At 47.0% G+C, this 57,671-nt stretch carries 49 protein-coding genes, 1 pseudogene and 1 CRISPR repeat array (2 of these 51 cut by a window edge); of the genes and pseudogenes, 32 read left to right on the top strand and 18 right to left on the bottom strand.

The genetic code is table 11. The annotated features are described in order from the left end of the window. From KME11_05620 to KME11_05600, 5 genes are all read right to left on the bottom strand, one after another. Positions 1-630, bottom strand: the 5' portion of a protein-coding gene (locus tag KME11_05620) for an esterase-like activity of phytase family protein (GenBank protein ID MBW4514686.1). Its footprint begins 591 nt before the window's first position; the window shows 630 of its 1,221 coding nt (coding positions 1-630); its start codon is at positions 628-630; its stop codon lies beyond the left edge, outside the window. A 59-nt stretch (positions 631-689) separates the two neighbouring features. Further along, positions 690-1,508 carry a tetratricopeptide repeat protein gene (locus tag KME11_05615; GenBank protein ID MBW4514685.1) on the bottom strand — a complete coding sequence of 273 codons (819 nt, stop codon included), beginning with the start codon at positions 1,506-1,508 and terminating at the stop codon, positions 690-692. Between the two features lie 4 nt (positions 1,509-1,512). Continuing rightward, positions 1,513-2,130 carry a heme-copper oxidase subunit III gene (locus tag KME11_05610; protein ID MBW4514684.1) on the bottom strand — a complete coding sequence of 206 codons (618 nt, stop codon included), beginning with the start codon at positions 2,128-2,130 and terminating at the stop codon, positions 1,513-1,515. Positions 2,131-2,201: 71 nt separating this feature from the next. Continuing rightward, a complete protein-coding gene (gene ctaD / locus KME11_05605; protein ID MBW4514683.1) occupies positions 2,202-3,875 on the bottom strand; it encodes a cytochrome c oxidase subunit I in 1,674 nt (557 codons plus the stop codon). A gap of 53 nt (positions 3,876-3,928) precedes the next feature. After that, positions 3,929-4,924, bottom strand: a complete 996-nt coding sequence (locus KME11_05600; protein ID MBW4514682.1) for a cytochrome c oxidase subunit II — start codon at positions 4,922-4,924, stop codon at positions 3,929-3,931. A 647-nt stretch (positions 4,925-5,571) separates the two neighbouring features. Here KME11_05600 and KME11_05595 point away from each other — a divergent pair. The 3 genes from KME11_05595 to KME11_05585 are packed head-to-tail and all read left to right on the top strand — an operon-like array spanning position 5,572 to position 8,593. Beyond that, positions 5,572-6,522 carry a heme A synthase gene (locus KME11_05595; GenBank protein ID MBW4514681.1) on the top strand — a complete coding sequence of 317 codons (951 nt, stop codon included), beginning with the start codon at positions 5,572-5,574 and terminating at the stop codon, positions 6,520-6,522. Between the two features lie 28 nt (positions 6,523-6,550). After that, positions 6,551-7,543 carry a heme o synthase gene (locus KME11_05590; protein MBW4514680.1) on the top strand — a complete coding sequence of 331 codons (993 nt, stop codon included), beginning with the start codon at positions 6,551-6,553 and terminating at the stop codon, positions 7,541-7,543. 30 nt (positions 7,544-7,573) lie between these two features. Continuing rightward, a complete protein-coding gene (locus KME11_05585) occupies positions 7,574-8,593 on the top strand; it encodes an ATP-binding cassette domain-containing protein (GenBank protein ID MBW4514679.1) in 1,020 nt (339 codons plus the stop codon). 14 nt (positions 8,594-8,607) lie between these two features. On the opposite strand, the gene KME11_05580 is transcribed toward KME11_05585, so the two are convergent. Together KME11_05580 and KME11_05575 are read right to left on the bottom strand one after the other, a co-directional pair. After that, on the bottom strand, positions 8,608-9,057 hold the full coding sequence (locus KME11_05580) for a GNAT family N-acetyltransferase (GenBank protein ID MBW4514678.1): 450 nt from the start codon (positions 9,055-9,057) through the stop codon (positions 8,608-8,610). Between the two features lie 27 nt (positions 9,058-9,084). Then, the gene (locus tag KME11_05575; protein MBW4514677.1) at positions 9,085-9,924 is read right to left on the bottom strand and encodes a methylated-DNA--[protein]-cysteine S-methyltransferase; all 840 of its coding nucleotides are present in this window, start codon (positions 9,922-9,924) and stop codon (positions 9,085-9,087) included. Between the two features lie 166 nt (positions 9,925-10,090). On the opposite strand from KME11_05575, the gene rpmF reads away from it, so the two are divergent. The 3 genes from rpmF to KME11_05560 all read left to right on the top strand — a co-directional run bounded on the left by rpmF (position 10,091) and on the right by KME11_05560 (position 12,235). Beyond that, on the top strand, positions 10,091-10,261 hold the full coding sequence (gene rpmF / locus KME11_05570) for a 50S ribosomal protein L32 (GenBank protein MBW4514676.1): 171 nt from the start codon (positions 10,091-10,093) through the stop codon (positions 10,259-10,261). Positions 10,262-10,397: 136 nt separating this feature from the next. Next, positions 10,398-10,991: a sulfite oxidase-like oxidoreductase gene (locus KME11_05565; GenBank protein ID MBW4514675.1), complete on the top strand. Its 594-nt coding sequence runs from the start codon at positions 10,398-10,400 to the stop codon at positions 10,989-10,991. Between the two features lie 137 nt (positions 10,992-11,128). Further along, positions 11,129-12,235 carry a hypothetical protein gene (locus KME11_05560; GenBank protein MBW4514674.1) on the top strand — a complete coding sequence of 369 codons (1,107 nt, stop codon included), beginning with the start codon at positions 11,129-11,131 and terminating at the stop codon, positions 12,233-12,235. Between the two features lie 14 nt (positions 12,236-12,249). Here KME11_05560 and KME11_05555 read toward each other — a convergent pair whose 3' ends face one another. Next, entirely contained in the window at positions 12,250-13,302 is a 1,053-nt protein-coding gene (locus KME11_05555) for a potassium channel protein (GenBank protein ID MBW4514673.1), read from the bottom strand. A gap of 180 nt (positions 13,303-13,482) precedes the next feature. Here KME11_05555 and rpsO point away from each other — a divergent pair, with 180 nt between their 5' ends. Together rpsO and KME11_05545 are read left to right on the top strand one after the other, a co-directional pair. Beyond that, positions 13,483-13,752, top strand: coding sequence for a 30S ribosomal protein S15 (rpsO, locus tag KME11_05550; GenBank protein ID MBW4514672.1), 270 nt, complete (start codon positions 13,483-13,485; stop codon positions 13,750-13,752). Positions 13,753-13,822: 70 nt separating this feature from the next. Beyond that, positions 13,823-14,263, top strand: a complete 441-nt coding sequence (locus KME11_05545) for a PAM68 family protein (protein ID MBW4514671.1) — start codon at positions 13,823-13,825, stop codon at positions 14,261-14,263. A gap of 97 nt (positions 14,264-14,360) precedes the next feature. On the opposite strand, the gene KME11_05540 is transcribed toward KME11_05545, so the two are convergent. After that, entirely contained in the window at positions 14,361-15,056 is a 696-nt protein-coding gene (locus tag KME11_05540) for an aldehyde oxygenase (deformylating) (GenBank protein ID MBW4514670.1), read from the bottom strand. Between the two features lie 209 nt (positions 15,057-15,265). Here KME11_05540 and KME11_05535 point away from each other — a divergent pair, with 209 nt between their 5' ends. From KME11_05535 to KME11_05500, 8 genes are all read left to right on the top strand, one after another. After that, positions 15,266-16,105: a carbohydrate ABC transporter permease gene (locus tag KME11_05535; GenBank protein ID MBW4514669.1), complete on the top strand. Its 840-nt coding sequence runs from the start codon at positions 15,266-15,268 to the stop codon at positions 16,103-16,105. A 194-nt stretch (positions 16,106-16,299) separates the two neighbouring features. Beyond that, positions 16,300-16,485, top strand: coding sequence for a hypothetical protein (locus KME11_05530; protein ID MBW4514668.1), 186 nt, complete (start codon positions 16,300-16,302; stop codon positions 16,483-16,485). A 106-nt stretch (positions 16,486-16,591) separates the two neighbouring features. Further along, positions 16,592-17,506, top strand: a complete 915-nt coding sequence (locus KME11_05525; GenBank protein ID MBW4514667.1) for a segregation/condensation protein A — start codon at positions 16,592-16,594, stop codon at positions 17,504-17,506. Positions 17,507-17,861: 355 nt separating this feature from the next. Next, positions 17,862-19,028, top strand: a complete 1,167-nt coding sequence (locus tag KME11_05520; protein ID MBW4514666.1) for an NDP-sugar synthase — start codon at positions 17,862-17,864, stop codon at positions 19,026-19,028. A 504-nt stretch (positions 19,029-19,532) separates the two neighbouring features. Then, positions 19,533-19,739, top strand: a complete 207-nt coding sequence (locus KME11_05515; GenBank protein ID MBW4514665.1) for a hypothetical protein — start codon at positions 19,533-19,535, stop codon at positions 19,737-19,739. A 2-nt stretch (positions 19,740-19,741) separates the two neighbouring features. Further along, entirely contained in the window at positions 19,742-20,008 is a 267-nt protein-coding gene (locus tag KME11_05510; GenBank protein ID MBW4514664.1) for a type II toxin-antitoxin system YafQ family toxin, read from the top strand. Positions 20,009-20,228: 220 nt separating this feature from the next. After that, positions 20,229-21,431 carry a GTP-binding DUF697 domain-containing protein gene (locus tag KME11_05505; protein ID MBW4514663.1) on the top strand — a complete coding sequence of 401 codons (1,203 nt, stop codon included), beginning with the start codon at positions 20,229-20,231 and terminating at the stop codon, positions 21,429-21,431. Then, a complete protein-coding gene (locus tag KME11_05500) occupies positions 21,431-22,612 on the top strand; it encodes a GTP-binding DUF697 domain-containing protein (protein MBW4514662.1) in 1,182 nt (393 codons plus the stop codon). The genes KME11_05505 and KME11_05500 overlap by 1 nt, the downstream gene beginning before the upstream one ends. A 129-nt stretch (positions 22,613-22,741) precedes the next feature. Here the strand turns inward: KME11_05500 and KME11_05495 are convergent, their stop codons facing one another. The 5 genes from KME11_05495 to KME11_05475 form a co-directional block, all read right to left on the bottom strand. Then, the gene (locus tag KME11_05495) at positions 22,742-23,296 is read right to left on the bottom strand and encodes a hypothetical protein (protein MBW4514661.1); all 555 of its coding nucleotides are present in this window, start codon (positions 23,294-23,296) and stop codon (positions 22,742-22,744) included. A 1,890-nt stretch (positions 23,297-25,186) separates the two neighbouring features. Continuing rightward, a complete protein-coding gene (locus KME11_05490) occupies positions 25,187-25,879 on the bottom strand; it encodes a hypothetical protein (protein ID MBW4514660.1) in 693 nt (230 codons plus the stop codon). Between the two features lie 578 nt (positions 25,880-26,457). Further along, positions 26,458-26,691, bottom strand: a complete 234-nt coding sequence (gene secG, locus KME11_05485; GenBank protein ID MBW4514659.1) for a preprotein translocase subunit SecG — start codon at positions 26,689-26,691, stop codon at positions 26,458-26,460. 76 nt (positions 26,692-26,767) lie between these two features. Then, on the bottom strand, positions 26,768-28,366 hold the full coding sequence (gene gpmI / locus KME11_05480; protein MBW4514658.1) for a 2,3-bisphosphoglycerate-independent phosphoglycerate mutase: 1,599 nt from the start codon (positions 28,364-28,366) through the stop codon (positions 26,768-26,770). A gap of 148 nt (positions 28,367-28,514) precedes the next feature. Then, positions 28,515-30,221, bottom strand: a complete 1,707-nt coding sequence (locus KME11_05475) for an ATP-binding cassette domain-containing protein (GenBank protein MBW4514657.1) — start codon at positions 30,219-30,221, stop codon at positions 28,515-28,517. A 570-nt stretch (positions 30,222-30,791) separates the two neighbouring features. Here KME11_05475 and KME11_05470 point away from each other — a divergent pair. The 16 genes and pseudogenes from KME11_05470 to KME11_05395 all read left to right on the top strand — a co-directional run bounded on the left by KME11_05470 (position 30,792) and on the right by KME11_05395 (position 53,356). Continuing rightward, positions 30,792-32,756: an ABC-F family ATP-binding cassette domain-containing protein gene (locus KME11_05470; GenBank protein MBW4514656.1), complete on the top strand. Its 1,965-nt coding sequence runs from the start codon at positions 30,792-30,794 to the stop codon at positions 32,754-32,756. 184 nt (positions 32,757-32,940) lie between these two features. After that, complete coding sequence (locus KME11_05465; protein ID MBW4514655.1) at positions 32,941-33,258, top strand: hypothetical protein; 318 nt, start codon at positions 32,941-32,943, stop codon at positions 33,256-33,258. A 234-nt stretch (positions 33,259-33,492) separates the two neighbouring features. Beyond that, positions 33,493-37,671, top strand: coding sequence for an alanine racemase (gene alr / locus KME11_05460; protein MBW4514654.1), 4,179 nt, complete (start codon positions 33,493-33,495; stop codon positions 37,669-37,671). Between the two features lie 144 nt (positions 37,672-37,815). Continuing rightward, positions 37,816-40,869, top strand: a complete 3,054-nt coding sequence (locus KME11_05455) for an amino acid permease (protein MBW4514653.1) — start codon at positions 37,816-37,818, stop codon at positions 40,867-40,869. A 78-nt stretch (positions 40,870-40,947) separates the two neighbouring features. After that, on the top strand, positions 40,948-42,282 hold the full coding sequence (locus tag KME11_05450; protein ID MBW4514652.1) for a response regulator: 1,335 nt from the start codon (positions 40,948-40,950) through the stop codon (positions 42,280-42,282). A 283-nt stretch (positions 42,283-42,565) separates the two neighbouring features. Beyond that, on the top strand, positions 42,566-43,798 hold the full coding sequence (locus KME11_05445) for a glycosyltransferase family 4 protein (protein MBW4514651.1): 1,233 nt from the start codon (positions 42,566-42,568) through the stop codon (positions 43,796-43,798). Between the two features lie 35 nt (positions 43,799-43,833). After that, positions 43,834-44,937 carry a glycosyltransferase family 4 protein gene (locus KME11_05440; protein ID MBW4514650.1) on the top strand — a complete coding sequence of 368 codons (1,104 nt, stop codon included), beginning with the start codon at positions 43,834-43,836 and terminating at the stop codon, positions 44,935-44,937. Beyond that, a complete protein-coding gene (locus KME11_05435; GenBank protein MBW4514649.1) occupies positions 44,934-46,193 on the top strand; it encodes a glycosyltransferase in 1,260 nt (419 codons plus the stop codon). The genes KME11_05440 and KME11_05435 overlap by 4 nt, the downstream gene beginning before the upstream one ends. Then, complete coding sequence (locus tag KME11_05430) at positions 46,187-47,572, top strand: hypothetical protein (GenBank protein MBW4514648.1); 1,386 nt, start codon at positions 46,187-46,189, stop codon at positions 47,570-47,572. The genes KME11_05435 and KME11_05430 overlap by 7 nt, the downstream gene beginning before the upstream one ends. Continuing rightward, positions 47,569-48,768 carry a glycosyltransferase family 4 protein gene (locus tag KME11_05425; GenBank protein MBW4514647.1) on the top strand — a complete coding sequence of 400 codons (1,200 nt, stop codon included), beginning with the start codon at positions 47,569-47,571 and terminating at the stop codon, positions 48,766-48,768. Before KME11_05430 ends, KME11_05425 begins: the two co-directional genes overlap by 4 nt. 181 nt (positions 48,769-48,949) lie before the next feature. Then, positions 48,950-49,195, top strand: coding sequence for a UPF0175 family protein (locus tag KME11_05420; GenBank protein ID MBW4514646.1), 246 nt, complete (start codon positions 48,950-48,952; stop codon positions 49,193-49,195). Continuing rightward, positions 49,192-49,686: pseudogene (locus tag KME11_05415) on the top strand (DUF3368 domain-containing protein). The gene KME11_05420 and the pseudogene KME11_05415 overlap by 4 nt, the downstream one beginning before the upstream one ends. 144 nt (positions 49,687-49,830) lie before the next feature. Then, on the top strand, positions 49,831-50,292 hold the full coding sequence (locus KME11_05410) for an SUF system NifU family Fe-S cluster assembly protein (GenBank protein MBW4514645.1): 462 nt from the start codon (positions 49,831-49,833) through the stop codon (positions 50,290-50,292). Positions 50,293-50,294: 2 nt separating this feature from the next. Continuing rightward, positions 50,295-50,834, top strand: a complete 540-nt coding sequence (locus tag KME11_05405) for a Ycf51 family protein (protein MBW4514644.1) — start codon at positions 50,295-50,297, stop codon at positions 50,832-50,834. 135 nt (positions 50,835-50,969) lie between these two features. Continuing rightward, positions 50,970-52,160 (top strand): iron-containing alcohol dehydrogenase family protein, encoded by a 1,191-nt coding sequence (locus tag KME11_05400; protein MBW4514643.1) that lies wholly within the window; start codon positions 50,970-50,972, stop codon positions 52,158-52,160. Continuing rightward, the gene (locus KME11_05395; GenBank protein ID MBW4514642.1) at positions 52,157-53,356 is read left to right on the top strand and encodes an aspartate aminotransferase; all 1,200 of its coding nucleotides are present in this window, start codon (positions 52,157-52,159) and stop codon (positions 53,354-53,356) included. The genes KME11_05400 and KME11_05395 overlap by 4 nt, the downstream gene beginning before the upstream one ends. A gap of 57 nt (positions 53,357-53,413) precedes the next feature. Here KME11_05395 and KME11_05390 read toward each other — a convergent pair whose 3' ends face one another. The 4 genes from KME11_05390 to cas4 form a co-directional block, all read right to left on the bottom strand. Next, positions 53,414-53,593 carry a hypothetical protein gene (locus tag KME11_05390; protein ID MBW4514641.1) on the bottom strand — a complete coding sequence of 60 codons (180 nt, stop codon included), beginning with the start codon at positions 53,591-53,593 and terminating at the stop codon, positions 53,414-53,416. 42 nt (positions 53,594-53,635) lie between these two features. Further along, a CRISPR array of direct repeats spans positions 53,636-55,994; the repeat unit is 37 nt; unit sequence GTTCCAATCCTCACCCAGCCCGAAAGCTGGGCGCAAT. Positions 55,995-56,163: 169 nt separating this feature from the next. Beyond that, complete coding sequence (cas2, locus tag KME11_05385; GenBank protein ID MBW4514640.1) at positions 56,164-56,454, bottom strand: CRISPR-associated endonuclease Cas2; 291 nt, start codon at positions 56,452-56,454, stop codon at positions 56,164-56,166. Positions 56,455-56,457: 3 nt separating this feature from the next. Further along, positions 56,458-57,492, bottom strand: coding sequence for a type I-C CRISPR-associated endonuclease Cas1c (gene cas1c, locus KME11_05380; GenBank protein ID MBW4514639.1), 1,035 nt, complete (start codon positions 57,490-57,492; stop codon positions 56,458-56,460). After that, positions 57,489-57,671, bottom strand: partial view of a CRISPR-associated protein Cas4 gene (gene cas4, locus KME11_05375; protein MBW4514638.1) — the 3' end only. The gene runs 432 nt beyond the window's last position; 183 of the gene's 615 nt are visible here — the last part of the coding sequence; its start codon lies off the right edge, out of view — the gene reads right to left on this strand; it ends in the stop codon at positions 57,489-57,491. The genes cas1c and cas4 overlap by 4 nt, the downstream gene beginning before the upstream one ends.

Here is a 57,671-nt window from a genome sequence, read left to right as displayed (position 1 = left end):
CAAAGTTAAGGATTCAAATCCTTGGTTATCTCGGATGCCCAACATTTCATCTGGTTTAGGCAGAAAGCGCTTAGGAATAGACAGAGCCGATCGCTGCTGCCCGGTTTCTAAATCAAACTCGTTAACAAAAGGATTGACGCCATCGCGGCTTACGCCTTCACTGGAAATAAAGAGCGAATGGCGAGGCGTTAGAGCAATGCCTTCAGGATCGAGAGTGCCTTTTGCAAAAGGTTTACCGTTCGCATCTTTGAGTAGAGTCACCTTCTCAACTTCAACCGATTGAATGAGGCTGTCGGGTAGAGTAGCAGAAGGTTCGAGCTTGAGCTTGAGGGTGTAAAAGCGGGCAGGATTATACTCGCTCCGATCATCTGAAATGGCGTAAAAGCGATCGCGCTGCCGATCGTAGACAATGCCCGATAATCCGCCCACTGTTGTTTCAGCAAACTGCATTTTTGGGAGACGATATTCGCCCAGAAAGTCGAGACTAAGGTTACGGAAGATACGGTCTTCGGCTTTGACAGGAGTAATACCACAGCCTGTGAGGGTGAAGGCGAAAAAGAGGGCGATCGCCACTCCTAAAACTCGCAAAGAGTAGAGCGATCGAAGCCATCTAAAGATTCTGCTACCCATCATTTTGACGTTCCATTTTGACCTTTGTGAGCAACCGTAAAAAAGCTAGAGTCTATCTTCTAGTAGAGCGCCGAGGTCAACTTTCGCCGATATTGATTGGTTAACGGGTTTTCATCCCCCATTAACTCAAACACCATCACCATTGCTTTCCGTGCTCCATCATTACGGTACTTACGGTTGCGGCTGACGAGATCTAATAATTGGGTCAGCGCCGCTTCATAATTTTCTCCTAGAACCTGATTAATTGCCGCAAAAAAAGGTTCGTCAAGTTCATGAGTGCTAGGATTTTCACTTTCTTGCTTCAGCGAAATTAGCTCCCGAAGGGCTTTAACTTGCGGGTAGTATTCTCTATCTGCTTCAGGAACTGTAGCGAGGATTTTCTCGGTAGACTCGAAGCTGCCCTGGGTAATCAGAAATTTGGCAGCGGCGATCGCCAGCTTTTGGCTTTGGGGAAACTCGCTAATGAGGTGTCCAAAAAACGCTTTGGCTTGCTCAATGTCGCCTTGGGCGATCGCCGCCTTGACCGCCTCTAACCCTAAATCTAGATCAGACTTGAGGCTGAGATTAGATAAAAACTCTCGAAGCTGTGGTTCGGGCAAAACGCCCACAAACCCCGGATTTACATCTCCCTGAATGACCACTCGCACATCCGGAACGCCTTCAACTTTGTAGGTCTGAGCTAAATCCGGGCTTTGATCAATATCAACTTTTGCCAGCACAAAATCATATTCCTGTGCCAAGGCTTCCAGCATGGGTTTCAGCATTTTGCAGGGCCCACACCACTGGGCAAAGAAATCAACCAAAACAGGTTTTTGGAACGAGACCTCTAGTACCTCAGTGGCGAAAGTAACGCTATCAACTTCGACAGAAACACCCATGGGATTAAAGAAGATACAAAAGAATGAACAGGATAATCCAAATCACATCAACAAAGTGCCAATAAAGCTCGGCGGCTTCTACCCCAAAATGATGCTCTTCGGAATAGTGAGCCGTTCTGAGCGATCGCCACAAAACCGCCAAAATCAAACATACGCCCAAAAATACGTGCAACCCATGAAACCCAGTCAGTACATAAAACGTGCTGGCGTAAAGATTGGTTTTAAGCCCAAACTCTAGGTGCATGTATTCATAAAGCTGCCCTGCCAAAAAGATAATTCCCATGAGGGCAGTCGCTCCAAACCAGATCTGTAAGCCTTTAACGTTGTTGCTTTTGATGTCGGCTTCAGCATTATGAATTACAAAGCTACTGCCAATGAGAATGGCGGTGTTAATGGAGGGCAGCAGCAACTCGCGTTCTGGCGTGCCTGCGGGAGGCCATTCAGGATAGACCACCCGAAAGGTCAGATATGCCGCAAACAAGCCTAAAAAGATCATGCTCTCAGCGCCTAAGAAAACGATGAGTCCAAACATCCGATGGTCGGGATGGGCCTCGTGTTCAGTGGCGATCGTCGCTGCATGATGGTTTAAGTCTGCTTTAGCCGGGTCAACGGTTCCTTGCATAGATTTCTCGACATTCTTAGCGATGGATATTAAAACTTTGATAGGGCACTTTGATCTGCCCTAAACCTCAATTAAGCGCTGGGACTCCCTGACAAAACAGGCGTTCCAGATTCAGGATCTGCCTCTGTTGACTCATGACTCATCCCGTAGTCATAGGGGCCCATTGTCAGGACAGGCAACACTTCAAAGTTCTCAATCATGGGTGGCGATGAGGTTTGCCACTCTAGAGTCAACGCTCGCCAAGGATTATCAGCAGCAGGCTTACCCTTCAACCAACTCCAAACGGCATTAAATAGAAAAGGGAAGGTGGAAACGGCAAGAATATAAGACCCCAAGGTGACCAGTTGATTCAGCGAGGTAAATCGGGGATCGTAGAAGGCAATTCGACGATTCATGCCCAGCAATCCCAACTGGTGCATGGGAAGAAACGTTAAGTTCATACCAATGAACGTCAGCACAAAGTGAATAAGGCCCAACGGCTCGTTCATCATTCGTCCTGTCATTTTGGGGAACCAATGGTAAATGGCGGCGTAGATACCAAAGACACTGCCTCCAAACAAAACGTAATGCAGGTGAGCCACGACAAAATAAGTATCGTGAACGTGGATGTCGAACGGCACAGCAGCCAACATGACACCGCTAATACCGCCAATTACAAACACCGCAATAAAGCCCATGGCAAATACCATGGCGCTGTTAAGAGAAATCTTTCCTCCCCAAATGGTGGCAAGCCAGCCAAACACTTTAATGCCAGTTGGAACAGCAATGACCATAGTGGTGATCATGAAGAACATCCGCAGCCATGCCGGGGTACCACTGGTAAACATATGGTGTGCCCAAACAATTAATCCTAGGAACGAGATGGCAATACTGGAATAGGCGATCGCCTTATATCCAAAAATGGGCTTGCGTGCGTGTACTGGCAGAATATCTGAAATCGCCCCAAACAAGGGCAGCACCATAATGTAAACCGCCGGATGGGAATAGAACCAAAACATGTGTTGATAAACCACCGGGTCGCCGCCACCCGTTGGGTTGAAGAAGGCAGTTCCCGCTAGCAAATCGAATGCCAGCAAAATGAGTGCGCCGGCTAATACCGGAGTGCCAATTAAAACCAAGCCCGAAGTCGACAGCATCGCCCAGCAGAACAAAGGCATTTGGTGAATGCCCATGCTTGGAACGCGCATTTTGACGATCGTGACCAAAAAGTTAATTGCCCCCAAAATTGAGGAGGTTCCAGAGATCAACAAACTGAAGATCCAAATGCCTTCGCCCACTTTGCCTGTCATTAAGCTTAAAGGGGGGTAAGAAGTCCAACCCGATTGAGGAGCTTCTAGAAAGAAACTCAGCACTAGCATTAAGCCAGCAGGGGGAATCATCCAAAATGCAACCGCGTTGAGCTTAGGAAACGCCATATCGCGGGCGCCAATCATCAGCGGAATGAGATAGTTTGCCAGCCCTGCACCTGCCGGAATAATCCACAGAAAGATCATTATTGTGCCATGCAGCGTTAGGAGGCTGTTGTAGACCTCAGGCGTTACAAAATCTGGAGCAGGCGTTGCTAGTTCTGTGCGAATGGCGGTCGCTAAAGAACCGCCGATTATATAGAAAACAAAGGAGGTAACAATGTACTGGATCCCAATCACTTTGTGGTCAGTACTAAAGGTGAAGAAGTGCCACCATTTGCGCTCTGTCTCATGGGCAGGAGCAACGGCGGCTACTGGTGCATTTTTCACTTGAGTCATGCTGAAATCCTACTTAAGTTCAACCAAACGAGAGGAGGGGTTTAGTCAGTGTGCTACAGGCTATGAACCTGTGAGTGATGGGCATGAAGCTGCTTAAGAGCTTTATTATCAATTCCTACTCGCTCGGCATAGGCAGCCAAGAAACGAGTGTCGGGGGCTTCATTGGCGGCAGCAACGGTTTGATTGTCATCTGCTTGACTGGCGACCTGAGACTGTAGCCAGAGATCGTAGTCTGCTTGAGTTTGGACATAAAGACGGCTATTCATGCCCCCGTGATAGGGTCCACAGAGTTCAGCACAAATGATGGGATATTCGCCAATTCGAGTGGGCACAAAGCGTAGTTCTGTTCCTTGACCAGGGATAACGTCTTGCTTCAGCCGGAACTCGGGTAGCCAAAAAGCGTGAATAACATCTTTTGCTTGTAGATTAATTCTGATGTCTTTGTTCACAGGAACGTGAAGCTCGCCAGCGGTCACGCCGCTTTCAGGGTAGGTGAAGATCCAGGCGTACTGCATTCCTACTACATCAACTGTGAGGTCAGCAGGATGATTGGCGTTTTCGGGCGATGCTCCAATGCCTAATGCCATGTGATTGTGCCCGCGGTGTTTGGATTGAGCCTCGATCATCTGCGTTGCTCCATCTCCAGGCATCATAGCGACTTGGACAACAGCGGAATCTCCAGCGGCTTCGGGATCAAATCCGCCCATTTGGTTATAGATGTCGAAACTGTAAACGCCAATCACTAAAACGATGACGGCAGGAATGGCAGTCCAGACAATTTCTAGGGGAATGTTACCGTCGATCGCGGGTCCATCGGTTTCGTCTCCGGGCTTGCGGCGAAACTTGAGGAGACAAATCACTAAGACTCCTTCTACAAGCAAAAAAATGCCCATACTAATGGTCATCATGGAGTCAAATAACCCATCAATTAGGGCAGCATCGCTAGATGCCTCAACGGGCATCAATCCATGATTTTTTCCGTACCATAGGCTGACTAGCGTTAGAGCAATGCCAGCCAGCATTGTAAGGATGTTTGTTGGAATATTCACGGCTAGTCAGGGTATCCAGAGAGGTGAGTTGAAGGAATTAGGGCTAGAGACTCTTTCAAAAAAGTAAAGGTTAAATCAAGGAGGGTGCTTAATTTAGAGAAACCCTAACTTTGATGCTACCGCAATAAACTGTCGAAGGTTTTCAACTTTTAGGTTTTCAATTTTACAAACGGGATGGCAATGTTGCTAGTAACAGCTTGAACTTCTCTCTACTAACCAGATAAAGACCTTTTAATATTGCCACGGTAATCATGACAACGAATTGAGAAGAATAGGGCTGATTTGCAGATAGTTTTAAGATTTACTTCACAACCATTTAAGGTTTTCGTAATAATTGACGGATTTTGAGATTTGCTGTAAGCAAGTGCCCAAATAGATCGTAGAAGTTTTGAGGAGAAGTCTCTTTAAGCTTAGTTTTCAATAGAAAGCCAAGGATAAATAGAATTTAATCTGTAGAAAATCCTAAAGCTTGGTGCAATCTCGGATTGGTTCTACTAAAGTAGTAGCCAGAGAGGCAAGGGGTAAACCTGACTCGCTGAAATGGGTAGCTATCAGTTGCACAATAATCAGCGAAGAATGTTCTGCTCATACTTTGTTTCATCTATTTACTCAACCGAATCGTTCTACTTAATTTTAGATGTGCGCTGATGAATGACTCCAGTATGTTTCCAGACGTAACAACTTTCCCTAAGTCGGCATTCACATCTTCATCGAAATCTTTTTCTAGCCCTCAAGATCTCATCCGGCGGTTAGTTTGGAAAATTGCGATCGCCACCTTTCTCCTCATGGCGATCGGGAGTGCCACCCGAGTCATGAACGCCGGACTGGCTTGCCCAGACTGGCCTTTGTGTTACGGAACGCTTGTCCCGACAAAGCAAATGAATTTGCAGGTGTTTCTAGAGTGGTTCCACCGTTTAGATGCAGCGCTGATTGGGTTAATGGCGATCGCCCTTGCTGTCCTTTCTGGGTGGCATCGTCGCGCGCTTCCTCCTTGGACTCCTTGGGTTGCCACTGTGGCTTTAGGATTAATTATTTGCCAAGGTGTTTTAGGCGGTTTAACCGTCACTCAATTGCTGCGGTTTGACATTGTGACCGCCCATCTTGGCACAGCACTCGCGTTCTTCATTACCCTTCTGATCATGGGCACTTTGCTAATGCCTTACAAAGGTACGGGCACGGTTGGTAAATTGCCTTGGTTTGGCCTGATCGCTGCTGTTCTTATCTATTTGCAAAGCCTTTCAGGCGCTCTAGTTGGTTCGCGTTGGGCAGTTCATCAATGCCTACAAATTTCCCAACTTTGCAGTGTTATGAATACTCATTTGGTCGGTGTGATTCCGGCTGCCCTCGCTGCTTTGGCAGTTGTGGGGCTAACTTGGCGTACGCCTGCTTTAAGTGGTGAAATTCGTAGGCTAGCCCAGCTTATTGGTGTTCTATTGCTTCTACAAGTTGCTCTAGGTCTGGCAACGTTTCGACTGCACCTGCAAGTAGAACTGCTGACCGTTTCCCATCAGGCGATCGGGGCAGCGTTGTTGGGCGTGTTAGTTTGCTTTACTGTCCTGACTTGGCGCGATCGCTCCTTTGCTCTAGAAGAATCCTGAATTTCCTTTTCTAAATCTCCCCTCTGTTATGCAAGAAACAACTTGGTCAAGTTCACCTCGCCATCACCAAAACTTTTGGCAAGTCATTCAAAGCTACTGGCAACTCACTAAGCCCCGCATCATCATTTTGCTTTTGGTGACTACTGCTGGCAGCATGTGGATTGCTGCCGAGGGAAGAGTTGATCCCTTACTCGTATTGGTCACGCTGTTGGGTGGCACTCTTGCCTCTGCCTCTGCTAACGTTATTAATTGCATTTACGATCGCGATATTGACTACGACATGGAGCGGACTCGGCATCGCCCTTTGCCCTCTGGCAGAATCCAGCCCAGAGACGCGCTGGTGTTTGCTCTGACTCTTGCCGCCCTCTCGTTTACACTGCTAACCGTCTTTGCTAATTTGCTAAGTGCTTGCCTAGCCATGTCTGGCATTGTTGCTTACGTGCTGGTTTATACCCACTGGCTCAAGCGCCATAGCACTCAAAACATTGTCATTGGTGGAGCCGCAGGAGCCATTCCGCCGCTCGTGGGTTGGGCAGCAGTAACGGGCGACTTAAGCTGGGCAGCTTGGGCTTATTTTCTGATCATTTTTCTTTGGACTCCTCCTCACTTCTGGGCATTAGCCATGATGATTCAGAAGGACTATGCCAAAGTTGGTGTGCCGATGCTGCCCGTGATTGTGGGCGATGCTCAGACCGCTAAACAAATTTGGATTTATACGCTGTTGATGGTGCCGATGACGTTTACGCTGGTTTACCCTCTACACGTCATGGGTGCAGTGTATGCCGCGATCGCCCTTTTGCTAAACGGTATCTTTATCAACAAAGCTTGGATGCTCTTGCAAACGCCTGAAGATCAAGGTTTAGCCCGATCGCTATTTAAGTACTCTCTGCTATATATGATGCTGCTCTCTGCGGGAATGGCGATCGATAGCTTGCCTGTTACGCACCAACTGACTGCCTTCTTCGCCACTACGCTGACAGAGAATCTCACCTGGATACTCAGCAATCTACCTCTAAAATAGAGGAGAATTCTGTTGAATATGGAAAGTGTGATGCCTCCTGCCGTCTTAATCGAAAAACTCCAGAAGCGCTACGGCGCTGTCGAAGCTGTTAAAGATGTCTCGATTCGAGTTGAGCCAGGTGAAATCTTTGGGCTGCTAGGGCCCAATGGTGCAGGTAAAACCACAACGCTCCGTTGCCTTTGCACCCTCGCAACCCCCGATGCGGGCAAACTTGAGGTTTCTGGAATTTCTGTTCTAGACCAGCCTAAACTCGCCCGTCAGCGATTGGGCTATGTGGCGCAGGAAGTCGCTCTAGACAAAGTATTGACTGGACGCGAACTCCTTCAGTTGCAAGCGGCTCTCTATCATCTTCCCCGCTCAACTGCCCAAGAACAAATTAATCAGTCGATCGCCCTCCTAGGTCTAGAAGATTGGGCAGATCTAAAGACTGGAACTTACTCTGGCGGACTTAAAAAGCGCCTCGACTTGGCGGCAGGTCTGCTTCACAAACCGGATGTGCTGGTGCTAGATGAGCCAACGGTGGGCTTGGATATTGAGAGCCGAGTCGCAGTTTGGGATTTTTTACGGCAGCTTCGTACTCAGGGTACAACCGTCGTGCTAACTAGCCATTACTTAGAAGAAGTTGATGCTTTAGCCGATCGCGTCGCCATTATCGATCGCGGTCTGGTAATTGCATCCGGTACGCCTTCAGCCTTGAAAGATCAGATTGGAGGCGATCGCGTTACGCTGCGAGTCCGAGAGTTCACCTCTCTTGAAGAAGCCGAAACTGTTAAATCAATGCTGCAATCTCTCCCTTTCGTTCAAGAGGTCATTATCAACAGTGCCCAAGGCAATTCCCTTAATTTAGTGGTCACTTCCCAAAGCGAAGCGTTAATGAACATTCAGCAAGCACTGAAAGAAGCTAGCCTTCCGACCTTTGGGATTTCTCAATCGCGTCCAAGCCTAGACGATGTGTATTTAGCAGCCACCGGACAAACGATTTTAGATGCAGAGCTAGCTGCTGCTAGTACGCGAGATGCCAAGGCAGAGCGCAAGCAGAATATGCGATAGCGGCAGGCTGGAGATTAAAGCTTACCTAGCCGCAGCGCATAGTGATAAAACATCTCATCCTTGATGTAGCCAAGCGACTCGTAAAGTGTCTGGGCTGCCGCATTAGAGATTTGCGTTGCCAAAATGATTCGGACTGCATCTGTCTGTCGTGCATACTTTTCTGCTCTCCCCATCAGCAATTTGGCGATCCCTTGTCCACGATGCGACTCAGCCACAAATAAATCGTTCAAAATCCAGACTCGCTGCATTGATATCGATGAAAAACTGGGATAAAGCTGAGTAAATCCGACTGTTTGCTCAGCTTCACGTGCCAAGAGCAAGATAGAGTCCTGGCTCTCAAACCGCTGTTCAAGAAACTGCCGAGCGGCTTCAAGGTCTGAGCGTTGCTGGTAAAAAACACGATACTGATCAAACAATTTTGCAACTTCTTCGAGATGATCAGATCTAGCTAGAATGACTTCCATGTTTTGCCTTAAAATTTTGAACAACTATTAGCGATCGCCCATCCGGCTTGCTTCCCAGCCCAAAATTGCAGTCTTGCGCTCCAAGCCCCAACGGTAGCCGCCTAACTCTCCCGACTCCCGAATCACGCGATGGCATGGGATCAGGTAGCCAATAAAATTTTTACCCACTGCATTGCCCACGGCTCTCGCTGCTGTCGGACGACCTATCTGTTCAGCAAGCCTCTGGTAAGTACTCATCTCACCGAAGGGGATAGTCAGCAGTGCCCGCCAGACTTGTACCTGAAAATTAGTGCCTTTCACCCAGACCGTTAGCCGCTCGTTATAGCTACCTGGATTGAAAATCAAATCACAGAGGGGCTGAGTCGTTTGGGGATCAAGAACAATGTCAGCATTTGCCCATTCCAATCGCAGTGCTTGCTCATCCCCATCAAATTGAAGGTGACAAATTCCTCGAAGCGTACTGGCAATGAGCGCTTTGCCAAACGGAGTATCATGAATGCCATAGCGAATTTGCAAGCCTGTCCCGCCTGCTTTAAATTCTCCTGGCGACATTGCTTCCAAATTTACAAATAAATCGTGCAGTCGTCCTGAACTGGACAGTCCCAGGTCTAATGTGAGATCCAAAAGACTTCTACTCTGGGAAATTTTTGACTTGGCATACTCAATATTGAGATATTGTAAAAATCGCTTGGGGCTGATACCCGCCCACTGAGTAAATAACCGCTGAAAATGAGAGTCGCTCAGTCCAATATGTTGTGCCACAGTTGTCAGATTAGGCTGGACTAAGTGGTTTTGCTGAATGAAGGCGATCGCCCGTGCCACCCGGCTATAGTCTTCGCTGTTCTCTATACGGTTCAAAGTGCCCATGATCTCCATCCTCTCACGTCTTGCGCTTCCTTACTTTACGGATAGCGCTCCGCTAAAGCGACCCGTTTCTTGCGATCGGGCAAAGCAGCAAATTCATAAAGATTGAGACAGATTATGAACTCAACCGTTATTATAGAAAGGTTGTAAAAAGTCGGTATCTCCGCTCATGGCTGTTCCTAAGAAGAAAACCTCAAGCTCCAAGCGCGATCAGCGTAAAGCAAACTGGAAGAAAAAGGCTGCGGTCGCTGCCCAAAAAGCACTTTCCCTCGGCAAATCTGTTCTGACCAACCGCTCTACAAGTTTCATTTATCCTCAGCAGGAAGAAGAAGAAGAGTAGGCAACTGCCTTTAGCGCTTCACTGCTCTCAATCCGGCATTTAGAATAGACCCTAGAAAGTCTCAACCTAATGCCGGATTTGCTTTTGGTCTGACGTTGATCTCCACACCTTAATCTCTACACCGTAAGGAAGGCTCATGCTAGGCAAGTTTTTCCAAAAACCTACCCCAGATCAACAAGCGCGAGTTCCCGCGGGGCAACACTTAGCGAAGGGCTTTCCAGTCCTGACTTATGGTGAAACTCCCAACATTACTCCTGAAAACTGGGAGCTTAAGGTCTGGGGGTTGGCTACGCCCAAAACTTTCACCTGGGCAGATTTTATGGCAATGCCCCAGCATGACTTCACAGCAGATTTTCACTGTGTTACGACTTGGTCAAAACTAGATGTGCAGTGGACAGGTGTAAAAATTACTGATTTCATGCAACATATTGAGGTTGCTCCTGAAGCCGTACATGTCATGGAGCATTGCTATGGCGGCTATACCACTAACATCTCTATGGACGATTTTGTCCGAGAAGAAAATTTCTTTGCCCATACCTTAATGGGTGAGCCGTTGCCTGTTGAGCATGGTGGCCCTATGCGCTCAGTCGTTCCCCATATCTATGCCTGGAAAAGCGCTAAATGGATCAATGGACTGGAGTTTCTCAGTCATCAGGAATTAGGCTTTTGGGAGCGCAATGGCTATCACCATCGAGGTGACCCTTGGGCAGAGGAACGATACAGCTCTTAAAATCTTCAGCCACTGCTCTTAGCACAAAATTGATTGAAATGTACAAAGATCGTGCGTATTGACTCGTTTTTCGCTAGAGTCCTATGTAATGACGGTGATATCCAAATTGTCGTCAAATGATAAATAGGACGAATGCAATGAGTGAGTATCAGCACTACGAATTCCAAGCATTAGATCGACCTCTAACGAAAGATGAGTTGTCTTATGTAAGGAGCTTGTCTAGCCGCGTTGAGCTAACTTCTAATAAGGCAACGTTTGTTTATAGCTTTGGTGATTTTAAGATTGATCCTCAACAATTGGTGGAGCGGTGCTTTGATGCCATGTTGTATCAGGCAAGCTTTGGAATACAACAGGTGATCTTTCGATTTCCACGAGCGCTCCTCAATCCTCTACTTTTTGCTCCCTATTGTGTTCCCCATTCTCTCACTATTTCTACGACCTCTGAGCACATCCTTCTTAACCTCAAAATTACTGAAGAAGAAGGCTTAGGCTGGATTCGGGAAGAAGATTGGCTGACAAAGCTGGTGCCGCTGCGCGATGATTTGCTGCGAGGCGATCTGCGGATGCTGTATTTAGCTTGGTTGATTGCCATCCAGGTTGACTCAGAGGAGGATGAAGATTTCATTGAGCCTCCTGTTCCGCCTAACTTAGGCAATCTCTCTTCTGCTCTCAGTTCTTTTGTCGATCTGTTTGGGTTAGATGAAGATCTCCTGAGCGCCGCCGCTGAAAACAGTCCTTTTGAAGAAGAAGAATCTGAACCCATTGAAACCTGGGTGGCTGCTTTACCTGAAGCTGAGCGCAACAGCTTTTTGATTCGGTTGGCGCGGGGCGAGTCTCATGTGGCAAGTCAGTTGATTCAAAGATTACGCCAGGTGAATCAGCTAACTCGCTCCATCGCGCCCTCTGATCAGCCCAGGCGATCGCTTGCCGACTTAATGGCGATCGCTCTGACTCAAGAAAAAAACCGTAAAACCCGCGAACAACAAATTGCCCGCCAGGCTCGAATGGCACAACTAGAAGTCCTTGCGCCTAAAGAGAACCTTATGTGGCAAGAAGTTTTTCGATTAATTGAACTGAAGCAAACCAAAGCTTATGACCAGGCGATCGAATATTTAATTGACTTGCGAGACTTAGCAGAACAGCAAGAAACATTGCCTCAGTTTGTTGCCCGAATTAAAAAAATACGAGATGACTACAGTCATCGATCGGCACTCATGCTGCGACTTCAACAAGCAGGTTATTGAGATCTCTTAATAGGTTAAATCTTTGTTCCCCGATACCAACGCTGATTTTTGATCTGAAACATTTGCGTAAACTGGGGCAGATCACCGTGGTGTCCTAACACAATCACCGTATCGCCACTTCTCAAGAGAGTTGCATAGCCAGGATGAGTGATCATTTCGCCATCTTGTCGCCGTAGCGCCACTACGATAAAGGTTCCTTTTCCGCGCACTTCTAGATCTCCAATTGTTCTGCCTACCAAGGGCGAGTGGTTTGGAATCGTGAGTTCATCCACCTGCACATCGATTTGAGCCAAAAGTTCATTGAGACGGGCACGCTCATCGCTTTGGTCTAAGAACTCTACCATGTTGGGATGAGTAATCAAGTTTGCCATCCGCTGCCCGCTGATGCTAGCAGGAGACACAACATGATCGGCTCCTGCCAACCGCAGTTTTTTCTCTGTTGAGGGCAGTTCTCCACGTGCCACGATCATGAGATGAGGATTCAAGCCCCGCCCAGTGAGGGTAATAAAGACATTGGTCGCATCATCAGGAAGCACTGTTGCTAAGACTCGTGCCCGTTCAATGCCCACGGCTTGCAAAGCTTCTTCATCAGTGGCGTTCCCTTGGTAGACCCGAAACCCCATCTCTTCGGCAGCGGCAATGCGATCGGCGTTATTGTCCAGAATCACAAAGGGTTCTTTCTCTTCGGTCAGCTTCCGAGCCAAAATCAGACCGATTCGCCCAAAACCACAGACAATCGTATGTCCTTCAAGGCTTTCAATATCTTTCGTCTTTCTGCGGCTATCTAACGCCCGATGAATTTCGCCTTCAGTTACCATTTGAACAATTCCTCCCACGATAAATGCCGATGAGACAACGCCTGCAATAATCACCAGCATCGTAAAAGATCTCTGGAACGGAGAAATAGGGCAGATCTCACCATAGCCAACCCCAAATATGGTAATGACCACCATGTAGAATGCATCTAACGGCGCGCAGCCTAGCAGGATGTAGCCCGTCACTGCAAAAATGAGAGTGAGTGTAAAAAAGATTGCGCCAGTGACAATGCCTCGGGTGGGCGATCGCATAACAGACTTCCATCAGGATGTAGACATTATTGCCCCAGAAAAGCAATTTGCTTTGTGACCCAGAGAACTGTGACCCAGAAAACCGTGACCCAGAAAACTCTTTCTGCCCTACCTGTCTAAGGGTAGGCTGTGATATTATTATTAACTGCGAAGATTAGAATCTAGGAAATTATTACGCCCATGCCATTGCTGCAAGCCCGTAAACAGGAAATTATTGGTGAATACCAAGTTCACGAAACCGACACTGGATCTTCTGAGGTTCAGGTTGCCATGTTGACCGATCGCATTATCAAACTTAGCGCTCACCTCAAAACTAACAAAAAAGACCATGCTTCTCGTCGGGGTCTCCTCAAAATGATTGGTCAGCGCAAACGTCTGTTAACGTACATCATGAAGAAAGATCAAGACCACTACCGCCAAATCATTGCCCGGTTGGGTATTCGGGGCTAGGTTAGAAATGCCTCCTACCTCTCCTGACGAGTCTCCCAAAAAGACATCAGACGACTCTATCCGTCAGCCGATGCCGTTTGAGCCGGTCAGCCGTAAGTCTGTAGATTCAAAAAAATCTGTGACTAAGCCAGTTGTGACAAAATCTGCCTCGAATTCCCGTACCAGGGTGAGCCGAGCTACCCAAGCAGATAGTGGCATCCCTGAGGTGGTGAGTCGCCGAATGCTTCAGCGAATGGCTCTTTTTAGTGGCATTCCTTCAGCGTTGGGAATGTCTACGTTTGGTATTAGCTATTGGGTGGTTAGCCAGGACATTTTTCCGCTACCAACCTATGCTGTTTTATTGGTCAGCTTGGGCTGGTTTGGGCTTGGTGTGGTGGGGTTGACCTATGGTGTACTGTCGGCTTCGTGGGAAGAGGATAGCCTAGGAAGCAAAATAGGGTTGGAAGAATTTAAGGTGAACTGGGGACGGATGACTGAGGCTTGGCAGAAAAACGGCGATCGCAAAACCTAATATTTCAAAAAATTAATCCAAAAAGCTATAGAAGACGGTCGGCATTATGTTGACCGTCTTCTATAGCGTTAATGCTTAAGCCTTGAGAAGACTTAGCCTATACGCCTGTCAACCCATAAGCAGACATCCGGATAATGTCACGCATGTTGAAACCGATATTACTTAATGCCTCGCCATAGCTAATCATAAAGTCTTCAATCAACGCCTCTTTCTCCATGCCCAAAACCTGTGCATCAGCGGCAACTTCATTGAGCATCTTCCAGACAATGGGCAGGTTTTGGCGATTGGCTTCTTCTAGTTCTTCCTTAGATGCCTCGAAATTAGCCTTCAACCACTCCTCACCAAAATTGAGGTGCATATACTCTTCCTTCACAACCCCTTCAGTAATTTTGCGAGCAAAATCATCTGCCACGGGAATGTAGATGTTGTAAGCAGAAATTGCAAAACATTCAATGATTAAAGACTGAATCAACAAACAGGTAACAATACGGTTCTCGGCAGCGGCATCCTGAAAGTTTTGGTGTAAAGTCAAAAAGAACTCGTGCCCAAAGTCCATATCTGGAGTCACCTTTAGATTTTTGGCACAAGCCTGAAATCCTTTCTTGTGTCGGCTTTCCATCTTAGACAAATTTAGCAGCTCATCCTGAGTACCAGGGATTAGCTCAGCAAGTTTTTGATAGTTTTCATGAGCTTCTTGCTCACCCTCAATTACAATTGCGTTAATCCGGCTGTAAGCGTCTTTATAACGTTCGCTTTGAAAATCAATATCTGAGCCGATTTCAAGCTGCTGCATAAATTCAGTCATCTCCTAGTTTAAAAGTGTGCCGATTTTTGTCGGTCTAAAAATAATGTGATGAAGCTCGGGGCATTGTACTCCACTCTTCCTCTACTACACCCTAACGGTTTCAAAGGCTTCTTTACAAGTTAGTACCCATAAGAATCGGCTTAGACTTTGATTTGTTCCATAAGTAATCAGCCCAATAGCTCAGAGCATAGCCGTCTATGACCCTCAACTCTCCAGAAAAAGTCTGGCATAATCGGCAAGAGCGCCTCAATTCCCTCTTCTCCTGGTTTAGTCTGTTCCTATTGCTACTGGGCGCAATTCTAGTGCTGCTGCCGTTGGCGATCGTCTTGGTAACTTCTCTGACTCCTGCTGAAAACGGGTCTGGCTGGACTTGGGCAAGTTATCAGGCGGCTTGGCAGCGAGGAAAATTTTTACTAGCATTTGCTAACTCCACAGTTGTAGCGTTAGCCGTAACGGCTTGCCAAATTCTCACTTCTGCACTGGCTGGCTATGCCCTCGCCCGATTTAAGTTCTGGGGACGGCAGAGCGTTCTGCTGATTTTATTAGCCACGCTGATTATTCCATTTCAGATTTTGGTCGTTCCCATATTCTTGGTGCTGAAGTGGGGGCATCTGATTAATACCTACGGGGCATTGATCTTACCGACCGCAGCGAACGCGTTTGGAATTTTTTTACTACAGCAGTATTTTCAGACTATTCCGGTAGAGCTAGAAGAAGCCGCAGCATTGGATGGAGCCACACGCTGGCAGATTCTCTGGGAAATTATGCTGCCCCTGGCTCGTCCCGCTCTTCTCACCCTTTTCCTATTTACGTTTATCGGGGAATGGAACGACCTGTTTAAGCCTCTCGTTTTTACAACCCGCCCAGAACTCCGCACGGTGCAATTGGCGCTGGCAGAATTTCAGGAGCAGTTTACCAATGATTGGTCAATGCTGATGGCTGCGGTAGTTATTACAACTCTGCCGATGGTGCTTTTGTTTTTGCTTAGTCAGCGCCAGTTTATTCAAGGAATTGCGACGACAGGCGTGAAGAACTAAGAGCGTTTCTTTAAGAAGTGTTGCTGTTATGACTGGTTCAGACGGTACAGGTGACAAACATGCCAGGATTTGGTTACGTTAAAGTTAAGGGTGCTTAGTCTGCTTCAATCTGTTCTACAAGAGGCTCTTCGCAATAAGATTGAGGCTTACGTCTGTTTGACTTAGAACCACTTTACCATGCATTCCCCTCAACAATGATCACTCCCAACGAACTAACGCAATGTATGAACCTGGCACGAGCCCTGGATTTAATCACTTCTAGCCGAACGATCTCTGGGACGTTGTATGTATACAATGCGGGAGGTCAATCCCGACCTTGGGAAGCGTTTATGGCAGAATATCCGTTAGAGCGCCTGCAAGCAATGGTTCATCGGCTGTAGGACTCTCGTTGCTGTCTAAATCTTTACGGGTTTTCCAGTAATTCTGGGCTTACAGGTATCAGTTGGATGGGTTCGCGCTAGTATCAGTTAACTTCTGCTGCTGCTCATGACGCTTTCTTTAGCCCAAAATGCGATCGCTCTTCTGATTGACCTTGCCGAGCGAGGAGAAATAGACCCCTGGGATGTTCAGGTGGTCGAGGTCATCGATCGCTTCTTAAGTAAGCTGCAACCGACTCTAGAAGTGTCATCCTCTGAGGCTGGACGTGCCCCCTATGAGGCAGATTTATTGCAGTCGGGGCAGGCATTCTTGTACACCTCTATCCTGCTGTTGCTCAAAGCTGACACCTTAGCCCGCAGCGAAATTGAGGAAGAACCTGAGGAATCGTTAGAAGCCGAGGACTTCATTGCCCCTTTGCCGTTGCATCTAGAGCGACGCATTCGACGGCGAGCGACTGCTCCACCTGCACCTAATCGGCGGGTAACGCTGCAAGAATTGATTGCCCAGTTGAATTTAATGGCTGCGGCAGTGGCTGACCCTAAACCGCAGCGAGCCAGCATTCGTCGTCCTCGTCCTCAGTCGCGCAGCCAAGCCATTCGCGCGATCGCCCAACTTGCCCACCAAGAAAACCTTTCAGAGGTCGCGGCAGCCCTTGCCAAGTTCCTGGACAAAAACTGGCAAGCCATCCACCTCGAAGACCAATGGTGTGACTTCGACCTCCTTTTAAATCTATGGGTAGGTTCTCCTCAGTATGAAGAAGTCGAAGGACATCCGGCTCAGCCACAACCTGTTTCTAGTTCTCAAGTTTCTAGTTCTCAAACTGCTACCTCTCCGCAACCGGCTTCTCACGCCTCTACCCACGATCGGGTTGGCGTATTTTGGGCGTTGCTATTCCTATCTGCTCAGTCTAAGGTAGAGCTAGCGCAGGAAGAGTTTTATCAAGACCTTAAAGTGCGAAGTTTGGTCGATCACTCCGCTTCTGTTGAGTCTATTCAATCAGCAGCTTTTGTCCTTTCTGACTAACGAACGCTGAGGAAACCATTGACTTTGGGCAAAGGCTATCCACTAAGCTGTCACTCTCACCTGCTCAGGATCTTAAAGGGAAGAGTCAGAGAATTAAAAAAGCGCTGTAAAGGTCAGGGGTAAAGCTTGGCGATAGTATCCCAGTAGGCATATTATTGAGTGTCTACTTCGTTTTTTAAGTGGCGATCGCCCACTATTGCTTGCGTTTTGCTAACAAACTCTGCAAAATTGTTCCATTGCCTTTGGCATTTTTTAAGTATTGTGAAACGCTAGAGCAAAGTCTGTTAGCATTTCAATCCGTCAAATTGCTGGTTTTAGCTTATATAGATGTATCAAGGGAAAGGTTAGGAAACTTATGAAAGCCATGATTCTGGCCGCTGGTAAAGGTACGCGCGTTCGTCCTATTACCTATACTATTCCCAAACCTATGATTCCCATCTTGCAGAAGCCTGTAATGGAATTCTTGGTCGAACTGCTCAGGCAGCACAATTTCGATGAGATTATGGTGAATGTAAGCCACCTCGCCAACGAAATTGAGAGCTATTTTTGTGATGGTCAGCGCTTTGGCGTACAAATTGCCTATTCCTTTGAAGGGCGCATCGTTGATGGCGAACTGGTCGGTGAAGCTGTTGGTTCGGCGGGCGGAATGCGGCGGATTCAGGACTTTTCACCATTTTTTGATGATACGTTTGTGGTACTTTGCGGCGATGCCTTAATTGATTTAAATTTGACCGAAGCTGTTCGTCAGCACCGTGAGAAGGGGGCGATCGCCACAGTCGTCATGAAAACTGTACCTCAAGAAGAAGTTTCCAGCTACGGGGTTGTGGTCACCGACGAAACGGGAAGAATCAAAGCCTTTCAAGAAAAGCCTGCTGTAGAAGACGCTCTCAGCACTGACATCAACACTGGGATTTACATTTTTGAACCTGAAATTTTTGACTACATTCCTTCGGGCGTAGCGTTTGATATTGGCGGTGAGTTATTTCCTCAATTGGTTGAGAAGGGTGCTCCGTTTTATGGAATATCCATGGACTTTGAGTGGGTAGACATTGGTAAGGTGCCTGATTATTGGCAGGCAATCCGGGATGTGCTAAGAGGCAAGGTGAAGAATGTCCAGATCCCAGGGCATGAAGTGGCTCCCGGAATTTATACTGGACTCAATGTTGCAGTCAATTGGGACAAGGTTCATGTGGAGGGCCCCGTTTACATTGGCGGTATGACCCAAATTGAGGATGGAGCAACCATTATTGGCCCTGCCATGGTTGGACCGAATTGTCATATTTGCCGCAATGCAACGGTTGATAATAGCGTTATCTTTCAATACTCTCGCTTAGGTGAAGGCGTACGGTTGGTGGATAAGCTAGTGTTTGGTCGGTACTGTGTCGATAAGACGGGTGTGGCGATCGATGTTCAGGCAGCAGCGCTAGACTGGTTAATTACCGACACGCGGCATGATATGCCTGCCAGCTTGCCCGACGAGCATCGGGCGATCGCTGAGCTACTCAACATTAACGGTAAATAATGATGGGCACCTCAAACCATTCAAATCTGATTAAGATTAAGAAAATCTGATTGAGCAAAGCCTGTCTATGGCGTTGTCTATAGCAATTCTCAGTCCTTGATAAAGTTCTGTAGGAGTTTAGAGAAAAGCGCACTACTTCAAACTTTAGCAGCAGTGCGTTTCGCTTTGCTTCTCAAGAGAACTGTTTAAGGAGATTCATTAGGTGGGCTTAATTTAAGACAATTGAGCGAGGTGCTCGGTCAATAACTGAGTCCATCATGAGTAGCTAGATTAGAATCGCTAAACCAATAGTTGTGCTTCCTGAATTCTCAGTTGGGACATAATTTGAAGCCTATCTCGTAGGATAAAAATGCCCAGCGTACCAAAATCTGGGCTTTAGTTCTATCCCAGCAGGCGTTCAGAAATCTAGAAACAGCCTAAAGTGAAACGGGGTATAGCTTGTAACCTCAAGAGCCAAGCAGCGTGTTAGATTGAGTGAATCAGCACGATGGGGTTTTGAAACTGATGACTTTTAGTGATGTGGTCGAGGTGGTCAAAAGTCTTTCTACAGATGAAAAGCGTGAGATTCAACTGTTATTGCAACAATACCTCCGCGAGGAGCGCCGTGACGAGATATATACTAACTTCAAGGCAGCCCAAGTTGAACAGCAGGAAGGTGAACTGAAGTTTTCCTCCAATATCAATGAATTAAAACAATTGATAAAGGAATGATTGTGGAAGTCAGTTTCAGCTCGTCGTTCAAACGTGCGTTCAGAAAACGTTTCAAAGGCAATGTAGATTCAGAAGCAAGGTTTTGGCAAAAGTTGGAACAGTTCACTGTAGATCCATTTGATCCAAGCTTGAAAACGCATAAACTGTCGGGCAAGCTCAAGGAATTTTGGAGCTTTAGCGTCGCTTATGATGAGAGAGTATTGTTTTACTTCACGGAAAATGAAAAAGCTGTGCTTGTAGATATTGGTAGCCATGACGAGGTGTACTGAGCAGGAGCAGTTGCGGCAGCACAACAACGCTGTTACAGCGGACTGAATCAAGTTTCTGGTGTGGATGCAAAAATTACTGAAATTACTGACAGCCACTGAGCAGCAACGTTAGCCTTCGATCGCTCGGTGAGGGCTGTGGCAATTCAGAGCATATCTTGACAGGAAAAAAACTCGTTTATGATCGTTGGAACGATTCAATTAGTTGGTTAAGAGATAACTAATGGGAAGTGAAGACCAAAACGATCCTTGGGCAGTACCACCCGATCTCACGCTAGATAGCGAAGAACTTCATGAAGTTGACAATCTTGTAAACAATGAGGCTCTGGGTTTCGATTCTCCTGTTAATATTCTGCTTGCAGGAAACAGCGGAGATGGTAAAAGCACCTTAGCTAATGCGATGCTCGGCGTTGAACTAGCAGCGACAGGTACTGGCTTTCCTGTAACGAAAGGAATTCAGTGTTATGAATATCGAGACAAGCCTCTTACTCTATTTGATACCGAAGGCTTTGAAGTTCTAGATTCAGAGCGAACGGTTGGTGCAGTAAAGGAATTAATTGAATCTTGCCGAAAGCAGAAGGACAGCAAGCAGCATATTCACATAGTCTGGCTTTGTATCGCAGCAACATCACGGCGGTTACAACAGGTACACATTGACCTAGTTCGCCTTTGCTCTGAACTTCAGATCCCCGTTATTGTGGTCATTACAAAGTCTTACTTGAAAGACGATTCCTCTAAGGCTTTCTTGAAAGTTATTAGTGACTCTTTGCCTGAAGCGGATAGCATTATTCCAGCGTTGGCGAAAGAAATGTATTTTGGCAAACTCCGTGTAGCACCTTTTGGGTTGGTTCAACTACTGGATGCAACCCTCAATCTAATCCCTACTGCGTGTCAATCGGCACTGAAGTTTTCCCAGGTTGCTGATTTTAACCGGAAACTAGAAACTGCGACTAAAGTGGTCAATGTGACCGCACTTGGAGCAGTTAGTCTATCTTTCCCTGCTGCTTTTGTTCCGGGTGGTCATGCCGCATTGTTAATTCCGCTTGAAATGAACATGATTCATCAGATCAATAGGGCGCTAGGAATTAATCTTGGGAAACAAGGGCAAATGGCTGTTGCAAAAGGCACTCTGGGAATTGTCATGGCGACAGTGGGAGGGAAGTTAATTTTTACTGAAACGATGAAGTTCATTCCTTTTGTCGGTCAGATCATATCGACACTGGTTGGCGGCACTATTGCGGGAACAGTCGTTAAAATATTTGGCACCGCATATATTGCCACCGTGGGTGAAATGGTTCGAGTGGGTACATCTCCGACAGCAGGTTCAATTATCGACGCGATCTCATCAGCCCTGTCAACTCATCAACATCAGATTGTGTCAGGTGCAACAACACTAATAGAAGAATCGATTAGAAGGCAAAAGTGATGACCTTTAACTCAACGGATGACACCATTAATGTGATTATTATTGGAAATACTGGGGAAGGCAAAAGTACCTTAATTAATGCAGTATTCAATTTCAATATATCAATGACTGGCGTTGGTAATCCCGTCACACAGGAAATCTTTTCGTACAAAGTGCCTAGGAGTCAGCTACAGCTTTTTGATACAAAAGGCTTTGAGATTGAGACTTTCCAAGAGACCGTTGAAGCAGTTAATCAATTTATAAACGAGCGTTCAAAAGATATAGACATCAGCAAAAAGCTTCACTGTGTTTGGCTTTGCGTAAGCGCCCAATCGTCCAGATGGCAGAAGGTGCAACAAACGTTCGTCAATCTTTGCAGGGATTTAGCTATTCCTTGCATTGTAACGGTTACCCAGTCTTATGGTGACTATGAGCAATATGTTGAATTTATTCAAGCTAACGTACCAGAAAACGTACCGGTAATTCCAGTCCTAGCCAAATCCTTAGGACTACCTGACGGTACTACGATCGATGCTTGGGGGGTTGATGATTTACTAGAGCTAACTACAACTGTAGGGAATGCTTTCAAGTTAGAGATGGTTGCACAGAAAAAACAAACGGAGAGTAAATCTATGAATAACCAGAGTCAATTATTTCAAGTAGCTGCTGAAGTAGCGAAAGCATTGAATCGAACAGCTGATGAAAGTCTTCCAGGAAAATTAGCTGGGATTGTCAAGTTGCACGCGGGAATTGCTGTTGGAAGTGCCTTTATCCCAGTGCCTGGTGCAGATATGGCAGCAGCAGCAGCTAACATCTGGACAATGTACGTACGTATTAATAGGGAACTTGAATTACCATTTGCTGAAAATCTTATCAAAAGTCTTGCGACTGGCGTTGTGACTAATCTGGGGGGTGCTGCTGTAGCAACTATGGTAGTTGGGAGTGTAATCAAGTTTGTACCTGGACTCGGTTCAGTTGGGGGTGCTGCTGTAATGGGTGCAACTATTTATGGAGTTACATTGGCATCAGGAATTATTTACATGAAAGCAATCTCAAAATTGCTGAGTACGAAAAACTCAGGGCAAGTTAACGAAGAAGATTTAAAAACAGCAGTTGATGAAATTATGAAGGATAAACAGTCTGTTCAAACCATTCTTAGGACTGCCAAAGAAGGTTATAAAGATGCAAAGAAGGACACCTAGTTGCAACAATCAGCAACTTCAAGCAGTAGCAAGGACTAATTCGATTGCCTTGCGAAGATTTTTATTGAATTCTTGGAAACTATGGAATGTGGGTTTTGGAATAGTCCGTTAATAGCAATCTTGTTTGAGCTATGAAGCGATCGCCTGTAAAACTAAATTTCTTAGTCTTTGTAGATTCACACCTAGCTTTTTGAGGACTTGCACTGCAACTCCGTCACCTCCTCTGATAAGCCCTAAGAGTAAATGTTCAGTGCCAACATAGTTATGCCCAAGTTGATCAGCTTCTATTTTCGATAGCTCCAGTAGACGCTTAGCTCTTGGTGTGAATGGGATTTCCGCTGCAACATTATCAGATCCACGTCCAATTATCTTCTCAACTTCAATTCGTGTATTTTTGAGATTGACTTTGTTCAATTTCAACGTTGCGGCAGCAATACCTGTGCCTTCTCCAACTAAACCTAGCAGAATCTGCTCAGAGCCTACAAAATTATGCTTTAAACGTCGCGATTCTTCCTGAGCTAGGATAACCACTTTTATGGCTTTGTCTGTAAATTGACCAAAAAAGGTTTTAGGAGAAGGATCTTGAGGAGAAGAAGCTACCTCTGTTGAATTAGCTATTATCCAGGGTCGGTTAAGTGCGTTTGTTATTGCAGCGCGAGTTCGCTCATTTGAATTGTTTCTCATCTGTTCCAACAGAACTCGACCCTGTAGATTACGGCTACCTGCGAGTCCGTAGGCATAGGGAACCATATAAGTATCCGGGGGGTTTTTGAGCATCTGTTCAGCGAGAATATTAATATCATCAAGTAGTAATAATCCTAAAAGCCCTCGCCCAGGATAATACTCATCTTGGGAATTATTATTTCTCAAGATAAGATCAGCAGCCAGAACTATAACTGGTGCTGCTTGGGGAATATCAAGCATTGCCAAGTAGATTAACGCTTCATCCCGATCCGCTTCTGTATATTTTGGGTTGGTAAATAGAAACGTAAGAGGACGGATCATCTCTGGGACAAAAACTCCGAGTGCTCCTAATGTTTGTGCGATCCAACACGACCATTCTTGCGGGAATTCATTGACTAAAAACTTTTTCATCCAATCGACAGAAGCTAATCGACCAGTCGGTTTTGGAGTGATTAAATGTCGTCGGGGTTTAGCACCATCTGCAATAACAGCAATCTCATATATCCAATCTGCTTGGCTATACACTGGATTGATACCCTGCTCTTTTGTCAGGAGCAAGCAGCCTTCCGCCAGAGTCTTCGGATCAAGGCTCTGTCCCCGTAAGAACTTTTCTATTTCTTGAATCTTTTCAGAAGACAATTGTCTACGCCAGAGTGGAGGGCGTTTACCTACAATCGACTCTGAACTACTGTTCCATTCTTGAATAGTTGTACCCATGAGCCAACATAGCGCCTTGATAGCTTTACGCTGAGCTATTTGATCTTCAAAGGAAAGAGCTTTTATGAGAATATCTTCTAGCACTAAGTGTTGGTTGGACGTTAGGAAACAAAGTTTCCACTCATCAACGTAGGATGATTCCATCAGATTGAGAGCAGATTGAATTTGATGAATCTGATGTTTAGCAAGTAAGTCTTGTGCCTCAACAGCGACAATTGAACTAGCATTTCTAGGAGCTGATATCCAACGGCTGTTGAGTGAATTTGCTATTGCAGTACGAACCCGCTCGTTGGAATGGTTCTTCATCGTTTCCAATAAAACTCGACCCTGAGGATCACGGCTACCTGCAAGTCCAAAAGCATAGGAATTTAAGTCTGCATATGGCAACGCCTTACGAAGCTGCTCTGCAAGCACGTTAACATTATCAATTAGCAACAAACCAAATAGCCCTCGGCTGTAAAGATAATCATCTTCACTTTCGGGGGTATCTGCTGCCTGGATGAGCATTGATGTAACTTCTGACGAACCCATTAGGCTTAAATAGACTAATGCTGCATCTCTGCTCTCAATCGGATACTTTGAATTGATGAACAGGAATCGTAGAGGTGGAATCATTTCAGGAATAAAAACACCGAAGGCTCCCAGAGTCAATGCAATACTACAAGAAGAATCCCCAGGTAAACCTTGTTTTAACAGAGTTTCTATCCAAGCTGTTGAAGCGAATCGTCCCGTTGGTTTGGATGCAGGTAAAAAGTAGCGAGGCTTGGCACCATCAAAAATGTAAGCCAGTTCAAGAATCCAGTTCAACTGGTTGATAACAAGATCGAGACCCTTCTCTTTTTTTAAAAGAATGAATCCCTGAGCGATCGTACTTGCATCCAAAGTATTAGATTGCAGGGCTTGCTCGATTTTTCGGATGTCTGCTGGTTCTAGTTCGCTTAAGTCAGCCTGTAGATAATGCTCAATCAAAGCTTGCGGTGATAGATTAACATTTTTCAGTGCTTGGATTTCAGCTTCCCTCTCAGAGATTCGTTGTTTTAGTTCTTGAATTTCATTACTGCACCTGCGCTTTTCCCGTGGATCTGTGGCACAACGTAGCTTCTCCTCATACTCTTTGAGCAGGTTGAAATCTTCTTTCAGTTGTTCTTCGAGGTACTGGTGCAGGTTCACTTCTCACTTCCTCCGTAACTTAGTCAGCAGTTGCTCCCAGGCTGACTTGATGTTGAAGCCACTTGCCAACTCCAACTCGCCTTCGTAGTCCACTAGAAAAGGCACAAGGGGTAGTGTGAACTTCAATTTGTGCCTAGCATCTAATTCAGGGGCTTTAATAATTTCAGCAACGGCAGCTTGACTGGGAGGCAAAGCAGGGACGCGCTCCTCTAGCACTGCCAGCATCTGCTGCATCTGCTGTTCTGGTACTTGGTTCGCTTCCAGTGCGTCCAGAAGGTTCTGTGTCAACAGCAATTGATTTCGATCGAGATGCTGAGCCACTGCTTCAATCGTGGCTTGCTCCGTTGTGTCATAGCGGAGCAACAAGTCTTGACGCATTCGAGCGAGGTTTTCATAAATAGACACCTGACTGCTCAGTAAAATGTTCAACTTCGCATCCATTTGCTGCAATTTATTTCCCATCTCCTGCATTCGAGCCGAGGGTTGACCTGTCAGTTGCTGTTGGAGTTCGTTATATTCCTGTCGGTAGCTAGCAACGGATTTCTGCTGTCGCTCAATGTCATGACGATATCCGGCTTTGCGGCGAGGGTTCGTTTCGTAGCTCAATACCTCCTCAAATTCCCTGAGAAGTTCTTGTTCTTGAGCAATATGGTCTTCTAAATCTTGCAGTCTCTGGTGAAAGCCTGGAGAGAGCATCGGGTGAATTTCCTACTTGCTAAATGGTGGGTATGGGCTTAACGATGAAGATCGAGCTACGATCGAACTTAACTGAAGTTTCATTGCTGCTGTTTCTCGTGGGGAAAGGTTTAATTACATCTGATAGAGGCTTTTAGTGCTGTAAGCCTCTTTTCAAGCTCAGCTATCTTCTGGCTTAACGTTATATCTTCCTCTAAGAATAAATGGAGTTAAGTTTCTTAGCTGCTTCGCCAGCACTGGATTCCAGAAATTTGGCGAATGCCAGTGCGGCGATCGCGCCCACAGTAAGAGTAACGGGTTCTGACATGGGTTATTTCAGTAACAATACTTAGACTTCTCATTTATGGCATAATCTCTTTCGACAAACAACATACACTCTAAGTCAATCTGTAATCAGGCACATCAAAAATGTAGGGAAGCCATTCCAAGGGAAGAGCACAAAGCTAACAACTGCGCTGCCTCGGACATCCAAAAGTATCGGTTGAGCGACAGAGGTTATTTGTGTGAGGTGAGCGCGACCGTTAAACAAAGCCCCTGCTCTCTGGGTGAAGAAAGCAGGAGCTTTGGGTTGGCAAGCGCTATTGATTGAGCCAGCCTGCGCTCAAAACAACAGTCAGCCCCATAAACAGGGCGGTCAATGTCCAGGTGACACGATTAAGCGTGGTTTCAGCACTTTTGGTGCTGGTAAAGAGTTGAGCTTGTCCGCCTAACCCGCCCAGTCCGTCTCCTTTGGGGCTATGCAGTAGAACTAGCACAATTAAGCCTAAGGCAGAAACAATCCAAACAATTTCAACAACTGAGATCAATGTCATAGTGGTCAACCCAAATGAATCCAGAGCGATCGCCCTTGTCTAACTATTCTATGTCCATCCATTCAATAACAGACGGTTACAAAGAAACGCGAACCGGAGACCGATTTGCCCGCACATCAAACTCCACGGGCTGGATCATAGATTTCCCAGTCATTTCTATAGGCTGAGCTAACCCCAAGATTTGTAAAATTGTGGGAGCAATATCTGCGAGGTTCCCATCTGAGCGGAGAGAAACCTCTGTCCCATGTCCAGGAATTTTTCGTCCTTCGCCTTCTATCAAAATGAACGGAACTGGGTTAGTTGTGTGTGCCGTCCAAGGGTTTCCTTGCTCATCAAACATCTGCTCGGCGTTGCCATGGTCGGCAGTCAGAAGGGCAGTGCCACCTGCCTGACTGATGCTTTCTAGCAGTTTTCCCACACAGCGATCGACGGTTTCAACCGCTTTAATAGTCGCCTCTACGTTGCCTGTATGCCCCACCATGTCCGGGTTGGCATAGTTGATGACGATGAGGGAGTAGATCCCTTTCTGAATCGCGGCGATCGCCCCTGCCGTTACTTTTGCTGCTGACATTGCTGGAGTGCTGTCGTAGGTGGCAACCATTGGGCTAGGCACTAATTCCCGATCTTCCCCTTCTAGAGCATCTTCGAGTCCGCCATTAAAGAAGTAGGTGACGTGGGCATACTTCTCAGTCTCAGCAGTGCGGAACTGGCGCAGCTTTGCCTTAGAGATGACCTCGCCCAGAATATTGTTAAAGTTCTGTGGCTCAAAGGCAACAGATACGGGAAGGTTAGCAACGTACTGGGTAAAGGTAACAAACGACAGAGGTGATATTAGCGATCGCTCGAAGCCATTAAACTGAGGATCGACAAAAGCCTGGGTGAGTTGTCGAGAGCGATCGGGGCGGAAGTTAAAGAAAATCACACCATCTCCCGACTTTATAGATCCAGGAGCGACACGGGTTGGCACAATAAATTCATCGCCCACCTTCTCTGCATAAGAGGCTTGCAGAATCTCTAGTACCGATCGTTCGCTCACTGCGCCCTCTTGGGTCATCAGATCGTAAACTTTCTGAACCCGCTCCCAGCGATGATCCCGATCCATGGCGTAATAACGACCGCTGAGAGTGGAGAGTTGACCGACTCCCACTTTCGTTACATAGTCCTGAATTTTTTCAATGGCGATCAAACCATCGGTGGGCTTAGTATCTCGTCCGTCTGTAATGGCGTGAATACAGACTTGGGATAACCCTTGCTCTTTCGCCAAATCGATCAGCCCAAACAAGTGACTCAGATGAGAATGAACGCCGCCTTCTGAACACAGACCGACCAGATGCAGCGTTGCTTCCCGCTGGCGCACCTCTGCACAGATACGCAGAAGAGCAGCATTACTTAAAAGTGTGCCATCCTCGACCGCATCGCTAATGCGCACGAGTTCTTGGGGCACGACTCTGCCTGCACCAATGTTAAGATGCCCCACTTCAGAGTTACCCATTTGTCCTTCGGGTAGCCCCACGTTTTTACCAGAAGTTTGGATCAGGGTTCGGGGATAGGCTGCCCAGAGGCTATCGACAACAGGGGTATGAGCGGCAGCGATCGCATTCCCTTCGGTTTCTTCGCTATGCCCCCAGCCATCCATAATCACGAGCACGACTGGAGAAACTTGCGCCTGTGCCATGCGAATCGTCCTCATGAGATAACGAATATTTTCTCAGCAATAATACCATTCCAACTTTCCGTCTAGGATCTGTTCTGCTAGAAATCATGAGCAATATGACGGCGAGTAATGGTTCAAACTATTTGAAATCTCACCTGTGAACTGATCCCTAACCCTTTCTAGATTTTTCTTTTTGCTTTTGCTTATCCCGCTTGACGCTCTCTTTGGCGGCTCTTTCTGCAGCGATCGCCTCTAACTTTACCTTTTCTTTTTCTTCAGCAATCTTGTCTAAGTAATAATGATAGTCACCGCGATAAACCCGTAGTTCGCCGTCCCGAATTTCGACAATTTTAGTGGCGACTTGAGAGATGAAATAGCGATCGTGGGAAACGACAATAGCCGTGCCATCGTAGGCTTTTAAAGCATCTTCCAGCATTTCTTTTGCTGGGATGTCGAGGTGGTTGGTCGGCTCGTCTAAGATTAATAAGTTAGCGGGACGGAGTAACATTTTTGCGAGTGCTAAACGGGCTTTCTCGCCACCGCTGAGCGCCCCAACTTTCTTGAAAACTGTTTCGTTACTGAAAAGAAATCGCCCTAAAAGCGTCCGAACTTCTTCGTTTTTCCAATCGGGTACTTCGTCATGGATAGTCTCCATAACGGTTTTTTCTAAATCCAGCGCTTCGGCTTGGTTCTGTTCAAAATAACCCGAAATGACATTGTGATCCCCTAACTTAACAGTGCCTTCGCTGGGCTGTTCGATTCCCGTCATTAGGTGTAGAAGCGTGGATTTTCCGGCTCCATTGGGTCCCACGAAAGCAATGCGATCGCCGCGTTCTACCAGCAGTTCAGCCCCTAAGAACAAGATTTTTTCGCCATAGGCATGGGTCAAATTTTCAATGATCACCACCTCTCGACCGCTGCGGGGTGCCGGAGGAAATTGGAACCGCAACGTTTTTACCCCGGCAATTGGGGCATCAATTCGCTCAATCTTATCAAGCTGTTTCTCGCGGCTTTTTGCCTGGGTGCTGCGTGTAGCGCTCGCCCGAAAGCGATCGACAAAGGTTTGTTGTTTTTCTAGCTCCTTTTGTTGCCGTTCAAAGGCGCTGAGTTGAGCCAGCTGTGCTTCTTCTTTTTGCAGCAAATAAGCGCTGTAGTTACCTAAATAGGTCGTCGATACGCCGCGCTCGGTTTCAACAATTTGAGTGCACAGGCGATCGAGAAATTCTCGGTCATGGGAGACAATGACCATGGGTGTGTTCAGCCCCTTCAGGTAATTTTCTAGCCACTCAATGGTTTCTAGATCCAAGTGGTTGGTTGGCTCGTCTAGGAGCAGCAAGTCGGGAGACTGGAGCAAAATTTTGCCTAGACCCATGCGCATTTGCCAACCGCCGCTAAACGCTTCCACCAGGCGATCGCCATCATCTAATTCAAACCCTAGTTCTGGCATCAGCTTGTCAATGCGCGACTCCAGTCCATAGCCATCTAGCCCCTCAAACTTGCGCTGAAATTTGTCCATCTTGTGGATCAAATCTTCTAGTTCATTAGGGCTTGCCGACTCCATGTCATGATGAACTTGCATCAAGGCTTTGTTGACCTGATTAGCTTCAGCGAAAGCTTGCCAAAATTCTTCTCGCACGGTGCGACCGGGATCAACATCAAATTCTTGACTCAGGTAGGCAATGTGAAGGCTAGAAGGGCGAATGATCTCACCAGAGGTTGGCTCTATTTCGCCTGCGATAATTTTAAGCTGGGTCGATTTGCCTGCGCCGTTTACGCCGACCAATCCAATGCGATCGCCTGTTTTAACTTCCCAACTCACGTCTTTGAGAACTTCGCCTGTGGGGTAGGTTTTATTAATATGTTCCAAGCGCAGCATGAAGAAGCTCCAGAAGGGGAAGAGGGCAGGCAGAAATACTTGAGCTAAGACTGAGCGTTCTACAGAGAAGGACAGCCACAGATTCACTAACTTTAACAAAAATTAAAGCATCTTCACTCTCTTTTCAACTCACGGGGGCTGTTCTAGTCAGAGTGCAGACTCCATAAGCGTTTCAAGCGCATCTTCCTAGCGTGCCGTAGGGTTTTCATTATTAATTATCTAAAAGTGAACCCAATCTTGGCGATCGCTGCTGTCCATGCTTTAAGACTGTACAACTTGATGACAAGACTAACGAGTGATCAGGATGATGTAGAAAATTAGTAAAGGATCGTTGAAAAGCCAAGGTGACTCAGGATCAGTCATACCTTAACGCGATCATCTCTGAAAAACTCTTGGCTTATTCTCTAGGTTTGACCCTTCTTTCAAATCACTCGTGTCAATTATTAATGTTCAAAGTCAACAATATCCTTTATGTACTGGGTCTGGCTCGACTAATTCAATTTGCAAAATACGTCAGCCTATCATCTCAAAGTGTTAAGGTTCTCATGGTGGATTTGTATAAAGAGCCAGATGAGTATTTTCACACTGCAATCAGTAAAAAAAGATTTTGGCATCAAAGAGATTCTCAAAGATGCTAACTTTAGCCTCAACAGTACCGATAAAGTTGGCTTGATCGGCACAAATGGGTCTGGCAAATCGACCTTTCTTAAAATGATTGCGGGTTTAGAGTCCATCGACGATGGCAAGCTTTTATTTAACTCTGGGGTTCGCATTGTCTATTTGCCTCAGCAACCTGATCTTGATGAAAGTCGAACTGTTCTAGAGCAAGTTTTTGCCGACAGCGGTGAACAAATGACCTTAGTCCGAGAATATGAAGCAATTTCCGATCAACTGACCCACGGTCAAGGAGATCAGAATAAGCTCATGGATCGGCTCTCTGAAGTGACTCATCGTATGGATGCGATCGGGGCATGGGATTTAGAAACTAATGCCAAAATTATTCTCACTAAATTAGGCATTGATGATTTTAGCGCCGTCATTGGGAACCTTTCGGGCGGCTATCGTAAACGCATTGCCCTCGCCACTGCGCTCCTCTCTGAACCTGATGTGCTGCTCATGGATGAGCCGACTAACCATCTCGATGCTCTGTCGGTAGAATGGCTCCAGAGCTATTTGAATCGATATCGCGGTGCGTTATTGCTGATTACTCACGATCGCTATTTTCTCGATCGCGTTACCAATCGGATTCTAGAAATCGATCGCGGTGATCTTTATTCCTATGACGGCAACTATTCCTACTACTTAGAAAAAAAAGCCCAAGCCGAAGAATCTAACATCAATACTCAACGCAAGCACCGAGGGCTACTGCGAAGAGAATTAGAATGGCTGCAACGGGGCGCAAAAGCGCGGAGTACTAAACAAAAAGCGCGGATCGATCGCGCCCATGATCTGCAAAACAAGGAATTTAAACAAGTCCAGGGCAAGGTTGATATTACAACTGCGGGACGGCGAATTGGCAAAAAGGTCGTTGAACTGGCTAATGTCTCTAAAGGCTATAACGGGCGAACGCTAATTAAAGATTTCACCTATGATTTCACTCCCGAAGATCGCATCGGTATCATTGGCGGCAACGGTGCAGGCAAATCTACGTTGATGGATATCATTACTGGGCGAGTACAACCCGACTCTGGCAAAGTTGAACTGGGCAGCACTATTCACATTGGTTACTTCGACCAGCATTCCGATGATCTGGCTATCAATCCTGAACAGCGCGTTATTGATTATTTGAAAGAAGTTGCAGAACTGGTTAAAACTTCTGATGGTTCTATCATTACTGCCTCTCAAATGCTGGAGCGCTTTTTGTTTCCAGGCAACCAGCAGTATGCTCCCATCAACAAGCTTTCTGGAGGCGAACGCCGTCGCTTGTTTCTGCTGCGGGTTTTAATGAGCGCCCCAAACTTGCTCATTCTAGACGAGCCAACCAACGATTTAGATGTCCAAACTCTGGCGGTTTTAGAAGAATATCTAGAGGAGTTTAACGGCTGTGTCATTGTCGTTTCTCACGATCGCTACTTCCTCGATCGCACGGTAGAAACTATCTTTGCTCTCCAGCCTAGCGGCGAACTTCGTCAATATCCTGGCAACTACTCGGTCTACTTAGAATATCGGAAAGCTGACGAAGAAGCCGAATCACAAGGAAGGGGAGAAGGACAAAAAGAGAAAAAGACCGAGAAACCTGAAGAGCCTGCGGCTCAGAACAATTCAAATAGCGTTGCCGCAAGTCCTGCTACATTAAATGCGATCGCAGTAAAAACTCGAAAACTCTCCTACAAAGAGAAGCGTGAACTAGAAACTTTAGGAACTCAGATCCCCAAAATGGAAGATGAGAAGATTGAACTTGCAACGCTTCTTTACCAAAATCCTCCCAGTGATTTTTCTGAAGTTAAACAGATTTCTGAACGGTTATCGGAACTAGAAAAATCTATTGATAAAGCCACTGAACGCTGGCTCATTTTATCTGAGTCAGAATCTTAACTTTCGTCAAATTATGGCTAGTAGACTACGGTGTAAGCACAGCCCTCATTATCACGCTTAAGATGATAGATAAAGAGCTTAAGTCCCTTGCTCATTGATAGGTGAACTTACGCTAGAGACTACTAGCCTTGTATTTTATAAGTGGCTATCTGTGGAAGGACAGGGCTTCTGATTCTTGCCGAGAATGCACAAATTAATAAATATCTTTGAAGACCTAAGGGAGTTGCAATTAAATAACGCTATGGGCGATCGCAACGATCGCCTCTTCATTACAACGATGCCAGGACATGTGTTTGGCATCGATCTCGCGTCCCCGCGACAGAGCGATGGTTCTAGGAAAAAAGTGCTGATTACAAAAACTCCCCGCGGAAATTTAGATGATATTGAGCGCAAAAAAAGCGAGAACTTATCGTTTCAGCTTACATACTTAGATTACACACTTGGAAAAGTGTTTTTTGTCATGTTAAGACTGGTAATCGACACACACTCCTTTCAGGCTTAAAAGTCTCAGCCCATATTGGATTTATTTCTCAGAGGCATACTAGAACTGACGAGGCTTGCAGGAAAGTAGACTTTTTTTGATACAACTAGATTTCAGTGCTTTTTGTTACTTTTAATATATCCTCGGGATAAATAAAAATATACCAGTTTTAGTACTGCTGGTCTGAGAGATGTTCTTTGTCAACATCTCAATTATTGTCTTGCACCTCAACAAACGATTTTACGGAGAATTACAATGTTTTCTGACAGCATAGGGGTTTCTATTCATCAACTAGTCGAAACGCAAGCGTTAAAAACCCCTGATGCCGTGGCAATTGTCTTTAAGGAACAGCAGTTGACCTACTGTGAACTGAACCAAAAGGCAAACCAACTGGCGCATTACCTGCAAACTTTGGGCGTAAAGCCTGATGTTTTAGTTGGGGTTTGTGTGGAGCGATCGCTAGAAATGTTTGTGGCATTACTAGGCGTTCTTAAAGCAGGAGGGGCATATATTCCCCTCGATCCAAACTACCCGCCCGAACGCTTAGCATTCATTTTAGAGGATGCACAAGTGCCTATTTTGCTGACACAACAGCACTTGCATCAGACGATGCCTCAACATAATGCTCAAAACTTGTTTATTGATTCGGGTTGGGAAACAATTGCTCACCATCTCAGCACAAATCCTCAAAGCCAGGTTCAAAGAGATAACCTTGCTTATGTCATCTATACCTCTGGCTCAACAGGTAAACCTAAGGGTGTTCAGATTGTTCATGGTGCAGCGGTTAACCTGCTTCAATCGATGCAAAAAGAACCTGGAATAACTGCGAGTGATACCCTCTTAGCGATCACTACTGTCTCTTTCGATCTCTCTGTTCCCGACTTATATTTACCACTTATTACAGGTGCACGAATTAGACTGATTGAACGTGAAATTGCTGCCGATGCGAATAGATTATCCCAAATTTTATCCGACCCTGATGTAACCTTTGTCCAGGCAACACCAGCAACTTGGCGGTTGGTGTTAGTAGCTGGCTGGAAAGGCAACCCTAACCTTAAAGTTTTGTGTGGGGGAGAGGCTTTGACCAGAGCTTTAGCCAATCAGCTACTTGATAAAGTATCCTCACTTTGGCACATGTATGGCCCAACTGAAACAACGGTATGGTCGATGGTACACCAAGTCGATTGTAGCGATCGCCCTGTGCCACTAGGACATGCGATCGCTGAGACTCAAATTTATTTAGTCAAAGAAGGCTCCCGCCGAAAGAGCGATCCGATTGAACTTGTTGAGGTCGGCGAAGCGGGCGAAATCTATATTGGCGGTGCAGGAGTTGCACGGGGATATCTGGGTCGCCCAGAACTAACCCACGAAAAATTTATTGCTGATCCTTTTAGCTCCAATTCCGAAGCTCGTCTTTATAAAACAGGGGACTCGGCTCGTCTTTTAGCAGACGGCAATATTGAGATGATTGGACGAATGGATAACCAGGTTAAAATTCGAGGTTATCGAATTGAGCTAGGAGATATTGAGACAACCCTCTCACAGCATCCCCATGTGCGAGAATCTGCTGTTATCGCCGTAGAAGATTCTCCAGGAAACCGTCGGTTGGTTGCTTATGTTGTTCTAAATTCACTATCACCAGAACTACGTCCGGCTCAGATCCGCTCATGGCTTAAGGAAAAGCTTCCTGATTATATGGTTCCAGGCATTGTGTTTTTCATGGATACTTTGCCCTTAACCCCAAACCGCAAAGTCGATCGCCGGGCGCTTCCTATCACTACCCTCAATTTACAGGAAGAAATTATTCCGGCGCGCACCCTTCTCGAACAACAGATCATTCAACTTTGGTCTGGCATTCTGGGCGTAGAAGTGGGCATTGACCATCACTTTTTTGAATCAGGGGGAGATTCGCTGCGTGCCGCAATGCTTTTGTCGCGTGCCAAAGAAATGTTTCAAGTAGAATTAACGCTGGAGTGTTTATTTAAAGCCCCAACCGTTGCTGGATTTGCAGAAATTATTAAAGCTTTACGGGCTGGTGTTGATACAGGATTTAAAACCAGTCCTGCGGAATTAATGTCTGATGCAAACTTAGATCCATCGATTCGCCCGATCGCACCTGTTACCCTAATTAAATCTGAGTTTCAGTATATCTTTCTGACAGGCGCAACGGGTTTTATAGGAGCCTTTCTTCTACATGAACTCCTACTCAAATATCCTCAAATTACGGTTTACTGTCTTGTCCGGGCAAATGACTTGGAAACTGCAAGCAGTCGCCTTCGTAAAGCATTAGAAAACTACGACATTTGGCACCCTTCATTTGGTTCTCGCATTATTCCAATTTTAGGAGATTTATCACGACCTTTATTTGGATTATCTGAACAACAGTTTCGAGAATTAGCAGACCGAATTGATGTGATTTATCATAGTGGCGCATACGTCAATTTAGTTTATCCCTACACGGCTCTGCGCAACGCCAATGTCATTGGGACTCAAGAAGTTTTGCGTTTGGCTACCCAAACCCGAACTTTACCAGTTCACTACATTTCGACTATTGATGTGTTTCATGCGCCTGAATATCAGGAAATGGAATTGATCTTAGAATCTAATCAGCTAGAGCATTGTGACGGTTATTCGGAGGGATATGCCCAAAGCAAATGGGTTGCCGAAAAGCTAGTCATTGCTGCCCGCGATCGCGGCTTACCCGTTTGTATCTATCGCTTGGGCATGATTACAGGGCATAGCCAAACGGGTGGATTCCAACTCGACAACTTAATATGCAGAATGATCAAGGGATTTATCCAATTAGGATATGCATCAGACCTTGATCTGAAAATGTCTTTAGCGCCAGTCGATTACATCGCACAGGCGATCGCCCATTTATCTCATCAATCTGATTTATTGGGACAAACGTTTCACCTGGTTAGTCCTCACCAATTAACCCTCGAACAACTCATTGGTGCGATCGCCACATTAGGCTACTCAATCAATGTCCTTCCTCATCTAGACTGGCAGGCAAAGCTTCTGACCATGCCTTCAGATAATGCTTTGGTTCCGGCTATATCTATGTTTACTCAAAGCTGCACTCATCCGAAAGCACCCGTAGAAGCTGCTACATTTGTCTCCCAAGCCTTTGATACCCAGAATACTCAGGCTGGGTTGGCAGGAACTAACATTACTTGCCCCGCTATTACTTCAGAAGTTTTACAGATCTACCTGTCCTATTTTGTCCGTCATAAGTTTTTACCCCGTCCGCCCCGGTCAGCGTTGCAACCAACTGAGCGAGCTTGGGTTGAAATTGATCTAGAAGCGCTGATTCATAATGTGCAACAGATCAAAAAATTACTGTCACCTACCACTAAGCTAATGGCGATCGTCAAGGCAGATGCCTACGGACACGGGGCAGTAACGGTTGCTCGAACTGTGTTAGAGCATGGAGCAACTTGTTTAGGGGTCGCAACGATTTCAGAAGGAATTGAGTTGCGGAGATCTGAAATTAAAGCGCCAATCATACTGTTAGGATCTGCCAATACCCCCAGTCAAGTCCGAACGATCGCCGATTGGCGATTACAGCCCACTTTATGTTCACTGAAACAAGCCCTGATGTTTTCTACAACATTGGCAACTTCTGGGTACAGTGGCTCTCTACCCGTACATCTGTGTATTGATACAGGCATGTCGCGATTAGGAATCTCTTGGCAAAATAGCCATCAGCTTGTGCAACTGGTAGAGCATTTGCCTAACTTACAAATTGCCAGTATTTACTCTCATCTAGCAACTGCAGATGATCCAGATACCAGCACCATGTATCTGCAAAATTCTCGTTTTCAAGAAGCGATCGATCGAATTACAGCAAAAGGTTTTACTCTACCTCAGATTCATCTGGCAAACTCTGCGGCAACCTTGCAAGACTCGGCTTTGCACTACGACATGGTAAGGGTCGGATTGCTTTTGTATGGTCTTGAGCCATCTTCTCATCTTGAAGGAATGATTGATCTCAAACCCGTTCTCCAGGTTAAAGCCAAGGTGACAATGGTAAAGACTATTCCCCCTGGAACTGGAGTCAGCTATGGTCATCAGTTCATTGCAACTCAAGAAACGCGACTAGCGGTTGTGGGGATTGGCTATGCAGATGGCGTGTCTCGTCGTCTTTCTAATCAAATGACTGTTTTAATACGAGGACAGCGAATTTCTCAAGTTGGTATGATCACCATGGATCAACTCATGCTAGATGTGACTTCCCTGCCTGATTTGCAAGAAGGTGAAATTGTTACCCTGATTGGCCAAGATGGCACTGAACATCTTTCGATAGAAGAGTGGTCTCGGATCTTTGGCACTATTTCTTGGGAAATCCTCTGTGGGTTTAAGCAACGCCTACCTCGTTCGACCAAAAGCTATGAGCCGATCGAAAACAACATGTCTGTACTTGTCTCGTAGCATGACATCTTTGGCGTTGCCGAATGACTAATTTCAGCAACGCTGCGCGTTTTAATAGTGGTGAGAGAGAAATTCTATTATTTGGGGTACTCTAGCGGTCAGACAATCGCTCTTCTCTGAGAACATAAATTCACATTGCCCACCATGCAGAGTATCCCGATAGAATCCGCTTCACCTTCTTATCTGCCCCGTAGTCTCAATCCTTTAGAAACTTGGGGACTGGGACTGGCAGGCCCTCCAGGTTGGACAGGTTTAGTTCCGGCAACTAAAGCTGCGATCGGCGTACAATCCATTTTTGTCTGGATTCCAGCAGCACTCATTGGGGTACTCATTAATTATCAAGTCAAAAATTTAGGAATTCATCAGGTAAACATTGCAGGCGGTACTCCTAATTACATCACGCGTCTCTTGCATCGCTATCCCATTATTGCGACCTATGCTGCAATTGGCTATCTGCTGAACTGGGTTTCAGCAATTTCCCTCAATGCGATTATTCTCACCGATCTTGTCGCTGTTAATTTAGAACCCTTCAATATTATAATTCCAACAATTGTAATGCGGGTATTCTTTATGCTGCTTCCTTTCGGAGTAGCCATTACAGGAACTCGTGCATTGAGTATTTTGCTTGTTTGCTTTATTCTTCCATCCATTGGGTTGCTGGTCACATTTAGCTTGCAAGGAATAGGCTGGTTAATTTTTTCTCCCGAGAGTCCTGGGTTTTTCCCTACCGATTGGAACTGGGGCGTAATGAGTTTTACTGATTGGGCAAAGTGGTTCTTTTTTGCAACATTTGTCACTTACAGTAGCGAAACTGCATCATCGTTTGTGGCTGATAGCCGTCGTCCGATCGAGACACTTCGTTTTTTAAATGTGGCAGGGTGGACGGGCGCTCTGATTTTTATTGCAGGCACTTGGGTCGTGTTGCGGCTGGCTCCTCTTGATCAAACGGGTGATGTGTTCTTATATTTATACACTGCTGCAAAGCCCTTTTGGGGGCAATCTGCGGCACTAGTTGTCACATTTGTGCTGGCAGCTTCTTGTCTGTTAACCATGGCAACGGCAGTTTCTAATAGTCCGCGAATTTTGTATCAACTTGCCAAAGACAAGCACCTCGCGCCAGTTTTAAGCGTTGTTTCACCTCGGGGGGTGTTTGGCCCTGCTTTGACTCTGGTCTTTGGGCTGTCAATGGTGTATCTCCTCTGGGGGAATGTTGCTCAAATTGTTGTGGTTGGGAATGTCGGGTGGTTTGTTTCCTTCACGCTGATGCAATTTGCGCTTTGGCTTCAGCGCGGTAGACCTGGCGTACTGGCTCCTCGCTTCGCTTTAGGAATTTTCTTCCTGCAATTGATCGTATTGTTTGTGGGAGGGCTGGCTTGGGGATGGCAGGATTTCTTGATTGGCTTGTTCTCGCCAATTGTTATCATGCTGCTCGATGCATCAATTCGGCGGGTTAAACTTGCTCCCTTCCAGCCCAACTGGTGGATCAAGTTATATCAATCTCATGCCCCTAATATCTTTAAAGATCTGTTGATGTTTCAGGTCGTTACCCTGATCCTATTGCTTTGTGGCGCAGTTTTAGCAGGCTGGGGGTTTCGTTCCTTGCTCGCGCAAAATGCAGTTCGTCAGGGCAATAATCTCATTCTAGTCTTATTGATTATTGTGGCTTTCGTGGGAGTGGCGATCGCTTGTTGGACAACGCTGCCCCAAGTCATTGCGGTTGAAGAGGCTCGTCAACGAGCAGAAACTCTCAATCAGGACTTGGAAATTCGAGTTGAGGCGCGAACTGCCGATCTAAAAAAGGCGATGGAAGCAGCAGATTCGGCAAACCAAGCAAAGAGCGATTTTCTCGCCAACATGAGCCACGAGCTACGGACTCCTCTCAACGGCATTTTAGGCTACGCCCAAATCTTAGAACGCTCACAAACTATCGCTGAACAAGATCAGCGGGGCGTGCAAATCATTCATCAGTGTGGCTCTCATTTATTAACTCTCATCAATGACGTTTTAGATTTGTCTAAAATTGAAGCTCGTAAATTAGAACTGCACCTGAAACCTTGCCATCTCCCGTCCTTGCTTCAAGGTGTTGTAGAGATTTGTTGGATCAAGGCAGAACAAAAAAAAATTGATTTTTTTTACGAACCCCCAACTGACTTGCCCGTGGGTGTTGTAATTGATGAAAAGCGCGTGCGTCAAGTTTTGATTAATTTGTTGGGCAATGCCGTCAAGTTTACAGATGCGGGACATGTCAGAATGCGTGTCACAGCGCTAAACCTACCGGAGAACTGCATCCGTCTACGGTTTCAAATTGAAGATACGGGAGTAGGGATGACTCCTGATCAGTTAGAGAAAATCTTTCTACCATTTGAACAGGTTGGAGATACCAGAAAGCAGGCAGAAGGCACTGGGTTAGGACTCTCTATTAGTCAAAAAATTGTTGAAACGATGGGTAGTTCTCTTCGGGTGCAGAGTGACTGGGGAGTTGGAAGTGTGTTTGAGTTTGAGTTTGATTGCAATCTGGCTGAGGATTGGGTGAAGGCAAAGGCGATCGCCAGCCAGAAAAAAAATCTCGGGTACAAAGGCGATCGTCGCTGCATTTTAGTGGTTGATGACCATGATGAAAACCTTTCCGTTTTGAAAACTCTTTTAGAATCTCTAGGCTTTGATATTTTAGAAGCTAGTAACGGGCAAGAGGGGCTGGAGCAAGCCAAACAACACTACCCTGATCTCATTATTTCTGATTTGACGATGCCCGTAATGAATGGCTGGGAGATGCTGGAGCAACTACGGCAAACAGAACCTCTGAAAGATATCCCTGTGATTATCTCTTCCGCGAGTGTGTACGAGTGCGATCGTCAAAAGAGCATTCTGGCAGGCGGCAATGATTTTTTAGCAAAACCTGTGGAAACGGAAGAACTTTATGGCATGTTAGCCAAGCATTTAGCGCTGAACTGGGTTTACGGCGAAAATACCAAGGTGCAAAGCAGTGAAGTGACAACCGAAATGGTGATTCCCCCCATTTCTGAACTGACAGCACTTATAGAATTCGCCAAAAAGGGACAGATCAAAGGACTCCAAGAGGAACTAGAAAAGCTAGCCCGAAAACATGAAAGTTACCAGCCCTTCGTAAATTATCTCAGTCAACTTGCTAGAGGATTTAATATCCAAAGAATTCGGCAGTTTCTTCAAGATGCCACATAGAGAACGAAACAGTTAGAGAACGAAACAGTTTACCGCAGAGTCAGGTCTTAGTTCGCCATTAAAAAACAGGTGTAAATCATGGTCAGTGGCAATTTAGGTGAAACAATTTTAGTCATAGACGATACTCCTACTAATCTGGAGGTTTTGTATAGCGCATTGAGCAGCGCAGGTTACGATATTTTGGTTGAAATGGACGGGGAGAGTGGCTTAGAACAAGCACAAAATAGTCGCCCTGATCTGATTTTATTAGACGTGATGATGCCTGGAATTGACGGTTTTGAGACATGTCATCGCCTCAAAGCTAATCCTGCAACCTCCAATATTCCCGTCATTTTTATGACAGCTTTGTCCGAGACGGAGAACAAAATTAGAGGTCTAAATGCTGGGGCTGTAGATTACATTACCAAGCCATTTCAGCATGAAGAAGTATTGGCACGAGTCAAGATTCATCTACAAATTCGCAGCATGACGATAACCCTGGAAGAGAAAAATAATTTACTCAAGAATTTTAGTGCTCATTTAGAAGCGAAAATTGCAGAGCGTACTACAGAACTGCAACAGGCACATGCCCAGCTAATTCAGCAGGAAAGGTTATCTTCTTTGGGGCAACTGGTGGCAGGTGTGGCTCATGAAATTAATAATCCTGTTAATTTTATCTACGGCAACTGCACTCCTGCTAATCAATACACCCAAGATTTACTAGAGTTAGTCAAACTTTATCAAGAAGAATATCCTCAATCGAATTCTAGGCTGCAAAAGAAAGTTAATGACATTGATTTAGAGTTTTTGGCTAAGGACTTTCCGAAAGTTATTTCTTCGATGCAAATAGGAGCCGATCGCATTCGTGAAATTGTGGCATCTCTGCGCAACTTTTCTCGGTTGGACGAGGCAGACTTTAAAGAAGTTGATCTGCATGAAGGCATTGATAACACACTCATGATTTTGCACCATCGGCTTAAGGCAAATGTAGAACAGGCAGAAATTCAAATCATTAAGGGTTACGGGCAAATTCCAAAAGTCAGTTGCTTTCCTGGACAGCTTAACCAAGTATTTATGAATATCATTGGTAATGCGATCGATGCATTGCAGGAACAAGACACTACCCGATCGCCTGAAGAACTAAAAGACGATCCTAGCAAGATTTGGATTGAAACCCAATCGATTGATTCTGAACGAGTTGCGATACAAATTTCTGACAATGGGGCAGGCATTCCCGAAGCAGTCAGGCATAAGTTGTTCAACCCTTTCTTCACCACCAAACCTGTTGGCAAAGGAACCGGGTTGGGGCTATCCATCAGCTATCAAATTGTGGTGAAGAAACACAATGGGAAGATTGAGTGCGACTCGACTCCGGGAAAGGGCACTCGGTTTATCATTGAAATTCCAGTTGAGCAAACAGACATGCCTTCCTAAAGACTTCTATGGCAATAAGGTTTATAAGCAGCAGCCATTGAGAGAAAAGCTTCAGGAAATGAATTTTTATACTTTCATTTAGCAACGCCTTTATTTTATCTAGAACCCTTTTTACAGAATTGCAGAAACAAAATTATGACATTAGTTGACTTCAGACCCCGAAAACTTAGAGCAAGTCCGCGATACTTTTCGTAGAAAGTTTCACTTTTTTCCTGATATGGCTTCAAAGTTCTGGTTAAGTGATGCAGACTCATTGACCTAACCTGAATTGGAAGAGAGAGAAATGGCTGCTTTGGATCACGTTGCTTTAACACATCCAGATACAGCAACAGACGCTGCTTTACGAGTGCTGTTTGTTAGCCATACCTACGTGGTTGGCATCAACCAGGGCAAACTCAACGCGATCGCCCCTGCATCCTCCCAGTCTTCGTCCCTCCAATCGATCGCCCCTGCCATCACCGTTGGCTTGCTCGCTCCCTCTAACTGGAAATCCCTAGAGTGGAATCGCACCCTTCCCCTAGAATCTCCCTATCCCCAACTCAAAATTTACGCTGCCCCGGTTGCCCTGACTGGACGTGGCGGTGCCCATTTTTATGCGCCTTGGCGCGTCTGGCAAGTCCTCCGAGATTTTCAGCCCCATCTGATTCAAGTGGAAGAAGAAGTCTTTTCTCTTTGCGCTTTAGAATTCGCCATCTGGTCACGGCTGACTCAAATGCCCCTCGTCTTTTTTGGCTGGGAAAACCAAGCGCGATCGCTTCCCCTTCTTCGCCGCTGGATTCGCCAATTTGTCCTCAGCACTGCCTCCCTGGTTATTGCCGGAAATCATGATGGCGCAGATTTACTTCATCAGTGGGGTTATCGCGGCTTGATTGAAGTCATGCCCCAGATGGGCGTAGACCCAGAATTGTTCCACCCTATCACCGCTCCAGCAGTCGAACCAGACCCCCCAGAATTTCGCATCGGCTACCTGGGTCGTCTAGTGCCTGAAAAAGGCATTGATACTCTCCTCACGGCTCTGCACCAGTTGCGATCGCAGTCCCTCAACTGCCGCCTGATCCTCTGTGGATCTGGCAGCAGCGAAACTGCCCTCAAGAAAATTGCTCAAGATCAACGAATATCTGAATGGGTTACGTGGCAAGGAGCCATCCCTCATCATCAGGCACCCAGCGTCATGAGCCAATTTGATGTCTTAGTACTCCCATCTCGCACCACTCCGACCTGGAAAGAGCAGTTTGGGCATGTTCTCATTGAGGCAATGGCAATGGGCATTCCCGTCATTGGTTCCGATTCCGGCGAAATCCCTAACGTGATTGGACGACCTGACCTGATATTTCCAGAGGACAACGCCCTTGCCCTAACCCGAATTCTTCAAGATCTTATCGAAAACCCTGCTTGGCGAACAAAAATTCAGCAGTACTGTCTCCTCCGCGTCCAGCAGCATTACACCCACGATCGCATCGCCCAAAAGCTAATGACGCTTTGGCGAAAAATCTTGAGGCAAGGAGGAAACCTGTGAAAGTCTTAATTGTCCGCACCATGCCCGAATTTAGCATGGATATCTACGCTAACGGCTTAATTGCTGGACTTGCAATCGTTCGACCTGATTGGCAAATAGAAGCGATCGCTCCTGTTCCTCTCAGTCGTTCTAGCCGTTCCTGGCAAACTAGATTTCATAAGTACTATGAGCGTTTTTGGAAATTTCCACGTACCGTTCATCTATACAAAGCAGACATCGTTCATATTATCGATCATAGTGATGGACATATTGCTTATGCTTTAAAGGATCAGCCTATGGTGATTACTTGTCATGATTTGATTAACTATTTTTATCCTCAAAACCTGCAAGGCTCCGTTCAAACGCCCTGGATTAGTAACGCCCTCTGGCGGCGATCGATCCATGGCATGAAGCATGCTAACCACATCGTTACTGTTTCCCAACAAACTGCCCATGATGTCACCCAGATCTTAGGCATTCCATCGGCTCAAATTACTGTTGTTCCCAACGCCACATCAGGCTTCCATCCCCTTTTTCCTTTAGAGCGCGAAGCCCTACGCCAACATTATCAACTTTCACCGGATACCACCTGCCTTCTTAACGTAGGTTCTAACCATCCCCGCAAAAATATCATCACCATTTTGCAGGTAATTCAATATCTCAAAACTCAGCAAATTCCCATTCAATTTTGGAAAGTTGGCGAAGACTTCACCTCAGAGCAACAAGCCTGGATTCAAGCCCATAACCTGCAATCATTCGTGACCTATTTAGGCAAACCTGACCAATCCACCCTCTTGCAACTCTATAATGCTGCCGATATGCTCCTAGCTCCTTCTACCCACGAAGGCTTTGGCATTACCCTTTTAGAAGCCATGGCGTGCGGTACCCCTGTTATTACCGCTAACACTTCAGCTATGCCCGAAGTTGTCGGTGATGCGGGCGTACTTATTGATCCCCTTAACGTAGAAGCGATCGCCGCCGCCCTCCTTCATCTGAGGCGGGATAGCACCTATCGCCAAGCCCTGATTCAAAAAGGGCTAGAACGAGTCAAAGTATTCACCTGGGAAGCCGTTGCAGAAACGATCGCCCAAATCTACGAATCCCTCCTGCCTCAGTCCCCTACTGTCCGTTCCAAGGTAACTCAGAAGGTGAATCCATGAAAATTCTCATGTCGGCATACTCCTGTGAACCGGGTCGAGGCTCAGAACCTGGAGTGGGATGGAATATGGTACGAGCAGTGGCACAACACCACGAAGTCTGGGTTCTGACCCGCCCCGATGAAAGCGGCGACATTATTCAAGCAGAACTCGATCGCCACCCTGTTCCTAACCTTCATTTCGTTTACTTTACCCTGCCAATTTGGGGCGGCGGCTGGCGCTGGGGCGAATCTGGAGCTATGCAAGTTCACTACTATCTGTGGCAAATTCAAGCCTACTTCGTTGCCCGCCAACTTCACCAAGAAATTGGCTTCGACGCTGTTCACCACGTCACCTTTGTCAAATACTCCAACCCCAGCTTTCTTTCTTTCCTGCCCATTCCCTTTGTCTGGGGCCCAGTTGGCGGTGGCGAATCCGCTCCCTCTAGTTTTTGGCAAGACTTTAGCCTGCGCGCCAAAGCCTATGAGTGGGCAAGAGCTACCGTCCGTAGACTTGGAGAACTCGACCCCTTTGTTCGCCTGACAGGACAACGCAGCGCTGTCATTCGCGCGACGACAGAAGATACCGCTCAGCGCCTCCGTCATCTTGGAGCTAGCTCTATCCAAATTGTCACTGAATCTGGCTTATCCACTGAAGACATTGTCCAACTCGGTCAGTGCCCCATCCCATCTGCCACCCCCATCCGCTTTATTAGCATGGGTCGCCTCCTCCATTGGAAAGGCTTTCACCTGGGCATCCGTGCCTTTGCTCAAGCCAATATCCCCAACGCCGAATACTGGATTTTGGGCGACGGAGCAGAACAGCATCGTCTGCAAGCGTTGGCGATCGAACTAGAGGTCGCTTCACGAGTCAAATTTTTCGGCAGACTTGCTCGCGCCGCCACCCTCGAAAAACTTGCTGATTGTCACATCCTGGTTCACCCTAGTCTCCATGACTCTGGTGGTTGGGTTTGCATGGAAGCTATGGCAGCGGGTCGCCCCGTCCTTTGCCTCGACTTGGGGGGGCCTGCCGTCCAGGTTACAGAGCAAACTGGCATTAAGATTCCTGCCCTCCATCCTCAGCAAGCGGTTCGAGGCTTAGCCTCCGCCATGGTGCGTTTGGCAGTCAACGAGGAACTCCGATCGCAGCTTGGCAGTGCCGGACAAAAGCGAGTGCGTGAACTCTATAGTTGGCAAGCTAAGGGAGCAGAACTCTCGCAGCTTTACCAAACTCTTGTGCAAACTTCCCCTGTGCCCAGCGGAGTTGAACACCTGTGCTAGAAAATACTCCGCTCAACCGCGATTCCTTACCCGGCTCTCAACCCGATCGCCCTTATTCCATTCCTCCTTCCGCCACCAGCCGCCAACTTTTCAAAAGCTCTAGCTTGATCATTCTCACTTTTGTTGTCGCCTTTTACCCACGGGTACTAGCGGCAATGAAAGTCCCTTCTGCGGTCAACTTTCTCCATTTTGCCTGTACTCTCCTTCTACTTATTTTCACGCTGCCTCGCATTCGCTCTCGTCTCCAGGTTCACCTCTCAACTCAAATACTTTATGGCTTGTACGCCGTTCTATTAATTATTAGTGCGAGCGCCTTCTGGAATGACGCAGGCATCATCAACATCCTGTTAGATTTTCTTCTCCTTGGTGAACCCTTCATTTTGCTCCTAGCGATCGTCGGCTTACGAATGAATTACAGCAGCATTCATCGATTTCATTGGGTTCTGATAATCTCCAGCATTATCAACGTGCTGTTTGCTTACGTTCAATACTTTGTTCTAAAACTTGATATTGTTGGTGGTCCTGATGCTATTAAAGGCGTTTTCCTAAATCAAGGTGCAGGGCATCACGTTGGCGGAGCCGTAGCCCTGACCGGTGCTCTCTACATTTTTAATCAGCCTGTGATCCGTTCACTTTGGGTTAAAATTTTCCTCGCAGTTGCATTCATTCCCCAAACATTTCCGATGTCGGATTCAAAACAAGTCATTGTTGTATTCCTCGGCTCAATGATTATTTTAACCCTAACTAAGTTTAAAAAAATCTTTGAGGTCTTAAAGTACGTTGTGCTAACTTTAGGCGCGATCGCCATCGTTTATTGGGTCATTGTCAACCTGTTTCCAGCTTTAGCCTATTGGCTTAACATCACTCTATTAATCGACAGCTTCGCTGCAAAACTTTCAGTTTTTCACATTATCAATAGCTCTTTCACCACTCCCATCAACTGGCTCATTGGCTTAGGCCCTGGGCATACCATCGGACGATTAGGCTGGCTCATCCCCGACTATGGAGAAATCCTCAGCCCCTTAGGAGTTACCACTACTCCCGTTACCGCCGCTATATTTGCTGAAAATGATACCAATCATCTGACCAACGCCGTCACTGGATCTAGCATGTTTTCCCTCACCTTTTCTTGGGCAGGCATTTGGGGCGACCTGGGTATACTGGGTGTCAGCGCTTATTTCTATCTTTGGTTCATCACCTGGCAAAAAATTTGTGTCGATAGTCTTTCTAAGTTTCTAGTGCTGAATATGCTAATTTTTGGCGGCATCTTTTCCTGGTTAGAAGAACCTGGCTACATGTTATTCGTCGTTAGCATTATTGGCTTGCAATGGCAGACTCGCTTAAAACGTGCAGAACAATTGGCAGACAATGCCCTATGAGAATTTTGATTGCCCACAACCACTACCAGGTCAAGGCAGGAGAAGATGTGGTCGTAGAAGCCGAAATGTCTTTGCTCAAATCTCATGACCATGCGATCGCCGTTTTAGAAGCTGACAATCAATCCATTAAAGGGGCGATCGGTAAAGCCAAAGCTGCGGCTTCTGTCGTTTATTCCTTCGAGAGTAAACAGCGTCTCCAAGAAAGAATCCAGCAGTTTCGCCCTGATATTGTTCACGTTCATAACTTCTTTCCGATTTTATCCCCTTCCCTATACGATGCCTGTTCAGAAGCTAAAGTACCTGTCGTTCAGACTCTACACAACTATCGTATTATCTGCCCTAGCGCTAATCTGTTCCGAGACGGCAAAGTTTGTGAAACCTGCATGGGTAAAACCGTTCCTTTAGCCGGAATTGTTCACCGTTGCTACCGCGACTCTCTCCCGGAGAGTCTCGCCATCGCCACCATGATTGCTATCCATAACATTCGTCGTACTTGGCACGAAAAAGTCGATGCCTACATTACCCTTACTTCCTTTCAAAAAGCCAAAATGGAGCAAATTGGCTTACCCTCCCACAAAATCCACGTCAAACCCAATTTTCTCTTCGATCCCGTTATCTTGCCTCCCTCTCAGTCCGATCGCTACGCCCTTTATGTTGGACGCTTGTGGTCAGAGAAAGGCATCACCACCTTAATTGATGCATATATTACTCAAAATATTCAAATCCCTCTTAAAATCGTTGGCGATGGCATCCTTAAAGACAGCCTTCAGCAACAGGTGCAACGGGCAGGCTTAAGCCACCGCATTGAGTTTTTAGGCTGGCAGAAGAAGCCAGAAGTTTTAGCCTTAATGCAAAAAGCTCAATTCCTAATTTTCCCCTCTGTCTGGTACGAAACCTTCGGATTATCGATGATTGAATCTTTTGCTTGCTCAGTTCCTGTCATTGCATCACGACTCGGTGGCATAGCAGAAATTGTTGAAGATAGGCAGACCGGACTGCTGTTTGAAGCAGGAAATCCTCAAGATTTAGCCGAAAAAATTAACTGGGCGATCGCCCACCCTGAACGCATGTTAGCCATGGGACGAAAAGCGCGATCGACCTACGAACAACACTACACACCTGAAACAAACTATCGGCAGCTAATGTCGATTTACGAAAAAGTGATAAGGCGATCGAACAATAAAACGCAGCAGTAAGCAACCTTTAACCTTCCACAGGCGGCTTGAGTCCACTCAATACCGAAGTATTGGGTAGCTAGCGGCAGATCAGTCTAGTTTTCTTCATATCTACTCACTTGCTTGTATGCTCTAAAAACTGCTCAATATCGCTTATCTTTGTAGATATCGTAGGCTACCCAGTTATCTTCAACAAAAACCCATGAGCGTTGTGATTCCTGATGACATCCTCCAAGCAACCCAAATGACTGAGGATGAACTGAAGCTGGAAATTGCCATCATGCTATATCAGCAGGAAAAAATTAGCAGTGGCAAAGTTCTTGCTTGGACTGGGCTGACGGTCATTGAGTTCCAGCACGAATTGGCAAAACGCGGGCTTTATATTAACTATGATGTAGAAGATTTTCAATTGGATGTTAAAACATTGCAAATGCTGGGCTTGCTGTGATTGTTGTCAGTGATACCTCACCTATCACAAACCTCGCAGCAATTAGTCGGTTAGATTTGTTGCAGTAACTTTACGCAACCATTGTTATTCCTCTAGCCGTTTACAACGAAATGGTAGCTGTGGATAAAGTTGTTCCTGGCGCGATCGAAGTCCAGACTCTTGCTTGGATTCAAACTCAAACAGTTGCTAATGCCCAGAGCGTTATAGTCGTTCGAGCTAATCAAGACAGTATTGATTTAGGTGAAGCCGAAGCAATTATTTTGGCGCTAGAACTCAAAGCAGACCTGATCTTGATGGATGAGCGTCGAGGCAGAGAATTGGCAATCAACTATGGACTTAACGTAACTGGTCTGTTAGGCGTTTTGCTACAAGCCAAACGCAGTAATTTGATTTCAACTATTAAACCCCTTGTGGATCAGTTGATTGAGACAGCGGATCTTCGAGTCAGTAGTCAATTGTACGCAGCAGTTTTGCATACTGCGGATGAGTAGCTGATTTTCCATTGACGATCGCCCAGTTATCTCCTAGAGAAGATTGTACCTATAGAATCCTTCCGCCTAGCCTCCATCCACCCCCCAAATTCAGCGATGCTGATAGGATGGAGATAGAATCGTAGACCTTCAGCAACCCCCACTATGTCTTTGGATAACATGCGCGATCTGTATCAACAGGTCATTCTAGAGCGCTACAAAAAACCTCGGAACAAAGGCAAAACCGATCCCGCCGATCGCTACCAAAAAGGGCACAATCCCTCCTGTGGCGACACCATTGAATTGACCCTGAAGATCAATGGCGATCGCATCGAAGATGTCAAATTTGAAGGCGAAGGCTGTGCGATCGCCATCTCCTCCGCCGACCTAATGGCAGAAGCCCTTCGAGGCAGAACCCTCACCGAAGCCGCCGAGATGGTGCAGCGCTTCCAATCCATGATGAAAGGTGAAGCCGAATTTCCCCAAGAATTTCGCAAACTCAACGCCATGCGCGGCGTTGCCCAGTTTCCAGTGCGCATCAAATGTGCTAACCTCTCGTGGCACACCCTGAAGGCGGCGATCGAAACCTCCACTCCCCAGCCTGTCGGCTTCGTCACCAACGAGTAACCATGCCATCCACTTCCGACTTCCTTACCTACACCCAATGGTCAGCGATTTTTGCTGCTGTTTGCGCTGTCGTCACAGGCATCAGCTTTTTGTTTAAATGGGGCTTTCGGTTCCGTCTAGTCGGCGCAACTGGCTTCATGGTTGTCTTTACCGTTGGTTTATTTGCCCTCAGCGTTGTTCCCATTACTCGCACTGTTGTTCCGGGTGCCGCCCGTTTCACCACCGTCTACGATGGTGGCTCCAACATAGCCACTATTGTCGTTGCTCCCACTGTTACCGAATCGCAACTCACCGCAACATTGCAGCAAGCCTCCAGCGACCTATTCTCCCCCGGAAGATTAGGGCGAGGCAGGGAAGAAATGCTGATTCGGGCACGCACGATGATTCATGTTAAAGAAGGACTTTCCCAACCTTTATATTTAGGAGAGTTGCGGCGATCGCTGAGTGACAGCAAAGAAGCTCCCTTAAGAGTGAAGCTCTATCCCGAAAATTTAGCAAAGATCGCCAAAATCAACCAAGCGGCAAAAGAATCTAAGGCGTAGCCCTATCAATTTCCGTTAAAATTCCCAGGACAAGCCCTTGACGGTAGCCTAAAGTACAGAACTGTTAAGCTAAAAAATAGCTCTGTGTAGTAAAGTAATTTCTACCTCAAAATTAAGTTCCTGGGGTTTCACTCAATGACAAATTCATCGCTGAATGACTCATCACTGAATATCAGCACAGTAACTGACTATCCCACCCTAACGATCGCTCCTGCTCAGGTCATGCGCGGCAGCGGCATCTTAAACCAGTGCGGCACTGCGATCGCCCGCTTCGGTCAGCGTCCTCTGGTGATAGGCGGCGATCGTACCCTGGCAATTACCCAGCCCTTTCTCCAGCCTCTCTTTAGAGATCAGTCGCTGCAAACTGCCCAAGCTTCCTACGGCAGCAACTGTAGTGAAACAGGCTTAGCAAGACTGAAAGAGGCGATCGCTAGCCATCAAGCCGACCTCATCATTGGTGTTGGCGGCGGTAAAGCCCTTGATGCCGCAAAATTAGTCGCCTACCAATCTCAACTCCCCATCGTCACCATTCCGACCTCCGCCGCCACCTGCGCGGCATGGACAGCCCTCTCCAACGTCTACTCCGACCAAGGCGCGTTTCAGTATGATGTCAGCTTAATGAGATGTCCTGACCTCCTTATTCTGGACTACGACCTGATTCAAACCGCTCCTCAGCGCACCTTGGTTGCAGGTATTGGTGATGCCCTTGCCAAATGGTACGAAGCCTCTATCAGCAGTGGACACTCCGATCACACTCTCGTCATCGCTGCCGTCCAACAGGCTAGGGTCTTGCGAGATTTGCTTCTTCAAAAATCCGTTGCTGCCTTAGAAGTCCCTGGTAGTCACCTGTGGCGAGAAGTTGTAGATGCCTCAGTGCTGATGGCAGGAATGATTGGTGGACTGGGCGGCGCACAGTGCCGTACCGTCGCAGCCCATGCTGTTCACAATGGGTTAACCCATCTATTGCAAAGCCATGATGCCCTGCATGGTGAAAAAGTCGCTTACGGCATTCTGGTACAGTTGCGTCTTGAAGAAATGCTACAAGGCAACCTACTCGCAGCCACCTCACGCCAACAGTTGCTCAAGTTTTATACCGAAGTTGGTTTACCCCAGACTTTGAGCCACTTAGGACTAGATGGGGTTACCATTGCTGAGTTAAGGCGATCGGCTGAAATAACCTGCCAGGAAGGCTCAGACATTCATCGTCTGCCCTTTGCGGTCGCTCCTGCCCAGCTTATGGCTGCTATGGTTTCCACTACTGCCCCTTGCTCCTTTCCGCGCACCCAGGACTCTGATTTTTCCTCTCTCCCCGCCGTACTATCATGAACCTAGACTGGATCTCCCCTGCCGATCGCCTTAAAGCCCTTCCTCCCTACGTATTTGCCCGTTTGGATGAACTTAAGGCAAACGCCCGCGAACAAGGTCTGGACTTGATCGATCTTGGCATGGGCAATCCAGATGGTCCCACCCCGCAACCCATTGTTGATGCCGCGATCGCCGCCATCCAAAACGCTGCTAACCATGGCTACCCGCCTTTTGAAGGCACCGCTAGCTTCCGCCGCGCCATCACAAATTGGTATAAACGGCGCTATGACGTAGAGCTTGACCCCGATGGCGAAGCGTTGCCCCTCCTCGGTTCCAAAGAAGGCTTGACCCATCTGGCGATCGCCTACATTAACCCGGGCGACCTCGTCCTCGTCCCCAGTCCGGCATACCCCGCCCACTTTCGGGGCCCCTTGATTGCAGGCGGCAAAATTCACCAACTCATTCTTAAACCTGAAAACGACTGGCTAATCGACCTAGCCGCCATCCCTGACAGCGTCGCACAACAAGCCAAAGTCCTGTACTTTAACTATCCGAGCAACCCCACCGCCGCCACCGCTCCCCGCGAATTCTTTGAAGACGTTGTTGCCTTTGCCCGTCGCCACGAAATTCTTTTAGTTCATGACCTGTGTTACGCCGAACTTGCCTTCGACAACTACCAACCTACTAGCCTCCTCGAAATTCCTGGCGCTAAAGACATCAGTGTCGAATTCCATACTCTCTCCAAAACCTATAATATGGCAGGCTGGCGCGTGGGCTTCGTTGTCGGCAATCGTCATATTATTCAAGGGCTGCGCACTCTCAAAACCAACATGGACTACGGCATCTTTTCTGCCATTCAAACCGCAGCAGAAACGGCGTTGCAACTCCCCGACATGTACCTCCACGAAGTGCAAGCCCGCTACCGCACTCGCCGAGACTTCCTCATTGCGGGGTTAGGCGAACTGGGTTGGGATATTCCTAAGACTCGTGCCACTATGTACCTCTGGGTTCCCTGCCCACCCGATACGGGCTCCACAGACTTTGCCCTTTCAGTCTTACAACAGACTGGCGTTGTCGTTACTCCAGGTAATGCCTTTGGGGCAGGCGGTGAAGGCTACGTACGAATTAGCTTAATTGCAGATTGCGATCGCCTTCAACAAGCCCTCGATCGCCTCAAACAATCCGGAATTCGGTATCAGCCGCAGGTAGTGGCGTAGTAGTCAAACTGAGGTTAGGTTGTCTACTTTAACCTCGCTATACCCCCTCACACCCATTCAACTTTCAACGCTGCGATACCTATCACAATTGCGCCCTAATTTTTGATACTCTCGACGGGCTGCCTTGAGTAGGTGCTTCATTCCAGTCGTTCCATTGGCATTTGGGGCTAAGAAAGCAGCAGCTAGAGCAATGTTTTTAATATTGCCACCCGCAAGGTTCCCGTGGTGGTGTTCCAATCCTCAATACCTTAGCTCCGAAGGGGCGCGCCCTCAGCGAAAGTTCCAATCCTCACCCAGCCCGAAAGCTGGGCGCAATTGATGATATGAGTACATAAAAACTAAATACTATTTAGTTCCAATCCTCACCCAGCCCGAAAGCTGGGCGCAATTCGTGGTAGCGGTAGACAGCATGAAAATCCACCAATGGTTCCAATCCTCACCCAGCCCGAAAGCTGGGCGCAATAGATCATGCTACATCTGCTGGTAATCGCTATTTTGGGTTCCAATCCTCACCCAGCCCGAAAGCTGGGCGCAATTTCGATCGCTCTGCGATAATGGGGGCGATCGATGTGGTTCCAATCCTCACCCAGCCCGAAAGCTGGGCGCAATCGCAAACCTCGAACAGATGCGATCGATATTAATTGTTCCAATCCTCACCCAGCCCGAAAGCTGGGCGCAATATCCATGGAGCTAATACTAGAGGCAGAATCTGAAGAGTTCCAATCCTCACCCAGCCCGAAAGCTGGGCGCAATTGAGTAAAACTTGATATCGCCCTTAGCCCGGATGTGTTCCAATCCTCACCCAGCCCGAAAGCTGGGCGCAATCCACCTCGTAAACTTGCAGCGTTTTGTAGAGATAGGTTCCAATCCTCACCCAGCCCGAAAGCTGGGCGCAATCAAAGATTTGTGAGATTTTGAGAAAACAGTTGGTTCCAATCCTCACCCAGCCCGAAAGCTGGGCGCAATTTGATCAAGCCTGACAAGGAGTTAAAAGCAATTCTTGTTCCAATCCTCACCCAGCCCGAAAGCTGGGCGCAATTGATAACGCCGCGCAGCAACTCAACCGGGCGATCATCTAGTTCCAATCCTCACCCAGCCCGAAAGCTGGGCGCAATCCCAGTAGATTCAGTAGGGGCGATCGTTGGGAAGGTTCCAATCCTCACCCAGCCCGAAAGCTGGGCGCAATAAACAAGTATTTCGTTTGCTGGACTGGAAATATTGTTCCAATCCTCACCCAGCCCGAAAGCTGGGCGCAATCGATCGTTTCTATTCGATCGCCTGTTTGTATATTGTTCCAATCCTCACCCAGCCCGAAAGCTGGGCGCAATTGCCAGCGAGTTAGCACAAATTTTGATGTAACAATAGTTCCAATCCTCACCCAGCCCGAAAGCTGGGCGCAATGGCGATCGGGCTTGGCACGGCTGCCAGAGCCATAGGTTCCAATCCTCACCCAGCCCGAAAGCTGGGCGCAATGGAGGAGTGCCGATGCTAGTAGGTTGCCTCACTTGTGTTCCAATCCTCACCCAGCCCGAAAGCTGGGCGCAATATAAAGTCAAATGCGGACTGACGAAGGCGTTCATTTTGTTCCAATCCTCACCCAGCCCGAAAGCTGGGCGCAATAACCGAGTATACACCATTCGCAGCATCTCGTTCTTGAGTTCCAATCCTCACCCAGCCCGAAAGCTGGGCGCAATGACCCCTAACCTGGATTTTGTGGATCATTAAACGGTTCCAATCCTCACCCAGCCCGAAAGCTGGGCGCAATGAACGTTTAGGGTCCAACCATCCGAGAGATCAACGGTTCCAATCCTCACCCAGCCCGAAAGCTGGGCGCAATCGTAAATCCGATCTACCCCGTGCTTATGATCTTTTTGTTCCAATCCTCACCCAGCCCGAAAGCTGGGCGCAATCGTCGGTTGGCGATTTGGCTAACTAATGGAGATTGGTTCCAATCCTCACCCAGCCCGAAAGCTGGGCGCAATTTTCATTAGCTTTTCAACTGCTGAAAGCTTGTCGTGTTCCAATCCTCACCCAGCCCGAAAGCTGGGCGCAATATAGATTATTGTCGAAATTTCGCTCACCATTATCGGTTCCAATCCTCACCCAGCCCGAAAGCTGGGCGCAATTTTAGAGGGGGGTAAGAATGGAGTAACTGGTTGAGGGTTCCAATCCTCACCCAGCCCGAAAGCTGGGCGCAATTCAGTAGACCTATGGATAGAACAACTTCTAGCGTTCCAATCCTCACCCAGCCCGAAAGCTGGGCGCAATCTTAAAAAACTTAGAAAATCAGGCAACCCCGCTCACAAAGTTCCAATCCTCACCCAGCCCGAAAGCTGGGCGCAATTTACTATAGCTGAGTCTTTACCCGCCGATAGGACAGGGTTCCAATCCTCACCCAGCCCGAAAGCTGGGCGCAATCAGTTAGGGATAAGTAAACCGTCTACCCAGTTAATAGTTCCAATCCTCACCCAGCCCGAAAGCTGGGCGCAATGCGGTTATTGCAGAGATCAAGCCTGAAGACTATGTAGTTCCAATCCTCACCCAGCCCGAAAGCTGGGCGCAATCTACAACGATATGCTCGTAGTTCTTATTAACGGTTAAGTTCCAATCCTCACCCAGCCCGAAAGCTGGGCGCAATAGCGTTTATTTTAAACCCTTACAGGTCAAACATTTCAGCCAATTCCTCCGCGAACCTACCAAAATCATCATTATATGCTCCTCTCAAAAACACAGCCATACTACTCAAATCCAGTCCTTATAAGCCTTCGCGAACCTCCTGGGAAAAAGACTCCCGCTATAGGTTCGCGCTATAAAATCAGGGGTTCATCAAAATCTGTATACTTGTCTACCCCAAACGACAATACCGATCGCTCTCTTGGAGCCAATAAACGGTAAAACCGAATGCTATCTGTTTGCTTATCAATCACTTGAACCAACTGGGCTTGGAACATCTCATACTGCGCCTCATTCACCCGACACTCAAACACCGAAAACTGAACCCGTTGACCATAGTTCTTACAAAGCGTTGCCACCTTCCGCAACCGATTTCGCCCTGCCTTCGTCTCCGTATTGACATCGTATGACACCAAAATATCCATTGCTCAAGCCCGTAAAATAAATGGCTGATAACTTGGTACGTCTCCCCGTAGATGTCTTGCCAGTAGACGCGCCTGCACATGGGGCACCAAACCTAACGGCATCCGATGCCCTACAATCGGATGCATCATCTCCTCCTGTTTGCGCTTCTGATACGCCGCCAGCAGTGTTTTGCGCCCCTCCTCGCTTAAAGAAATCGCTCCACCCGGACGCTCTGTAAAATCATCCGGCGTAATCTGCCCCCGATTAATTAATGTCAACACTAATCGATCTGCCATCAACGATCGCAACTCCTCCATCAAATCCAGCGCCAGCGAAGGCTTTCCTGGACGCACCGCATGTAAAAAACCCATTTGCGGATCTAACCCCACGCTTTCACAAGCCGACACACAATCGCTTGTCAATAAGGTATAGGTAAATGACAACAGCGCATTAATTGGATCAAGCGGCGGATGCTTCGATCGCTCCACAAACTCAAACGCCTCTCGGTTCTGCCGGATCATCGCGGTAAAACTACCAAAATAAGCCCGTGCTGCATAACCTTCTACCCCCCGCAATTTATCCAAATCCGCTGCCGTTTCTGCACTGCGAATCCCCTCCGCTTGGACTTGCGCCGCCAGCTTCAGCATCGACTGATCTGCCTCCCCCTTTGCCTCCCTCGCCGATCGCATCACCACATTTCGCGCATTTTGTAGCTTTCCCGCCACCATACACCGCGCGATCGCCAACGCCTTCTCTGCATCACTCACCGTTTCATGCTGCGATCGCCGTAGTAACACGTTCCCCGTCGTCGCTCCTACCAGCCGCCCCTTAAACTTTCCATACGCTGTCAACCACACCACATTTCGCCCATCTACTGCGCACTTATGAATCAAAAATGGACTCATCAGCACATTACCAAATGTCACAATTCCACCCAAATGATGCAACGGAATTTGGAACTTCATTTCCTTCTCAACTTCCACCTTCAATGTCTCATGATCAAGCCGCAGATATGAACCTTGAGTTTGCACATACAGCGTATTTAAAATCTGCTTCATTCCTCAGTCACCTCAAATAAACGTTGCCGTTTAGCAGAAGACTCAAACTGCTTCACCGCCTCTGGCATACAGGTTTCAATTAACGAACAATCTTCACAACGCGGATCATTCACAGGCGGCGGTAATTGTTGCGCTTGCAGCATCGCGCGCGTGTCTAAAATCGTTTGCAACGTCAACTG

The organism is Timaviella obliquedivisa GSE-PSE-MK23-08B, from assembly GCA_019358855.1.
GTDB lineage: Bacteria > Cyanobacteriota > Cyanobacteriia > Elainellales > Elainellaceae > Timaviella > Timaviella obliquedivisa.
Note: the sequence above shows the minus strand (reverse complement) of the source record. Positions and strands in the feature narration are given on the sequence as shown.

Coding starts and splice junctions, on each gene's coding strand:
- gpmI (MBW4514658.1), bottom strand. CDS start 28,366: ATGGCACAGGCGCAAGTTTCTCCAGTCGTGCTCGTGATTATGGATGGC.
- KME11_05515 (MBW4514665.1), top strand. CDS start 19,533: ATGACTTTTAGTGATGTGGTCGAGGTGGTCAAAAGTCTTTCTACAGAT.
- KME11_05590 (MBW4514680.1), top strand. CDS start 6,551: ATGCAAGAAACAACTTGGTCAAGTTCACCTCGCCATCACCAAAACTTT.
- KME11_05475 (MBW4514657.1), bottom strand. CDS start 30,221: ATGCTGCGCTTGGAACATATTAATAAAACCTACCCCACAGGCGAAGTT.
- KME11_05395 (MBW4514642.1), top strand. CDS start 52,157: ATGAACCTAGACTGGATCTCCCCTGCCGATCGCCTTAAAGCCCTTCCT.
- cas2 (MBW4514640.1), bottom strand. CDS start 56,454: ATGGATATTTTGGTGTCATACGATGTCAATACGGAGACGAAGGCAGGG.
- KME11_05500 (MBW4514662.1), top strand. CDS start 21,431: ATGACCTTTAACTCAACGGATGACACCATTAATGTGATTATTATTGGA.
- KME11_05405 (MBW4514644.1), top strand. CDS start 50,295: ATGCCATCCACTTCCGACTTCCTTACCTACACCCAATGGTCAGCGATT.
- rpmF (MBW4514676.1), top strand. CDS start 10,091: ATGGCTGTTCCTAAGAAGAAAACCTCAAGCTCCAAGCGCGATCAGCGT.
- KME11_05425 (MBW4514647.1), top strand. CDS start 47,569: ATGAGAATTTTGATTGCCCACAACCACTACCAGGTCAAGGCAGGAGAA.
- KME11_05490 (MBW4514660.1), bottom strand. CDS start 25,879: ATGCTCTCTCCAGGCTTTCACCAGAGACTGCAAGATTTAGAAGACCAT.
- KME11_05555 (MBW4514673.1), bottom strand. CDS start 13,302: ATGCGATCGCCCACCCGAGGCATTGTCACTGGCGCAATCTTTTTTACA.
- KME11_05470 (MBW4514656.1), top strand. CDS start 30,792: ATGAGTATTTTCACACTGCAATCAGTAAAAAAAGATTTTGGCATCAAA.
- KME11_05455 (MBW4514653.1), top strand. CDS start 37,816: ATGCAGAGTATCCCGATAGAATCCGCTTCACCTTCTTATCTGCCCCGT.
- KME11_05545 (MBW4514671.1), top strand. CDS start 13,823: ATGCCGTTTGAGCCGGTCAGCCGTAAGTCTGTAGATTCAAAAAAATCT.
- KME11_05565 (MBW4514675.1), top strand. CDS start 10,398: ATGCTAGGCAAGTTTTTCCAAAAACCTACCCCAGATCAACAAGCGCGA.
- KME11_05560 (MBW4514674.1), top strand. CDS start 11,129: ATGAGTGAGTATCAGCACTACGAATTCCAAGCATTAGATCGACCTCTA.
- KME11_05400 (MBW4514643.1), top strand. CDS start 50,970: ATGACAAATTCATCGCTGAATGACTCATCACTGAATATCAGCACAGTA.
- KME11_05535 (MBW4514669.1), top strand. CDS start 15,266: ATGACCCTCAACTCTCCAGAAAAAGTCTGGCATAATCGGCAAGAGCGC.
- KME11_05575 (MBW4514677.1), bottom strand. CDS start 9,924: ATGGGCACTTTGAACCGTATAGAGAACAGCGAAGACTATAGCCGGGTG.
- KME11_05465 (MBW4514655.1), top strand. CDS start 32,941: ATGCACAAATTAATAAATATCTTTGAAGACCTAAGGGAGTTGCAATTA.
- KME11_05440 (MBW4514650.1), top strand. CDS start 43,834: ATGGATATCTACGCTAACGGCTTAATTGCTGGACTTGCAATCGTTCGA.
- KME11_05505 (MBW4514663.1), top strand. CDS start 20,229: ATGGGAAGTGAAGACCAAAACGATCCTTGGGCAGTACCACCCGATCTC.
- KME11_05540 (MBW4514670.1), bottom strand. CDS start 15,056: ATGCAGCAGCTTGAAATCGGCTCAGATATTGATTTTCAAAGCGAACGT.
- KME11_05435 (MBW4514649.1), top strand. CDS start 44,934: ATGAAAATTCTCATGTCGGCATACTCCTGTGAACCGGGTCGAGGCTCA.
- KME11_05615 (MBW4514685.1), bottom strand. CDS start 1,508: ATGGGTGTTTCTGTCGAAGTTGATAGCGTTACTTTCGCCACTGAGGTA.
- KME11_05520 (MBW4514666.1), top strand. CDS start 17,862: ATGAAAGCCATGATTCTGGCCGCTGGTAAAGGTACGCGCGTTCGTCCT.
- alr (MBW4514654.1), top strand. CDS start 33,493: ATGTTTTCTGACAGCATAGGGGTTTCTATTCATCAACTAGTCGAAACG.
- KME11_05445 (MBW4514651.1), top strand. CDS start 42,566: ATGGCTGCTTTGGATCACGTTGCTTTAACACATCCAGATACAGCAACA.
- KME11_05525 (MBW4514667.1), top strand. CDS start 16,592: ATGACGCTTTCTTTAGCCCAAAATGCGATCGCTCTTCTGATTGACCTT.
- KME11_05610 (MBW4514684.1), bottom strand. CDS start 2,130: ATGCAAGGAACCGTTGACCCGGCTAAAGCAGACTTAAACCATCATGCA.
- KME11_05495 (MBW4514661.1), bottom strand. CDS start 23,296: ATGAGAAACAATTCAAATGAGCGAACTCGCGCTGCAATAACAAACGCA.
- ctaD (MBW4514683.1), bottom strand. CDS start 3,875: ATGACTCAAGTGAAAAATGCACCAGTAGCCGCCGTTGCTCCTGCCCAT.
- KME11_05530 (MBW4514668.1), top strand. CDS start 16,300: ATGATCACTCCCAACGAACTAACGCAATGTATGAACCTGGCACGAGCC.
- KME11_05410 (MBW4514645.1), top strand. CDS start 49,831: ATGTCTTTGGATAACATGCGCGATCTGTATCAACAGGTCATTCTAGAG.
- KME11_05580 (MBW4514678.1), bottom strand. CDS start 9,057: ATGGAAGTCATTCTAGCTAGATCTGATCATCTCGAAGAAGTTGCAAAA.
- KME11_05450 (MBW4514652.1), top strand. CDS start 40,948: ATGGTCAGTGGCAATTTAGGTGAAACAATTTTAGTCATAGACGATACT.
- KME11_05585 (MBW4514679.1), top strand. CDS start 7,574: ATGCCTCCTGCCGTCTTAATCGAAAAACTCCAGAAGCGCTACGGCGCT.
- secG (MBW4514659.1), bottom strand. CDS start 26,691: ATGACATTGATCTCAGTTGTTGAAATTGTTTGGATTGTTTCTGCCTTA.
- KME11_05595 (MBW4514681.1), top strand. CDS start 5,572: ATGAATGACTCCAGTATGTTTCCAGACGTAACAACTTTCCCTAAGTCG.
- rpsO (MBW4514672.1), top strand. CDS start 13,483: ATGCCATTGCTGCAAGCCCGTAAACAGGAAATTATTGGTGAATACCAA.
- KME11_05420 (MBW4514646.1), top strand. CDS start 48,950: ATGAGCGTTGTGATTCCTGATGACATCCTCCAAGCAACCCAAATGACT.
- cas1c (MBW4514639.1), bottom strand. CDS start 57,492: ATGAAGCAGATTTTAAATACGCTGTATGTGCAAACTCAAGGTTCATAT.